Here is a 57,671-nt window from a genome sequence, read left to right as displayed (position 1 = left end):
ACCCCAAAGACCGGCTTGCCGGTGATGCCTGGGTAACCAAAGCAGGACTGAATGTATTTACCGGTGTTGAGCTCAATAAAACTGAGCTTTTCAGTGTTCAGATGGAAACCGTTATCAATCGAGCCGCAGAGTATGGTGTTGGCTTCTAGTGGGTAGCGTAACTGAAAAGGGATGCGGGTTTGCTCCTTTAATGATTCCACTGCAGACGCATCGAGCAGGCGGGCCATGATCAGATAACCGATTCCAGGGCCAATATTGTTTGAGCGAAGAATGGTCTGGGTCGAGAAGAGCAGGGGGCCAAAGGGAGAATCAATAATACCGGAGCTGCTTTGTTGGTTGTCTTCTTTGAGGAAGGAGAACAGTGGATGGTCCAGGCTCACCTTTTGTGTCTTGAAAAAGGGAAAGGGGAGCCGTTGTTCATCCTGCAGGCTCGAACCCCAGACAATGCTCCCGTCCAGACGACAGAAGAGCAACAGGTTAAGGCGATCGGATTCCAGAGTGGAGTCGCCGAGGTTGCTTTCGATGTAGGCTTGAGAGCGGGTTTGTATAAAATCATAGGAGTCATCCCAGATCGCCCAGTCACGGCAGAGGCGGTCAAGGTGGATGATCTCTCGTTCGATGGCATAGCGAATACGCTGCAGGTTTTCGCTGGCCTCCCGGGATTCCAGTTCGAGAAAACTGGGGAAGATTATCAGACGCTGAATGAGAAAATTCGCACCTCCCAACAGCACAAAGAGCAACAGGATAATAACAAAGACTTTACGTCGAATGGACATGCTTTCTCCCTTGAATCAGTACACAAGTGTCTGATTTGTTGAGCTTGTCCCCTTATTATATCCAGCTGTTAAAAAAATCATACCCCTGGTGTGCATCACCCCTGAAAAAGACAAAAAAAATCCCCCGCCGCCCAAAGGGGCGACAGGGGTGTGACAACACGAAGAAGCCAGTGACTTATTCGTCGTCTTTCTGCAGCGATTTCACTAACAGACCGCCTGCAAGACCAAGCATGCCAAGCTCTTTAACCTGTTTTTTGGCTGCAAGGGACATTTTGGTGAGTACGGAGCGGCGTAGCGCCACCTCGGGCATTTCCTGGGGGGCTGCTTGCATCAACAGCTCCATGTCGCCTTTTTTGCTGCCGTAATACCTTCCATTGGGGCCAATCTGGACAGCTTTGGAGGTGAGGCCCACAGCACCCTTTTTCACGTACTGGGCGACTTCCGAGTTGGGATCGTCCAGATCGCCAAAGATACGCGCCCGAGCCAGGCAGGTCTGCACGCAGGCAGGTTCCAGCCCTTCGGCAACGCGGGGCATACAGTAGGTGCACTTGTCGACTTTGCCCAGGCTGTTGTCGTCGGCCAAATCCTCGTTAACGTAACGGGCGTTGTAGGGGCAGGCGTCGCGACAGGCACCACAACCAATACAACGCTCGTGGTCTACCTGAACGGTCCCGTTAAAGGGATCTTTCCAGGTGGCACCCACTTCCATGGTCACGGTTTTTCCGGTTTTGGCGTCCTTAAAGGTCATCTCGACCGGATCTGCCGGGCATACCGGGACACAGGGGGGATTTTCGCAGTGGTTGCAGAGCCCTGGGTAGTAGGTGGCCGCCATACCCGAAGAGGTAAGGCTGGGGCCAAGGCGGAACACCCAGTTTCTGTCGTACTGAGCGGGGACCTCCCACTCGGCTTTACAGGCGATGACGCAAGCGTGGCAGCCCACGCACTTGTCGACATCGATGATCATGCCATATTGCATAGCTACTCTCCTTCAGAGATATACGAATCGCTCGATAACGGGTCTATCGGTCCCACAATCAGCTGACTTTGATAAGTTTGACGAAGTTGTTGCGCATGCCGTGGGCGCCGGTTTCAGGATCAACCGCCAGCTTGGTAATCAGGCTGGTGTCGTCAACACCCTTGTCATGGCCCAGGGTCATCTCTTTGTTCATGGTACCAAAGCCGTGGTACATGTAGACGCAATCCTGACGAATACCCGGGGTTACTTTTACCGTAGTATTGGTACGGGATTTTACCCCATCCTGGTTGACAAAGGAGACCGTGTCGCCCTCTTTGAGTCCCAGTTTGGCAGCCAACTTGTCGTTGACCCAGACCGGATTGGAATCGCATTCAGCCAACAGCCAGGCGTTGTTCATGGTGCGGTTGAAGGTGTGTACCGGTGAACGACCATAGAGCAGGCGCATGAAACCCGCGGGCGGCTCCTCGACCGGAATGTAAGTCGGGATAGCGGGAAAATCGTAGTCTTCAAGGTCTTCACTGGAGAAAACAATATCCAACTCGAGATCGCCGTACGGGTCTTGACCCGGTTGCAGATGAATACCATCTTCCGCTCTGATGGATTCAATAGACAGGTTCAGGGGGGCCAGCCGTTTGTTGATCATCTCTTCCTGGGTCTGAACCGGAATTTTGTCTCCATAGCCCATGCGCTTGGCGATCTCGTTGGTAATATAGATCGACTCCTTGCGCTCAAAGCCCGGGGCGACCAGCGGCATACGCGGAGCGATATACTGCTGCTGCTCGTCGGCGAAGTTCCACTGGGTACCGGTTTTGATGTAGTCGTACCGCTCCAGATAACTGGTGTCGGGCAGGAGAATGTCGGCGTACATAGTGATGTCGGTGGGCATGACATCAACGCACATGACAAAATCCATCTGCTCCAGCATCTTAATGGTCATCGGTTGGTTGGGAATGGTCTGAATCGGATTCTGGCCCCAGACAACACAGCCCTTGATCGGATACGGTTCACCTTCGATGGCCGCATTGCGGATCAGATCGGTCGGGGTGCCAGGAGGAGAGAAGGGGTAGATATCCTCTTCGTGGTGGATGGCTTCCGCTTCCTCATCGCCACTGGGCCATTTGACCTTGGCCAGTCCTTTGGGACCTTTGGGGGGAACAAAGCCACCTTTCACACCAAAGGCACCAAGAATACCGGTCAGGCAGGCAAGGGCGCGCTGACGCTGGAAGTCGTTTCCGTACCAGGATACATGGCGACCGGGGTGAATGGCAACGTTGGGCATGTTTGCAGCCAGGAGTTCTGCGACCTCTTTGATCTGGGAGGCCTGAATGTCACAGACTTTGGCAGCTTTCTCCAGGGTCCATTCCTGAATCCCTTCAGCCATCTCATCAAAACCTTCACCGTACTCGTCGACAAAGTCGGCATTATACTTCTCGTTTTGGATCAGGTAATTCATGATCGCAAGCAAAAAGGCCGTATCCGTACCAGGCTTAATCTGTATCCAGATGTCGGATTTGGCGGCAGAGGCAGAGTAACGAGGATCAACAACGATCAGCTTGGCACCGTTTTCCAGACCTTTGAGGTAGCGTTTCATATGGGAGACATGGATATTCTCACCAAAGTGGTCACCAATCAGCAGCATGACCTTGGTGTTCGGCATATCCACGTTCTCGCCGGGAGGCATACCTATGGTGGCAAGGTAGGCGGTATCGCGGATACCGCGGCACTGGAAGAACGATGCCTCAGATACGTTGGGGGTACCCACGGTGTGCTCAAAGAAGTTCATCGGGTAACTGGCGGTGGAGCCATGAGGGAACATGGCAATACCTTTGGAACCGTATTTTTCCTGAACTGCTTTGAGTTTGGAGGCACAGGTATCCAGGGCTTCTTCCCAGGAGATACGCTGCCATTTGGGAGCCCCACGTTTTCCGACGTTTTTTAACGGATATTTGAGACGGTCCGGATCGTAGAGCAGCTTGACACCGGCGTTACCACGGGCACAGATAGACTCTCCGTTGTCAATGGATTTGGGGTTCCCCTCCAGTTTTATCAGGCGGCCATCGCGGATTTTTCCGACCAACTGACAACGCCAGAAACACATCTCACAGACACCACCGACCGCAGTCTGGGTGTCTTTGAAACTCCCCTGTGCAACCAGGGGTGCTTTAACAACTCCTGATTCTGCTTTTGCCGCTACTTTGGATAGCGGCACGGACGCAGCGGCAATAGAGGCGGCTTTGAGGAAATTCCGCCTGGTAAGGTTCATTGCCATTTACTGTTCCTCCTTGGTGAAAAAATCAATTAACCGTATCGACACCGCATAAAAGGGATGTCGAGCTTCTTTATTCCATTGTTTCAAAAATCGTTCAAACCATGGCCGGAAGAGAGTACGGAGGAAAAAATCCTCGTCATCAAATTTGGCTTCACCGGCCAGTGCAGCCAAAAAATCGAGTTCAAAACTTATATGGTCGGCGGGCTCGGTATCATTTGCCAGATCATAGCCGTGCTCTCTGTAAAAATCCCGGGTTCGCTCCGTTGTTTTCCCCTGCAGGGTCCCATCGCCATCAATATAAACAGAGGCATACAGTGGCAAAGTTTTTTGTTTGGCTGCAGTGATAAACAGACGGGTGTATTCGGTCCGGAGGTCATCAAGGGGGGCCGGGGTCTGTGCCCGCCAGTTTTGAAAGGAGGCGAGATCTTCGGGCCTGTCAAGCGAGGCAAGCAGTGACTCCACCGCATCAAAAAGAGGCTCGCCACAAAAGGCAGCCTCTGGATAGCGCATGGTTAAGGACAGAAATGAGTACAGGGAGCTGAGCGTTGCAGATTCAGTCGCCGAAGCGTCATCCTGATCGATAGGGGGGGTATGGGTGGCCATGGCTGTATGTTCAACAAAAGTAAGAATCCTGGCATGTACGACACGAAAGGAAGTGAATATCTGCTTGTGGACCAGATTTGGGACGAAATTTTTCCCGCTCGATTCTACAAAAAGTATTCAAGAGACCTTCATGCGAATCTACGGGTGTCGGCAAAAGGATTGTGAACAATACCGATTTATTGTTGCTCCCCGCTTTCCCCGGTAGGCCGCAAAAGTGTCACAAAAATTCGGTCACACTGTAGCATAGAATCATGTATTCCACAAGATACCATAATTTAGTGCTAAAGGTTTCCTGGCGCGCTACCGAAAAGACGATACGGTCGAGGTGTTTGTTCAGGGAAGAAGGTGCACCTCTGCAGGCCGCCACCGATAATGATAACCAGGGAAGGACTATCATGAAGATCGCAAATTCTACCATTGAACTGACCAGTTCGCGTACCTCTGTTGAGTATTATCACAAAGAAGAATCCCTGACCATGTGGCGCCAGGGCACGGCGCTGAGCCGAAGCGAGCAGGTTGATGCCGAGGGGGATCAGCTGCAGGCAAAGGCTCTGGAGGCTGCGGATGAGGCAGCGAAGGTATCTCTTTCCGAGGCCGGACAACAGGCCGCAACCGCTGTGACTGCTGAGTCAGCCGAGGTGAGAGCGTCTCTGGAGGATGCTGAACTCCTCGATGATCTCAATATACGGGTTCTTCGTTCTTTTTTTGAGAAAATCACAGGACGAAAATTTCGTATGTTCAACCATGGTGCGATACAAAAAGCCATGCATGCGGCAAAGGCCTCTGAGGTTTCAACCGAGCCACGGGCGGGAGCACAAAGGCAAGGGTGGGGCGTTGAATACCGGAAACAGGAAATTTACCACGAGTCGGAATCAACGCAGTTTACTGCCCAAGGGGTGATACAGACCGCCGATGGAAAGGAGATTCAAATCGGAATTGAAGTGAATATGAATCGTAGCTTCACAACAGGCAAAGAGGAGTTATTGCAATTGGGGGATGCAAAACTCAAAGATCCGCTGGTGGTCAATTTCGGAGGCAACGCAACCCAGTTGACCCAGGAAAAATACAGCTTTGACATTGATGCCGACGGTAGCGAAGATCAAATTTCCTTTGTCACCTCAGGCTCAGGCTTTCTTGCTCTGGATGCCAACGAAGATGGTCAGATTAATGATGGCAGTGAACTTTTTGGCGCGCAGAGCGGGAATGGGTTCGGCGATTTGGCCAAGTATGATGAGGACGGCAACGGCTGGATTGACGAATCAGATTCTATTTATGAAAAACTCCGCATCTGGACCAAAAATGGGGCAGGAGAAGACCAGCTGCTGGCTCTGGGGGAGAAAAATATTGGGGCGCTGTATCTGGGGAATGTTGATTCTGCATTTAGCATCAAAAATACGGAGGATAATGCACTCCAGGGGCAGGTGCGCTCCAGCGGCATCTTTTTGTTTGAAGACGGCAGGGTGGGGAGCATGCAGCAGTTGGATCTGGTTGCTTAGGTCTGCATCGGGCTCCATGCTTGACGTGGAACCCCTCGCTCGGTATAAGCCAAGGAAAGAAGCGAGGTTCTCAAATATCCCCCTTGATTCAGGAGGCCAGAGCATGGAGTTACAGATTCCCGCAGAAGTGAAAGGCAAGCAGGAGCTGGTTGTCACCCTTGATGATACCGCCGCAAAATACGGATCTGGATTGGTGGAGGTGTATGCCACGCCAGCCATGGTGGCCCTGATGGAAAAGACTTGTCTGCAATCGGTACTTCCCTACCTTCCCCAGGGGCATGGCACGGTCGGTATTAAAATAGATGTAAGTCACTCCAAAGCCACCCCGGTGGGAATGAAGGTAACCTGTGAGTCAACCCTTATTGAGGTCGATCGGCGCCGCTTGGTCTTTGAGGTCCTTGCCACCGATGAAAAGGGTGAGATCGGCCGTGGGCGGCATGAACGTTTTGTGATTGATACCGCCAAGTTTATGGAAAAACTATAGAAGTCTTATAGCGTTTTGTCTTTTCGCAAACTGTTCATTTTGCATTCGCTGGATTTTTTAAAATATTTTTTGGCTTTTTGAGCTTGATAACATATTCGAATTATTTGAGAAGCCCTTTGCTCAACGGCTCAGTTTCAGGTGTTCCCTCTTTGCATGTGCGGCAGGCTGCATCTTGCACGACTGGATGCAGCCCCGCCTCGCACATAAATTCTATAATTTCTTTAACTATTGAGCGGTTGTGGTGACTCTTCGAGTCATTGTCGCATCAATTTCCTGTACGTTCTCCCTCGTGCAATCCGCCTTGTTCCTTAAAACGACCATAGCCTCAGCCTGATCGCATCGGGATCATGTTTGCCTAAAAATGGTACTGTGTCTTTTTTTCAGGACCGGGGCGCCTTGGTTTGTTTCTGTAAGTTCCCCCCCCCTCGTATCAAAGGTTTCTGCCGCTGAGATAAGTGCCTCCAATACGTAATAAACAAGCACATACAGATTTTTTTGTTGACTCGTTATTTTTTGCAAAATATAACGAAGGGCGCCGCAACTCAGACGAGAAGGGGGCATGTCTATCCATGCTTTATTGTGCCCAAATGTGTTGGGCATCATGAATGGAGATGACTGCTATGAAGACTCGTAAGGTGAAAAATTTGTACTGCAGCCAGAGAATAACTATTCAGAAAATGAAATGTTAAGCAGGTCAGTGAGAAAGTGAAAAGATAAATATCTGTAATGTGCACCAGAGGAGAATGCCTATGAAGTTATGGACTGTGCTTGGAGCTATGTTGGTCTTCGGTGGGGGCTTTTTCAGTTTTCCCCCTGCCTGGGCCGAAGGATATGGGCCGGAGCAGGTAGTGATCCGATCCAAAATTGACACGGAAAAGGTACCTCGACCAGCCTACTTGCCCCACCATGCCCATCAGTGGCTTGATTGTGACGGATGTCATCATGGCAAAGGCGCGGATGGAAAGAAAGAGGACTATGTTCCCGGTAAAAAAATCGAGCGCTGCGAAACCTGCCATAACAGTGGGGCAAACAGGCAGAAACGTCTGGCGACCTTGAAACTCGCTGCGCATAAACTGTGCATGGAATGCCACCTCCAAAACGATAAGGACTTGGCGCGGTGCGGAGTCTGCCACAATAAAAAATAAGCGTCTTTCTCTTATAAATTCATCCAAGGAATGATCATGCAGCACGAACAAGAACAACGAAGTGGGCTATCGCGACGACAATGGATGCTCGGAACCGGCGCATTGGCAACGACCGCGGCTCTGAGCCATTTGAGTGGCTGGTTGCCATCAGCCGGTGCTGCTGGTGGTAAAACCGAAAAATGGCCCTGGCCATATGAAAAACTCGACCCCACCATAACGGCTGAGTTGGCGTATAAGGAATGGTATCGAGTCTTTTGTGGATGTGCCGTTATCAGCAGTGTCTTTACCCAGTTGCGGGAAAAAGTTGGCGAACCCTATAGTTCCTTTCCTATTGATGCCTTTGTTTTTCTTGAGGGGGGTGTTGCCAGTTGGGGGACTATTTGCGGATCCAATGCCGGTGCTAATATCGTTGTCAACCTGATTATTGGTCCACGAATCATTGGTGCAGTAGACGGACACCTGATAGGGACCGATATAATGCAGTGGTACTGTGAATCCGCATTGCCGATTTTTGAACCAAAGTCACCGAAAATTCGTGAGCCTATCCCCCAGACTATCAGTGAATCGCCTCTGTGTCATGTTTCGGTGGGCAAATGGATGGCGGTTGCCGACAAGCCGATCGGCAGCCCGGAACGTAAGGATCGATGTGCGCGGGTAACGGCCAGCGTGGCATATCATCTGGTTGAGTTGCTTAACGCATGGAAGGATGACGACTACGATGACGAAGGGGACTGGACCCCTCTCTCTGATTATGGCATCAATGCTCAGCCAAATTGCATGGAATGTCATGCCGGAGGTATTCCTGAAGCACCACGGAAAAAAATCTGAATTCGAGCCCCTCACCTCGCCTCAGTCGATGAAACTGAGGGAACGTGAGGGGGATTCGCTCAAAAACCGAAGAACTTCTTTCCCTCGGCAGGTAAGTTCACAAGAGTGCTCATGCTTTTTAAGAGCTGGATTCATCATGACCACCATGCTCACTTCACTTTCGCAGACCGATCTATTTGCCATTGGAAATGTATGAAGAGATCGTTTCTTCCTCACGCCTGCAGCTGTATCTTGCCTGAAGTCAACCGGGCCGAATCATTCTTGGCAGTATTCTCCGCCACCTGACATGGACGGATCTCTCCGGCCAGAGGAGCATTCGTCTTCTTTTCAGCGCAACGTTGAATTACGCTGCTGAATGCCCCAAAAGGCGGCGGGTGAAACTGAACAATACATGAATTTGTTTAAAAATATTCGTCCATTTAAAAGGATACGTTGTTCAGTGCCCACCCACCGTCACGGATTCAAGTGATCTTTATTTTCGTTAGGTGCCTGATATTTGTTGAGCACTCCGTAGAGCATGTCGGGAAGGTCGTTTTTCTGGCGGGAACTGCGTTGAATCTGTTTCAGGCATTTGTCAAAAGTCAGGGGTTCTCCCATGAACAAGTGGCGCAGCAGAAGCGAGATCAAACGCGTGATGGTGGTCAGGTTAGAGATGCGGGATTGGAGTTCATGGTCCCGGTCAAAGGCGGTGGAGGCAAAAATTTCAACCGGTTTGCCTTCCAGTTCGCTGATGGAGAGGTACCATTTGTTCTGGTCGCGGTCGATGGCACGATACCGTTTTCCATCAAGCACTTCTGGTAGCTCTGCTTCACTGGCGATGGTGTGAGTCGTTCCTCTGGGAAGGATTGGCTCGTCGTGAAAGTTTTGCCAGAGTGTGCGAATGAGCTCTGGTTTTTCACGCACAGTGGCGGCAAGTTCAGTGCATTTACTACAGTATCCATCCGGGGAAAGTGGTGTTTTCTGCTGGCAGCCGCAGAGGGTGCAGGAATGTGTTGTCGCGCTCAAAAGAGTACTCCGTTGTTCGTCATGGGCTGCACGCGAAGTGCTGCGTACAGATTTTTTGGGTAAAGATTGCAGCCGTAAAGCATGGACTTGGCGCAGCCCTGAATACCCGTAAGTGGTCAGGGACGAATCATTTTTGCGATTGGGGGAAAATACACTGCTCATAACAAAAGAACAAGTCGGTATTCGCCTTTTTAATCGTGGTTTTCACCTCTTGTCGCGAATATCCGGCCTTTTCCCTTGCAGATTCACACTGGCTTGGTAAAATCTCTAATTTTGTGGATGGGCCCGACCGTATCTCTCTTTTACAGCATACTCAGGAATCACAATGGATTACAGGGAAACACTGAACCTGCCGAAAACCAAATTTAAAATGAAAGCAAATCTGACCCAGCGGGAGCCTATGGTGCTCAAGCAGTGGGAAAAGGAGAAGCTTTACCACAAGATTCAGCAGGCGGCAGCCGACCGTCCCCAGTTTATCCTGCATGACGGCCCTCCCTATGCCAACGGTAATATTCATCTAGGTACCGCATTCAACAAGGTACTCAAGGATATCATCCTGCGCTCCAAGCGCCTGGCCGGCTTTAATGCACCGTACATTCCGGGCTGGGATTGCCATGGTCTGCCCATTGAGCATAACGTCGACCTGGAGCTTGGTCAGAAAAAACAGTCCATTTCCATTCTGGGCAAACGCAACGCCTGTCGCAAATATGCAGAAAAATGGATCAAGACCCAGCGAGAGCAGTTCAAACGTTTGGGGGTGATCGGCGATTGGGATGCCCCTTACCTGACCATGAACTTCCCCTACGAGGCAGCCATTGCTCGGGAGTTCAATAAATTCCTGTTGTCCGGTGCGGTCATCCGTTCCAAAAAGCCGGTCTACTGGTGTGCCACCTGTGGGACTGCCCTGGCCGAGGCCGAGGTTGATTACGCAGATCATACCTCTCCCTCTATCTACGTGAAGTTCCCGGTTGTCGACGATCTGGGCCCAGTTGCTCCCGAGCTTGCCGGCAAAGAGGTGAAGGTGCTCATCTGGACCACCACCCCCTGGACCCTGCCGGCCAACCTGGCCGTGGCCTTTCATCCTGACTTCGAGTATGCGGCTGTTTCCGTGCAGGGCGAGATCTGGATTTTAGCCAAAGAACTGGTCGAGAGTTGTATGCAGCTCTTCGAGATCACTGACTACTCTATCCTCACCACCTTTTCAGCCAGTGGCCTTGAAGGCAAGTACTGCCGCCACCCCTTCATGGAGCGTGATTCGCTCATGGTGCTTGCTGATTATGTCACCGCAGAGTCCGGTACGGGTTGTGTCCATACCGCACCCGGCCATGGTGCCGATGATTATCAGACCGGTCTGCGCTATGGGCTGGAAATTCTCTCCCCTGTGGATGATGCGGGTCAGTATACCAAAGAAGCCGGACGTTACGCGGGCGAACAGGTGCCTGATGTCAACAAGAAGATCATCGCTGACATGGCTGCCGAAGGCTCCCTGGTGAAAGAACTGGCCATCAATCACAGCTATCCGCACTGCTGGCGCTGTAAGGAGCCGGTCATGTACCGGGCCACTGCCCAGTGGTTTATCGCCATGGAAAACCTTGAGCTGCGTCAAAAAGCGCTGGCAGCCATTAACGAGGTCAGCTGGACGCCTGCCTGGGGACAACAGCGGATTTACGGCATGGTTGAAGCCCGACCTGACTGGTGCCTCTCCCGTCAACGTTCCTGGGGTGTGCCTGTCACCGTCTTTACATGTAAGGACTGTGGCGAGATCCTCAAAAACGAATCGGTCTGTGAGAAAATCGATACCCTCTTTGCCAAAGAAGGAGCAGACGCCTGGTTTAAATATGAGGTCAGTGACTTTATCCCCGAAGAGGTGAGCTGCAGCTGTGGCAGTAAAAATTTCCAGAAAGAATCCGACATCCTTGATGTCTGGTTCGACTCCGGCACCAGCCATGCGGCTGTTCTTGAAGAGCGCGACGAACTCTATTCTCCGGCCGATCTCTATCTGGAAGGCTCGGACCAGCATCGTGGTTGGTTTCAGTCTTCACTGCTCACCTCCGTGGGCACTCGTGGAAGGGCGCCGTATAAAGGTGTGCTGACCCATGGCTACGTGGTCGACGGTCAAGGCAAAAAGATGTCCAAGTCCGTGGGCAACGTGGTTGCTCCCCAGGAGGTTATAGATAAGTACGGGGCGGAGGTTCTGCGCCTCTGGGTTTCCAGTGAAAACTATCAGGATGATGTCAAGGTCTCCGATGAGATTCTCAAGCATGTCTCCGATGCCTACCGTAAGATGCGCAACACCCTGCGCTTCCTGCTCTCCAACCTCTACGATTTCAATCCGGAGACCGATAGTGTCGGTCCGGAAGCCCTGCAGGAAATCGATCGCTGGGCTTTGAGCAAGTTTGCCCAGGTGAGTCGCCGTGTAACTCTTGCCTATGAGCGCTATGAGTTCCATGCCATTTACCATGCACTGCATAACTTCTGCGGCACTACCGTCTCCTCTATTTATATGGATGTGCTCAAAGATCGGCTCTACTGCTCCCTGCCGGCAGGGCCTGAACGACGTGCGGCTCAAACGGTTATTTACCGCATTCTTGACGGACTTCTGCGTCTGATGTCGCCCATCCTCTGTTTTACCACGGCCGAGGCATGGGAGCATTTGCATGGCCTGGCGCAGAATGCACCGCTTGAGCAATCAATCTTCTTTGCCAGCTTTGCAGCAGTCGATGATGTGGCAAAGGATGACGCCTTTGATGAGCAGTGGAACAAGCTGCTCAACCTGCGTAGTGGTATTACACGTGTGCTGGAAGCGGCACGTCGAGACAAGGTTATTGGCCTTGGCCTGGATGCCGAGGTGACCCTGAAGCTCAGTGATGAGTGGAAAACCTTTCTTGAGGGCCGCTTGGAGCAGTTACAGGAACTCTGTATTGTTTCTTCACTGCGGCTTGATGCCGGGGAGAGTTCGGGGCTGTCTTTCGTCGTTGATGAAACCATCCCTGGTGTAGAGATCGCCGTGGCACCTGCTCCCGGCAACAAATGTGAGCGCTGCTGGACCATCTCCACCACCGTGGGCGAAGACCAGGAGCATCCGACTCTCTGCGCCCGTTGTTCCCAGGTTGTGCGGCAACTTACAGCATAAGAATATAGGCTTGATCGATGCTGAGCTTCTTTTCTGTTATCCTGGTTGTTATCTGTCTCGATCAGGCCAGTAAATTCTGGGTTATGCACCACTTTTTGCTTCACGAGAGCCGTGTGGTCATTCCCCATTTCTTTAACCTGACCTATATCACCAACAACGGTGCCGCATTCAGCATGCTTGCTGGCCAACCGGCACTGTGGCGGCAGGTTTTCTTTCTCTGCACGGCAAGCGTGGCTCTGGTTTTAATCGGAATAGCCCATCGCAGCTACGGCCGTCGCAGCCTCTACTACACCATGGCTCTTTCCCTGATCGCGGGAGGGGCCATCGGCAATATGATTGATCGCATCCGCTTTGGTTTTGTGATTGATTTTCTTGATGTCTACATCGGTTCCCACCATTGGCCGACTTTTAATATCGCCGATTCCGCGATCACCGTCGGCGTGACGCTTTTTATCTTCTATAATCTACTGTTTGATCGCGAAGCATCAGAACAGTCTTAATTTTTCCAGTAGTTTGACATGAAAAAAACAGCAATTCTTTTTCCGGGACAGGGGTCCCAGTTTATTGGTATGGGGCAGCAGTTTATCGAGCAGGATCAGGACGCGGCAGCGATCATGGATCTGGCTGAAAAGATATCCGGCTTTCCCTTGAAAAAACTCAGCTTTGAAGGTCCTCTCAAAGATCTGACCCGCGTACTTTACCTGCAACCGGCGTTAACGGTGGTCAATCTCATCTGTTATCAGCAACTGTTGAAACTGGTTCCGGACTTGTCGCCGGCTTTTTTTGCCGGTCATTCCCTGGGCGAGTATTCCGCCCTCTATGGTTCCGGTGTATTGAGCCTTGAAGATACCCTGGCTCTGGTCACCAAACGTGGTGAGCTGATGGAGCGTGAGGGGGCGGCCAACCCCGGGGGGATGCGGGCGGTTCTTGGCCTGGATATTCACGAGGTTCAGGAGATTTTACAGGGATACGATGGCGGGGGTATAGCCGTTGTGGCCAACCACAATACCGGCGCACAGATCGTTCTTTCCGGCGATGATGAGGGGCTCAAAGGTGTGGGCGCACTCTGCTCTGAAAAGGGGGCCAAGGTCATTCCGCTCAAGGTCAGTGTGGCCAATCACAGCCCCCTGGTTGCCGGTGCTGTGGATGACTTTGCCGCTTTTATGGAAAATATCACCTTCACTGCTCCCAAGGTCCCCGTGCTCTTTAATGTGACCGGAGAAAAAGAAACAGATCCGGTGGCAATTAAATCCATCATGGCACGCCAGATCGCCTCGACGGTCTGCTGGCTGCCTTCCATTGAACAGATGGTCAAAGAAGGGGTTGAGGTCTTTGTTGAGCTTGGTCCCAAAAACGTACTTACTGGAATGATGAAGAAAATCCTTCCTAAGGGGGCAGGGATCACCTGCCTGCAGGCGGACAGTCCGGAGGGGCTCGCCAAGGTAGCGGAGGTGTTGGCTGGCGAATAACCGCCCGCACCACCATGTTTTTCTTCTCGCTTGACAAGTCAGGGCATGTCGGGTATTAATCGCAATTTTCCGCATGCAAAATCGGAGATGGACTCTTTTGTGCGTTCATCTGAGGATACAGTCCATTTAGCACCTAAAATAACATGTTTGAAAATTTAACCGACCGCCTAGAAAGCGCGTTTAAAAAATTACGCGGCCACGGCAGGCTCACTGAAGAAAACATTCAGGAAGCCATGGGTGAGGTGCGACGAGCGTTGCTCGAGGCGGACGTAAACTTTGGTGTCGTCAAAGAGTTCATTGCCACTGTAACCGAGAAGGCTGTCGGACGAGAGGTCCTTACCAGTCTTTCACCAGGACAGCAGGTGGTTAAAATCGTCCATGACGAGTTGGTCGAGCTGCTCGGAAGCACAGCGCAGCCTATTCAACTCGATGGGCAGCAGCCTGTGACCATTATGCTGGCCGGCCTGCAGGGCTCGGGTAAAACCACCACCGCTGCAAAACTAGCCCGTCAACTGAAAGCAAAGGGGCGCAAGCCCTACCTTGTTCCGGCTGACGTCTATCGTCCGGCGGCTATTGAGCAGTTGCATGTTCTTGGCGAGCAGGTTGGGGTGCCTGTCTTTGACTCGACCACCGAGCAAAAACCGGTTGATATTGCCCGCCAGGCTTTAGCCGAGGCCCGCAACAGTGAATACGACACGGTTATTCTGGATACAGCCGGTCGTCTCCACGTTGATGACGCTCTTATGGAAGAGCTGCAGCAGATATCTCGGGCGGTTGCCCTGACCGAGGTTCTCTTTGTTGCCGATGCCATGACCGGTCAGGACGCGGTTACCGTTGCTGATCGTTTTAATGCTGATCTTGAAATCACCGGTGTCGTCCTCACCAAGATGGAGGGTGATGCCCGTGGTGGTGCCGCCCTGTCGGTGAAAAAAGTCACTGGCAAGCCGATCAAGTTTGTCGGTATCGGTGAGTCGGTTGATGCCTTGGAGGTTTTCCATCCCGACCGTGCCGCTTCCCGCATCCTCGGTATGGGCGATGTTCTCTCGCTTATTGAAAAGGCAGAGTCTGTCGTCGATAAGAAGAAGGCGGATAAACTGGCCAAGAAACTCCAGAAAAACACCTTCTCTCTCGAGGATTTTCTTGATCAGATTCAGCAGATCAAAAAGATGGGCAGCCTTGAGCAGATCATGGGGATGATCCCCGGGATGAACAAACTCAAGCAGCTCAAGGATGCACCCAAACCCGATGAGAAGGAGCTCGCCAAAACCGAGGCGATTATCCGCTCGATGACCCTCAAAGAGCGGCGTAATCACCGCATCATTGATGCGAGTCGGCGGCAGCGTATCGCTAAAGGTTCTGGTACCTCAGTCTCTGAGGTCAATCGTGTTTTGAAAAGCTACACCATGATGCTGAAGATGATGAAAAACCTGAAAGGGAAAGGCGTCATGCGCGGCGGAAAACGCCGTAAGCTCCCCAAGGGGCTCGTTCGATAATATCTGAAGCCGTGAAAGAGAAATCTGCATACGCTTTATCTCTCTATCGCATCGCGAATTCAGTTACTCATTACCGCAATAAACTCAATGAGGCTCACCAGTTTTCACTGCGGGAGCAAATATCCACCGGAGGATAAGAAACAATGGCAGTTCGTATTCGTTTGACTAGAAAGGGTCGGAAAAAACAACCGTTTTATCGTATAGTCGTTGCTGACAGTGAAGCACCGCGTGATGGTAAATTCCTCGACATCGTTGGCACCTACAACCCGATGAGCGAGCCGGCCACTGTTGATATCGACAGCGAAAAACTGCAGGGATGGATCTCCAAAGGGGCCGTTCCGTCAACGACTGTTGCCAGCCTGATTAAAAAACAGGCAGGAGCTGAAGCTGCTGCGTAAATGAAAGCGTTGATCGAGTTCATCGCCGGTAAACTGGTCGATCAGCCTGAAAAGATTGAGGTCAGCCAACAAGAGGATGATGAAACCATCACCCTTGAGTTGCGGGTTGCCCAGGAAGATCTCGGTAAGGTCATCGGCAAGCAGGGCAGGACGGCGCGGGCAATGCGTGCTGTTCTGGCTGCGGCAGTCCCTGGCGAAGGCAAACGCACCCGGCTGGAAATTGTTGAGTAGTGGCCGAAGAGAGCAGCATTGCTGAAGGCCACTTTGTGCTTGTGGGGACGGTTACCCGCCCCCATGGGATCAAAGGGGAACTTAAGGTTCGGCCATACTCAGACCAGCCCGATACTTTTTGTCGTTATACAAAGTTGTATCTCTCCCAAGAAGAGCGGGGAGAGAAAAGACTGTGCACGGCCAGACAGGCTCGTGTCAGTGGAACCCAGGTCATACTGCGCCTTGAGGAATGTCAAGATCGCAATCGTGCAGAACAACTGGCAGGGAGTCAGATCTGGGTGACAAGCGACAAACTCCCGCCACTTGAGGCGGATGAATTTTACCTGCACACCCTGATCGGCAAAGATATCCGTACAGTGGATGGGCAGGACCTGGGCAGAGCGGCACGTTTGCTGAGCACCAGCGGACAGGACCTGCTTGTTATTCGCCAGGCGAAAAAAGAGTACCTGATTCCGATCGTCAAACCGTTTATTCGCTCAATTGACGAACAGGCTGTGGTTCTCGATTTGCCCGAAGGGCTGTTAGAGATCAACGGGTAAGGACTGATTACCCTCTGATGTTCATTGATTGTTTAACTATTTTTCCTGAGTTTTTTGTCTCCCCCCTCCAGGAGGGGATCGTTCGTCGTGCCCTCCTGGACGGGAAGATCGAGATCGGAGTACATAACATTCGGGAATATGCCACGGATCGTCACTCCATGACCGATGATCGCCCCTTTGGCGGTGGCGAAGGCATGGTGATGAAACCGGAGCCCCTGAGCCGTTGTCTTCACGCAGCCAGAAAAGAAGGGGCTGACTCGCGAGTTATTCTCCTGAGTCCCGTCGGCGAACAATTTGACCAGAAAATGGCGGAGCGGCTTGCCAGCCATGAGCAGTTGATTCTTGTCTGTGGTCGGTACGAAGGTGTGGATGAGCGCTTTCGTCAGCAGTACGTGGACGAGGAAATCTCCATCGGAGATTATGTCCTCACAGGTGGTGAGTTGGCCGCACTTGTCGTGCTTGATGCCGTTATTCGCCTGCTTCCAGGAGTCCTTGGCTGCGGGGAGTCGGCGACCAATGACAGCTTCAGCTGCGGGCTGTTGAAACATCGACAGTATACCAGACCGCGTGTTTTTGAAAACATGGCCGTCCCAGAGGTTCTTCTCTCCGGTGACCACGCAGCCGTTGCCCGGCATCGTCTGGTGGAATCGGTGGTTCTGACGCTGCAACGACGGCCCGATCTCCTTGCTGGGATGCGATTTACCCCTGCAGAGCGCAAAACACTTCGTCAGGCAGGAGTGCTTGACCAGGTGGATACAGCAATCAGGACGCTTGCACAGGAGAAAAGCCATGAAGGTTGATGTGGCACTGGTGCATCACCCTGTGGTCAACCGTATTGGTGAGACCATCGGGTCCGCAGTGACAAATCTCGATTTGCACGATATCGCTCGCGCCGGGCGGACCTACGGAGTGAACACCTACTGGGTGGTGACTCCGTTCAAGGAGCAGCAGGAGCTGGCAGCCCAGATCGTCGGCCACTGGCAAAATGGGCATGGTGCCACGGTCAACCCGGATAGGCAGAACGCTCTGTCCATTATTCGCATCCGCGCTTCTATTGAAGAAGCAATAGCTGAGGCGACAACAAATTACGGTGAGCGGCCGTGTGTGCTTGCGACCTGCGCAAAAAGGCAGAGCAATACACGATCGTTTGCAGCAATACGGGCCATGATCGGTGCAGAGAAACCGGTGATGCTCCTGTTTGGTACCGCATGGGGACTGAGTCCCGATGTTATGGAGATGGTCGATGGTGTTTTGCCACCCCTACAGGGGCCAACACCCTTTAATCATCTCTCGGTTCGCTCCGCAGCTTCGATTATGCTGGATCGGTTGCTCGGGCGGCCTGATGATTGGGAAGAGGAACAGAACTAAACAGCCTGGCATTCTTGCCAGTCTGTGAACAATATAAGTTGATTGAGTCCGATATATTTTGGGATGATTTGGAGGCATCCATCGGCAGGGCTGTCGAATGATCCCCGGTCGTAAATTTATGGAGATGGCGATGAATATTATAGATAAGATTGATTTGGAGCAGATGCGTTTTGACATGCCGGACTTTCGTGCCGGTGACACCGTAAAGGTTCATATTCGTATCGTTGAGGGCAGTAAAGAGCGTGTTCAGATTTTCCAGGGCGTGGTTATCAAGAGAAAACGCGGTGCCATGAATGCCACCTTTACTGTTCGTAAAATTTCCCATGGTGTTGGTGTCGAAAAAACTTTCGCGCTTCATTCACCGCGCCTGGAGAAGGTGGAAGTGGTTACTCGTGGCCGCGTTCGTCGCTCCCGTCTCTACTATCTGCGCTCCCGTCGTGGTAAAGCTGCACGTATTCGTGAGCGTGGTATCATCTAAGAGAGCATGCGGTGACTCGGAAGCCCATGCTTCCGGCAACCATCTCTTTTTTTCAACAGGCATCCGCACATCGCCAAGATGGGGGATGCCTGTTTTTATTTGCGGATACCTTCCTGTACCACTTCTTCACTTGCACAAGACAGTTCTATGAATCAAGATGTCTTGAATGTACTTCCTGACCCACAAAACCTGCCCGATACCTTTGCTCTGGAAAGGGCTCTCTTAGCCCAGGGCTTTGCCCGGGTTGCCGGAGTGGATGAGGCCGGGCGCGGACCTTTGGCAGGCCCCGTGGTCGCTGGTTGTGTAGTTTTGGCTCCATCCCAGGACACAACCATTTTTTTCGACTCCAAGACCCTGACGGCTCGCAGGCGTGAACTGCTCTTTGCAGAGCTCATGGCCAGCCCTGCCTGCGTAGGGATAGGCATCGCTGATGCACGGGAAATAGAAAGCCTTAACATTTTACAGGCATCGCTGCTTGCCATGCGAAGGGCTGTGGACGACTGTCAGGCCAACGGAACAGTCCAGCCCCCTGATTTCTTGCTCGTTGACGGAAAATTCAAGGTACCGCTGCCACTGACTCAGCTGCCTCTGGTTAAGGGGGAGTCAAAAAGCAGCTCGATTGCCGCAGCCTCCATTGTCGCCAAGGTCACCCGTGATAGACTGATGCAGAAGGCACATGAACTGTATCCGGTCTACGGTTTTAACCGGCACCAGGGCTACCCGACCAAGGCCCACCGAGAAGCCCTTCAACTCCACGGCCCCTGTGAGCTGCACCGGCGCACTTTTCGCGGAGTTGCCGAGTTGGTTGAAAAAGAGCCTGTGTCTCCGCCAGATCAAAAAGGGCTCTGGTAAACATTCAAGACACCCTTTTCTTTGAGGTGGCATGTTCTGGAACAAAAAAGCACAGGGCGGTTCCCTGAAAGCAGGGCAGTGGGGGGAGAGCCAGGCCTTGCAGTACCTGACCCGCTCCGGGTATACCATTATCACGACGAACTATCGAAAACGATACGGTGAAATCGATATTATCGCCCAAATCGACGAGCTCCTGGTTTTCATTGAGGTAAAATATCGAACCAGGCAAGACTACGGCTCGGCCCTTGAAGCGGTCGACTGGCGCAAGCAACAACGTATTTGCAAGGTCGCCCTGGCCTACCTCCAGTCGCACAACTGTGGAGACTGCAGTGCCCGTTTTGATGTGATTGCCGTGTACCCTGCAGAGGGGCGTGGAATATTGCAGCAGGAAGCCCGTATCGAACATATAGAAAACGCTTTTGATTTTTGCCTCTGAGGAGGAGCAGCATGCACGAAACCAATACACCTCATCAATCTCCTGTGGCCATTAGCATGGGATGCCCGGCCGGTATAGGCCCGGAGATACTCTGCCGTCTTTTTGCAAGTGCTCCCGATGCTGTGGCGGACAGTGTTGTTCTAGGTGATCTTGGGACGCTGCAACAGGCCGCCGCGCTGCTTGGGCTGTCACTTCCCATGGTTCCCTGGAATCCAGGTGAGCCTCTGACGCCAGGCACCATGCCGGTGCTGCAGGTTGGCGAACCATTTGAGTTGCCCATTGTCTGGGGCCGACCAACCCTTGCCACCGGTAGGGCCATGGGGGGCTATATAGAGAAGGCAGTAGAACTGATTTTGCAGGGGGCCTGCTCCGGTTTGACGACCTGCCCGATCAGTAAAAAAAGTTTGCAGGATGCAGGCTATACCTACCCGGGCCACACAGAGATGCTGGCTGCGCTCACCAAGAGTTCTACGGTGCGTATGATGATGGCCGGGCCGAAATTGCGGGTCGTTTTGGTGACGATTCATGTGGCGCTTAATCAGGTGAGCGGTCTGCTGAACCAGAAGGAGATCATCGACTGCCTCGAGACGACCTGTCATTCCCTGCAAAGAGATTTCGGTTTGGCCAGGCCTCGCATTGCCGTCGCCGCGTTGAACCCCCATGCAGGTGAAGAAGGTCTCTTTGGCGATGAAGAGATCCGGATCATTCAACCTGCCATGGACCATGCCAACATCGAGGCAGAACTCAGTGGTCCCTGGCCTCCGGATACACTCTTTCACAAGGCAGCCAGCGGTCAGTATGATGCGGTCATCTGCATGTATCACGATCAGGGATTGATCCCCTTTAAGCTGCTGCATTTTGAGGATGGCGTTAATGTGACCCTTGGGCTTCCCATTGTGCGTACCTCTGTCGATCATGGGACGGCCTATGATATTGCCGGGACCAATCAGGCCGATCCCAGCAGCCTGCAAGCCGCACTGAGCATGGCCCATTCTATTGTTGCCAATCGTCTTTGCTGGAGGCAGCCATGAAACGTGGGGTATTGATTGCTTTTGAGGGAATAGACGGTACCGGCAAGTCAACGCAGCTGCCCCTGCTTGCCGCCTATCTTCGTTCCCTGGGGCATACAGTGGTAGAGACCCGGGAACCCACCGAAGGAGAGTATGGGAGGCGAATTCGTGCACTCTATACAGATCGCGGTCAGGTAAGCCTTGAAGAGGAATTGGAGCTTTTTATTCAAGATCGAAAAGAGCATATTCAAAATTGCATCGAACCTGCCCTTCAAGCTGGACAGATTGTCCTCACTGATCGGTATTATTTTTCCACGGCTGCTTATCAAGGGGCAGCCGGACTTGATGCGCAGGCGATATTCAGGCGTCACGCCTTTGCACCGGAACCTGACAGAGTCCTCCTGTTGACCCAGACCCCGGCAGAGAGTGTTCAGCGCATTCAGGGAAGACGTGGTGAAGAACTCAATGATTTTGAGCAGCTCGATCAGTTGGAGAAGGTTGCGAATCTGTTTGCCTCCTTCTCTCAGGATTGTATCGTCCGGATTCCTGCAGCAAAATCCATAGAGCAGGTGCAGATGGAAATTCGCGAGGCCATCTCCCCATTGCTTGCTGAGCATGGAGGTGCATGTTGATCCTGGCCCCAGGTACCAACATGTGCAACCGGTTCTTTATCGGCTGCCTGTTTATCCTTGTTGCAGGATGTGCCGGCCCTACTCCTCAGCCAGAAGAACCAAAGGCTTCTTCACTGGCCTCTGCTGACAGCACCGTCGACCGGCGCTGTGCAAGCTTTAATTTTCTTTGGGCCCGACATGCGGAACTCCTGCTCCGCTTTGAAGAGGCACTGGACTATTACCAGAAGGCCCTGGTCTGTGATGATCAAGCCGATACCATCAGTGAAAAAATCCCCATTCTTCTGCTGCGTTTAGAGCGAACCAGTGAGGCCTGTACTTGGTTGGCCCAGTACCTTGAAAGTCATGCCGATAAAACCGGAATGCGCATGCTCTATGCCAAGGTGCTGCAGCGGCAGGGAAAGACGGCCGAGGCCATGCGCCAGTACGAGATCGTCAGCAGCCAGAACCCTGATGATGCGGCCATTTTACTGTTGCTTTCCGAGATGTACATCAGTGCAGGCAATCCGGAGGCTGCTCAGCCACTGTTAGAGCGTATTTTTGAACACGAGCCTGACTCCTACCTTGCCCACATCCTGACCGCACGTATGTATCAGGCGCAGAAAAAGATTGATGACGCGGTGCGCCATTATAGCAAGGCACTGGCACGAAACTGGTCTGTTGAGCTGCAGACAGAGCTTGGCCAGACTCTGGTCAGGGGCGAACGCTATAAAGAGGCAGCCAGGATTTATAAAGAACTCATCCGGAGGGCTCCGCAGAACTCTTCTGCATACCTTGCCTTGGTCCAGATTTATCTGCACCAAAAACAGGAAGCCAATGCATTTGCAGTGCTGTATCGCCTGCGGGCTATTGCCAAAGAGCCGCAACGTGTTGAGATTACCATCGCCCGCCTGTATGCCAAGCAGAAAAGATATGAAAAAGCGATCCTCTTTCTCAAGAGAGCCTTGCGCCGGGAAGAACTCTCTGAGGCTCGCTACTTCCTCGCTCTATTGCAGGTGCAACAGGGGCGATTGGATACGGCCTTGTTGCACCTGCGTCGCATCAAGCCCGAAGACGACGAGTATGAGGATGGATTTTTTCTTCAGATTCGAATTCTCAGAGAACAGGATAAGCTGGGAAAGGTCAGGCGACTTCTGCAAAAAGAAATAGAGCGGGATACCCTGCACAGCAGTGATCTTTATATCATGCTTGCTGCTCTCTACCAATTTGAGGAGCGTGATGAGCTGAGTAAAAAGGTGCTCAGGCAGGGAATAAAGGCATATCCTCGTGACGAGAGTCTGCGCTATGAATATGGTCTCTTGCTGGAGAATGAAGGGAATCATGAGCTGGCAATGAAGGTCATGCATGAGGTGCTCAAGCTCAATCCCGATCATGCTGCCGCCCTCAACTTTATAGGGTACAGTTGGGCCGAAGCCAATCTCAACCTGGAAAAAGCCTTGGCCTATATTCTTCGGGCCGTTGAGCTTAATCCGGAAAACGGATTTATTCACGATTCTCTTGGTTGGGTCTATTATCGCTTAGGCGAGTTTGACAAAGCTATAGCAGCCCTAAAAAAAGCGATTGTTCTTGCGCCGGAAGATGCACCTATATACGAACATCTCGGCGATGTCTACCAGGAAGGCGGGCAGGAGCAAGATGCCTTAAAGGCGTACTCCGATGCACTTTTGTACACTAAAGAAGATGATCCGCTGGAAAAAGAACGACTCCGGAATAAAATTAAAACACTTCAGAAGTGAAGGCTCCAGCGATGTTGCGCAATAATGGATGGATATTCACCGCACTCTGTGGGCTGCTGCTGGCTGGCTGCGTGAGCAAGATCCCGCAGACGACTCAACTCTCATCGCCTGAGTCGGTTCAGGCTTTAGAGCGTTGGTCCTCTTTTCTTCAGCACCCCAGGCCGAAGGCTCTCGATGCAGATTACCGACTGCGCTGGAAGGTGCTGGGCAGTCAGGGCGGCGTTGATGCGGTGCTTTTACTGCAGCAACCGGCCATGCTGCGCTTTGCCGCCAATGATCCGCTGGGCAGGGCTCTTGTGTTACTGGTTTCCGATGGCAGGCGATTTACCTTGGTCGATAACCGCAAGGCTGAAGCATACACCGGTAATACCGACTCCGCTCTCTGGCATGAGTATGTCCCCGCATCCATTCAGCCGCAAGACCTCTTTGCTTATCTGGGAGGTTTGGTTGAGCCGGAGTGGATCGGCCGGGTTGAACCTTTTCTGGATGCACAGGGAAAGGGGTACTGGTATCGCTTCCAAGATCAGCAAGGGCTGACCCATTATCTGCTTTTGGGAGCTCAAACGGGCAGGTTGCAGCGCCATCTGCTTTTCGACGAAGAAGATGATGATCTGCTTGATCTCGACTACAGCGGGCAGGTTGGTTCACCGCGACCCGGAGAGGAGGGGCTGCAGTGGCCCGGACTGGTGAAGGTGAGCGGTGAGGCGGTGACTGGCGAGGTGGAACTCTCCCTGGAAAAGCTCTACGGCTTTTCCGTACGGGGGACAAGCGCGTTTCGCCTGAGCTTGCCCCCGCACTACAGTGTGAAAGAAGTTGAGTAGTACTATTTGATGGTGTTGACGATAATCACAAAGAGATTGTCGTCTTTGAAAAAGACCTGCTGCAGGTCGTAGCTGTGGTTGGGTTCCAGGTCAATCACCACACGAACCTTCTCCGGTTTTTTGGTGGTACTGATGCGCAGCGCCTTGACGTATTTCCCATCGGTAACAACGCGTTTTTTGGTCTCGGCGGTGAGGGTGGTCTTGTTGAAATCACAGATCACCCGGGGAATCCCCTCTTCGACTCCATGCACTGAAGGTGGGTAAAAGCCATTGAGTTTAAACATGACCATCTCCCCCTTGGGAGAGGCGGGATCAAAGTTGATGGAGAGGAGTTCGGGTTTGGGCGGAGCTGCAGGGGACTTGGGCTTTTGCTGTTTGACAGCAGCAGGCTGAGGCTCCTGTTTTGTTTTTTGGGTCTCTGCTTTTTGTTTCTTGGGCTCTTGTACCTTCTGTTGGGCTTCTTGAGTGCTCGGCTTTTTTTGAGGAGCAGTGGGGGGCTGCACCTTTTTTTTCTGGGCAGGCGCAGCCTTTTGTACTGGTTCTGACGGCGAAGCTGCCTTCGGCTTGGGCTCCTTTACCTCAGCCGGTGGAGTCTGAACAGGAGTAGTGCTGTCTTTTGAGGTTGAAGCTGCAGGCTTTGTCTGGGAGGAGGGGGAAGCGGCAGGCATTTGCACAGCTGGTGCCTGTGCTGTCTTTTTTTGAGCGATGCTTGGGCGGACACCGGGTTTTTTGATCGGTTTTTCAGGTTTTTCTCCTGTTTTTGTCTCCGAGGGAGGCGTTGCAGAAGAAACTGATGGTTTTTTCGAAGTAAAGCGGACGGTTAATGAAGAGTCAGCCGCATTGAAGCTTTGGCTGTAGCTCAGGCCATCAAGTGTTTTCAGATCAAAAACCACCCGTGTTTTCGGCGCATCGCCAGTGTGCATACCCACCCGAATCGATTTCAGAAAAGGCCCTGTCAACTGCATCAGGTTTTTGACTCGCAGCGCCTGGGTCATATCGGTAAAATCAAGGACCAAGCGTGGTGATTGGCCTTTTAAAGTGAAGGCTTTTGGACTATAGGAGCCGTTAAGCTTCAGCACGACCTGCTCACTTGAAGGCGAGAGGACGGCGTGGCTGATCTGCTGGAGGCGAGGAGCCTCTGCCGCAAGGGCCAGGCTGAACAGACAGAGCAGGATCAGTAAAGACCGTGAAAGATGTGAGAAAATCTTGGTGTTCATGCGTCTTTCCACAAATACGAATTTTTTGAATATGTCCTGAATCCGTGACGGCGTGCAGATGACTGCTCACGGATTCAGGTATGTTTTTTTGATTCGAGCTTTGCACGACATTGGAGAGAAGAATTCGTTCGTCAGTGCATAACGACGAAATCAAGAGGTCGAACAGCTGGACGACCACTGCTATATACATTTCTGCAAAAGTTGCGCCGAATCAGCGAGATTTATTGCGCGAGGTGGACAGCTTTTGCCTCACTTTGTTCAAATTACACCAGGAAGCGTTGTTTTTATTCAAATTGTTTTTTTGAATTACGCTACCTTTTTTTATTTTTTCTTTTCACGTAGGTCCCGATGAGAGATGCCCGTCCCCTAGATATAGGGAAAATTTTACCGTTGGTCCGCAAACCGGGTCAGTATGTTGGCGGCGAGTTGCATGCTGTTGACACCATGCCAGATGATGCTCATCTCAACTGCTGCCTGTTGTTTCCCGACTTGTATGAAATCGGCATGTCCCATCAGGGGCTGCAGATTCTCTATCATATTTTAAACTCTGATCCCCGGTTTATTGCCCACCGCAGTTATGTCCCGGATGTGGATATGGAGGAGGAGATGTTGCGCGCCGGCCTGCCGCTCTTTTCCCTGGAAGCCAAGGTGCCGGTGGCCGCGTACGATATGCTGGGTATTACGCTCCCCTATGAGCTTTGTTACACCAACATACTCACAGCCTTCAATCTTGCCGGTATCCCCGCACGCGCCGAACATCGGGATGACACGCACCCACTGGTCCTGGCCGGTGGAGCCTGCGCCCTCAACCCCGAGCCTGTGGCGGATTTTTTTGACGCCATTGTTTTGGGCGACGGAGAGGAGATCATTGTCGAATTGGCTGAACTGCTCCTTCTGGCGAAACAAGAGGGCACACCCCGGCAGACGATTCTGGAGCAGTTGGCAGAGGTCCCGGGCATCTATGTACCTTCTTTTTTTGTCCCTCGCTACGATCAAGATCGCTTGTTGGCTATCGATCCGCTCTCTCCCGAGTATTCGGTGGTCAAAAAGCGTGTACTGCCCCAGCTTAGCCGCGCGCCTTACCTCCATAATCCGTTGGTTCCTGTGGTTAAGACCGTGCATGATCGCTTGGGCGTGGAGATCGCCCGTGGCTGCACCCGCGGCTGCCGTTTTTGCCAGGCTGGTATCACCTACCGACCGGTACGGGAACGTACCCAGGAAGAGATTATGGAGCTTGCCAACGCCGGTATTGAAAGCTCCGGCTTCGAGGAGCTGGCCCTGTTGAGCCTCTCCACGGGTGATTTTTCCTGCCTGGGGCCGCTCATGGGCTCTCTCATGGATCGGTTTGCCGAGGAGTATGTGTCTGTCTCTATGCCCTCCATGCGTGTCGGAACTTTGACGCCTGAGATCATGGAAGAGATCCGTCGTGTCAGAAAAACCGGATTCACCATTGCCCCGGAAGCAGGAACGGATCGATTGCGAGAGGTGATTAACAAAGGCATCACCGAAGAGGATCTGCTGGCCACCTGTCATGATGCCTTTTCACTGGGCTGGAAACTGATCAAGCTCTATTTTATGATCGGCCTGCCCACGGAAACCGATGAAGATATCGAAGGCATTATTGCCCTGGCCAAAAAGGCCCGGTCGCAGATGAAACAGCAGGGGAAGGGAAAACCGATCCAGATCAATCTGGGGGTTTCCACCTTCATCCCCAAACCGCACACTCCGTTTCAGTGGGAGCCCCAGATCGGCCTTGAAGCCTCGCGGGAGCGCATTCGTCAGCTCAAGAGTCTGTTGCCACGGGGCGGTTTTAAACTCAAATGGCACGATCCTGAACAGTCTTTTCTGGAAGGTGTCTTTTCCCGTGGAGATCGACGGCTCTCCTACCTGCTTGAAGCAGCCTGGAATGATGGGGCCCGGCTTGACAGTTGGTCCGAGCATTTTGACCTGGAGCGTTGGTTACGGGCGGGAGAGAGCTGTGGGCTCGATCTTGAGTCGTATCTACGTAAGCGGGAAATGCATGAAATCCTGCCCTGGGATCATCTGCAAAGTGGGGTTGATCGCAACTTCCTGGAGCAGGAGCTCAACAATGCCTTTGACCGTCGCTACACCCCGGATTGCCGTAATCATGGCTGTCAGGGCTGCGGCCTGTGTGATTTCAAGCAGATTCGGCCCGTGGTCCATAATGAGGCCCAGATAAAGCCACGGAACAAACGATCATCCTGGAGCCGGGATAAAGAGCAGCAACAACACCATAAGTATCGGGTCCATTATTCCCGTGTGGGCGACAGCCGTTTTTTCGGGCATCTGGAGATGTTGCAGCTTATTTTTCGGGTGTTGCAGCGTGCCGGATTACCGGTCCTGTTTTCCAGTGGTTTTAATCCCTCACCCAAGGTCTCCTTTTCTCAGGCCCTGCCGGTTGGTGTGGAAAGCCTGGTCGAGTCTTTTGATGTGGATCTGGCCCAGCCGCTCTCCTCTATATCTGCGGCGATAGAGCGTCTGAATGATGAACTTCCAGGCTTTATACGGGTTCATGCCCTTACGCCAGCACCAAAAAAATCGCAGACCGCCTTTATCACCCAGTACAAGATCAACCTCCATGGGGGACCGGAGCAGGCCGAGCTGCAGCAACGAAGCGTCGCGTTTCTGGAACAGGAGCACTTTGTCATTGAGCGATTTCGTAAGAAACGTCGTCAGGAAATCGATCTGCGTGCTCTGGTGAGTACCTTGCGTGTGAGTGAAGAGGGGATTGAGCTTGATTTACGCGGTGAGCAGGGGAAACCGGGGACCAACCCCAGAGAGATCCTTGAGCAGGTACTGGGGGTGGACAATCGTGAAGCGCTTCAGGCATCCATTGTTAAAACAGAGGTCCATGAAAGCCCATCCCTGTCTTGAGAATTTTATCGGATTACTGTAGATACTGCCAATCGAGCTGCCAAAGACGTCCCTGTCTTTTTCAGGCATGCCAAAGAGAGTGTTCGCCAGTTTCATGAAAAGACAATAATGACTGTTGTTATTTTTTGTAACTCAACGAAAAGAGAGGAAAAACCATGAAAAAGATCGTCCTGCGTGAAGATGAGATGCCGACTCGTTGGTATAATGTCGTTCCGGACATTCCCAATGGTCTGCAACCGCCGCTTGATCCGGAAACCCTGCAGCCTATTGGGCCGGAAAAATTGGGGGCTGTGTTCCCCATGTCCCTGCTTGAGCAGGAGATGACCCAGGAACAGTGGATCGATATTCCGCAGGAGGTCATGGATGTCTATAAAATATGGCGTCCGGCTCCTCTGGTTCGTGCCAACAAACTGGAAGAGGCACTGGGAACCAAGGCCAAGATTTATTTTAAGTATGAAGGCTGCAGCCCGGTGGGCAGTCATAAGCCCAACTCCGCTGTTCCCCAGGCCTACTACAACAAACAGGCCGGTATCAAGCGTCTGACCACCGAGACCGGTGCCGGACAGTGGGGATCAGCCCTTTCCCTGGCCACCTCAAAATTCGGCCTGGAGTGTATGGTCTATATGGTTCGGGTCTCCTTTGATCAGAAACCCTACCGTAAGTCCATTATTCAGACCTTTGGCGGCAATGTTGTCGCCAGCCCCAGCGAGCTGACCGAAACCGGTCGCCGCATTCGCGCCGAGTTTCCCGATACCCCCGGCGCCCTTGGTATTGCTATTTCCGAGGCCTTGGAAGACGCCAACTCCCGTGAAGATACCAACTACGCGTTGGGCTCGGTCCTGAACCATGTTGTTTTGCATCAGTCCATCATCGGGCTTGAGGCCAAAAAACAGATGGAGATCATTGGCGACTACCCGGATGTCATTGTGGGCTGCTGTGGTGGTGGTTCCAACTTTGCCGGTCTGCTCGCTCCCTTTGTTGCTGATTACCGCAACGGCAAGAAGATCGAGTTTGTCGGCTATGAGCCCGCCTCCTGCCCGACTATGACCGGCGGGCGCCTGGCCTATGACGCAGGTGACGTGGCCATGATGACACCGCTTCTCTACATGTACACCCTGGGGCATGATTTTGTTCCTCCGGGCATTCATGCAGGTGGCCTGCGTTATCACGGCATGGCCCCGATTGTTTCTGCTTTGGTGCGTGATGGGATTGTCACCCCCAAATCCGTTCATCAGATGGAGTGTTTCGAAGCAGGCGTGCTCTTTGCCAAAACCGAAGGTATCATTCCCGCTCCGGAGACTACCCACGCCATCCGCGGTGCCATCATCGAGGCCATGAAAGATCCCAACGAACCCAAGACCATTCTCTTCAACTTCTCCGGTCATGGCTTGATTGATATGGCTTCCTACGACAACTATTTCAGCGGAAAACTCAGCGATTATTCCTACCCCAAAGATCAGATCGAGGCTTCCCTGGCCCGTCTGCCCAAGGTTGGTTGATCTTTCCGTTGTGCAGCCAGGGAGGAAAGGATTGATGCGCCCCCTGAGGTTGGGGCTCCTCGTCCTTGTCGCCCTGATGAGCCTTTTTGACCGGCAGGTTGGTTGTGCGACCTGCCGGTCTTTTTCTGGACTCCATCCTTCATCTGCCTACGGTGTTGCCGACGCAGGCGGACAGATACGCGCAGGCTGCAATCTTGATCGTACTCTGGTTCCTGCCAGCGTCCTCAAGATAGCCACCGTTTCTGTTGCGATAGATCTTCTCGGACCAGACTACCGTTTTGCGACAGAACTCTATCTCGACGATAAAAATAATCTTTTTATCAAAGGTTTTGGCGATCCAAGCCTGGTTTCAGAAGAGATCGCGCTGTTGGCAATAAAGCTCTATCAGCGAGGACTGAGGAGTATTGGCACAATCTATATCGATGATTCTGCCTTTGCGTTGGAACACGCCCCGCCAGGACAGGGAAAAAGCGATAATCCCTACGATGCTCACGTGGGGGCGGTCGCTGTCAACTTCAATACCCTCCATTTCAGCAAAAAGGGCAATCGTGTTGTGAGTGCAGAGGAGCAGACTCCAACCCTGCCCCTGATGCGCATGACAGCCCCCGGCTACGTCTCCGGTACCTATCGCGTCAATATCTGTGCTCAGGGGGGAGACCCCCAAGAGAAGATGGCAAGGTACGCGGCAGAGCTGTTTGCAGCCTCACTGCGTAAGGTTGGCATCGCTGTAACAGGGTATGGTGGGCGTAAGCAGGTGAACGGGAGTGAACCGCTTTTCTACCGGCATTTGAGCCGTAAGACACTCAGTGAACTCTGTCGTTCAACCTTACGCTACTCCTCCAATTTCATGGCCAATCTTATCTTTTTGCAGGCAGGGGCGGCGAGTCATGGCTATCCGGCAACATGGGCAAAGGCTCGGTTTGCTGCAGAGCAGGTGCTGCAGAGGCAGCTTGGCGAATTTGCCACCGGCATAGTGCTGGTCGATGGCGCAGGGCTTTCACGGGAAAACAGGGCCAGCGCCAGAGCCATGCTTCAACTGCTGCATACGTTTCAGGCTCATAAGGATTTGCTCAAAAAGGAGAGGGGAGTCGCCCTGAAAACGGGGACAATGAGCGGTGTCTACAACCTGGCCGGCTACCTGCCAGGGAATAAAGCGTTTGTCATTTTACTCAACCAGAAGGTCAATACCAGGTACCAGGTTTTGGCGCAGCTGAAGACGCAGGTTCAGTAAGGGGGGAAGCACTCCTTTGTCCCAATATTTTTGCAAAAAGATGAGATTGGAGACGCGGGCCAATAGACTTTATTGACTTTGGTCTTATAGTTGCATCAGTGTAGACAAACGAGCCCTCTATCAATAATTAATTTCCAGTTCACAGCGTTATGGATTATTACCAAAGTCTTGGTGTGGCGAAAACCGCCAGTGCCGAGGAAATTAAGAAAGCTTATCGAAAGTTAGCCCTCAAGTATCATCCCGATAAAAACCCTGATGATAAAGTGGCCGAGGAGAAGTTCAAGGAAATCAGTGAGGCGTACGCCGTGCTCTCTGATCCGGAAAAACGTCAGCAGTATGATACCTTTGGCTCCACCGGCTTTAAGCAGCGCTATTCCCAGGAAGATATTTTTCGCAACTTTGATCTCAACGATATTCTGCGCCAGTTTGGTTTTGGCGGGGGCTTTCGTCCAGGCGGTGGCGGGTTTCGCACTAGCAACTTTCGATCGGCAGGAGGCGGCTCACCTTTTGAAAACATTTTTAGCGGCGGTGGTATGCGTGGCGGCTGCGGTGGCGGTGGGTGCGGCCCGCAACCGACCCGTGGTGAAGACCTGACGTATGAGCTTCAGGTAAGCCTTGAGGATGTCTTAAACGGCACGGAGAAGATCATCAGCCTGCGTCATCAGGGCGGCCAGAACCAGAACGTTTCCGTCAAAGTACCCAAAGGCATCGAGGATGGCAAGCGCCTTCGCTTAAGCGGTAAGGGGGCTCCTTCGCAGACCGGTGGTGCTCCTGGTGATCTCTATCTTAAGGTACAGGTGGCAGAACACCCTGTTTTTCAACGGCAGGATGACGACCTGCTGGTCGAGCATCGTATTCCCTTTAGTCAGGCCTGCCTGGGAACCAGTATCGAGGTGGCCACCCTGGAAGGGAAAAAATTCAATGTCAAGGTCCCCGCAGGTGTGCAGCAGGAAGCCAAGCTGCGCATCAAGGGGCATGGCCTTCCGGTTGGTCCCATCGGTACCCGAGGGGATCTGCTGGTGAAGATCGCAATTCGTATTCCCAAGACGCTCACCCCCGAACAGGAAGAGGCCATTCAGGCTCTGGCCGAGCTTGACCTGTAAGTTTCCTCAATGTGGAATAAAAAAGGCCTGGCAGAAGATGCATCTTCTGCCAGGCCTTTTTTTGATGAGAAAATCAGCAGCCTTCAAGATCCATTTTGGGGCGCGTCTTTTTCTCCACTTCTTGAATCTGCTTGTCGGCGGATTCCTGCAGTTCTGCCGCCTGCTGTGCGTGTTCCAGCGGCTTTTGTATCTCCTCAGCAGCCTTCTGACCAAGCTCCTGCTGGAGCGTTTCTTTTTTCTCCACCTCTTCTTTCTTTTCTGGAGAGCAACCCAGCAGCAGAATACTCAGACAGAATGAACTGAGGATACATCCTAGCAATAGTTTTTTTCGTGTCATTTGTGCCTCCTTAGGAAAGTTCACGAATTGATTCAGCAAGTCGTTTAATCCCTTCAACAATGGTTGGTTCATCAGAACATGAAAAATTGAGTCGCAGGGTATTGCTATCCTTGCGGTCAACATAAAAGGGCGTGCCGGGAACAAAGGCAACCTTCTTTTGAATGGCGGCTTCAAAGAGGGCCATGGAAGACATGGTCTCGGGCAGGGTTATCCAGAGAAACATGCCTCCCTCGGGATTGGTGCATTGAATGCCAGCGGGGAAAAAATCGTTAATCGCACCGATCATGGCTTCTTTCTGTTTTCCATACTGGGCGACAATCGTGGCCACATGGGCATCTATGTCGTTATCAGCCAGATAGCGGTGCAGGATCCGCTGGGCCAGGTAATCGGAATGGAGATCTGCAGCCTGTTTGGCAATGATGAGCTTGTCCATTATCCCTGGTGGGGCAACCAGCCAGCCAAGACGCAGGGCAGGGGCCACGGTTTTGGAAAAGGAGCCGAGCAGGACTGTGTTGTCTGGGGCGAGTTGCTTGAAGCTGATCTTGGGCTCGCCAGAAAAACGGAGCGCACCGTAAGGGTCATCCTGGATGATAATACAAGAGCTCCCTTGCACCAGATCGGCAACCGCCTTGCGATTTTCATTGGAGTAGCTGATGCCGCTTGGGTTCTGGAAGTTGGTGACGGTATAGAGCAGTTTAGGGGAGCGTTCCTGCAACACCAGGCTCAATTTCTCGGTATCCATTCCACCTTCACCAACCGGAACGGGATGGAACCGAGGCCGATAGAGGGCAAATGCCTGAATGGCGCCCAGATAACCCGGCTCTTCAATGATCAGGTCGTCCCCCTCGTTGAGAAAGGTCTTGCCTAAAAGGTCTAGCCCTTGCTGCGATCCGGTGGTGATGAGGATATCTTCTGGGGCTATATCCAGGCCGTCTCGTTTTCTGTAGCGCTCACTGATTTGTTCACGCAGACCGATATAACCCTCAGAGTTGGCGTATTGCAAGACTTCGGCCCCAGCTTGTTCAAACACAGCGTTGGATGCCTTTTGCAGCGCTTTGACCGGAAAAAATGCACGGTTCGGCAGGCCACCGGCAAAGGAGATGATCGAAGCGTCAATGGTGACTTTGAGGATTTCCCGAATAAAGGATTTGGGGACATCGTTGATGCGATCAGAGAATGCGTTTTCCATGACAGCCTCACCGCTCGGTTGTTCCGGGCAAGAAAATAAATGAGATGGGAAAAGAAAAACCGAGCGCCTTCAAAAATAAGGTGTGGGGTCTTTCAGATAAATGTTGACTGGTTAGGATAGACGGTTCCCTCAATTTTGGCAAGAGCATCGCTATTGATTGGCACGCAGACAGTGTAGAGGATGGAAAGGGGGCAGGCACGAGGTCAGTGCCTCTCCCCTCACTAAAGCGTGTATCTGAATCCGTTAGATTTAAGAATGCAATCAGTAGTTACTGTCTGCAAAAGCCAGCCAGCCGCCGGCACCGATCAGCTTTTTGTCAAAGGCATTGAGACTGAATCCACACTCGACGGTTGTATCATCGCTGGTGGCGATAACTTTTTCGCCTTCCAGGTCGACCTTGACCATGACCTTACCCTTGAGCCCAAAGAGTTTGTCCAGATCAGCAGCTGACAACTCAACGGCGAGAATACCGCAGTTGAACATATTCTGCCGGAAAATACGGGCAAAGCTCTCACCGATCACCACGTTGATGTCGTTGACCTCCAGGGCCCAGACCGCATGCTCACGGGAAGAGCCGCAACCGAAGTTGGAGCGGGTGATTACCACCTGCGCCTCCTGCATCACCTGAGAGTGGGGATCAAACTCCTGGCCTTCCAGGCGGAGGTCCTCCAAGAGATGCGGTGCAAGTGCTTTTTTGGTGATTTCGGTGAGATATTTTGCAGGGATGATCTCATCGGTGTTGATATCGCTTCTATTGAGAAAGGCCGCTGGGCCACCAAACTGTTTCATAGGAAATCCTTCTATTTTATTCTCTTACGCAGATCAGTTGAGGAAAGGGCGGGGATCAGTAATCGTTCCGGTTAATGCAGCAGCCGCCGCGCTGGCCGGGCTCATCAGATGGACCATGCCGCCTTTGCCCATACGGCCGTTGAAGTTTCTGTTGGTGGTGGAGGCGCAGACCTCGCCTTCGGCCAGAACACCGCTGCTCATGCCCAGGCAGGCCCCGCAGGTGGGGTTCATGATGCAGAAGCCGCTGTCCATGAAAATTTTGATCAGACCTTCCTCAAGCGCCATGGAGTAGATCTTTGGGGTGGCCGGAACAAGAATACCACGCACGGTTTCTGCAATGGTTTTGCCTTTGACGACTGCTGCGGCCTCACGCAGGTCTTCGATCCTGCCGTTGGTACAGGAGCCGATGTAGACCTGGTCGACCTTGGTACCTTCCATTTCAGTGACATCTTTGACGCAATCGGGTTTGTAACCGTAGGTGACCTGAGGGATCAGCGTTGCCACATCAATGTTCAGGGTACGCTCGTAGACCGCGTCGGCATCGGAGCGCCACTTGCTGAAATCCTCAGTTGCCGCCTCAATGGATGCGTACTCGTCTTTGATAAAGGGCCAGAGATATTCGGCGGTGACCTGGTCAGGTTGACAGACGCCGGAGGTGGCACCCGCCTCGACTGCCATGTTACACAGGGTCATGCGTGAGGCCATGTTCATGGCATCGATGACCGGGCCACAAAATTCGATGACCATATCCGTGCCACCGTTGACGGTGAGCTGCTTGATTACATTTAAGATGATATCCTTGGCGCCAACACCTTTAGGCAGAGTACCGGTGACTTCCACCTTGAGGGATTTAGGGGCGCGAAAGGCGCAGACACCTTTGAGAATACCTACCTCAAGATCGGTGGTGCCAACACCGGCGGCAAAGGCACCGAATGCTCCGTGGGTACAGGTGTGGGAATCGCCCATGATGACCGTGTTTCCTGGTCGAATGAATCCTTTCTCTGGAAAAAGGGCATGGCAGACACCGTTGCGGCCAATGTCGAAAAAGTCCTCAATGTTGTGTCGACGGGCCCAGTCACGCATGATTTTGGCCTGGGTCGCGGTTTTTGAGTCTTTGGCCGGAGTAACATGGTCAATAACGGCCTTGATACGTTTGGGATCACAGACCCGATCCATCCCTTTTTCCATAAGATCCATAATGGCAATGGGGGTGGTTATTTCGTGGCACATGATAACGTCGATATCAAGCACCATGTTACCCGGTGTCGGGGTATCCCGCAGGTGGGCCGCAAAGATTTTTTCAGTAATGGTCTGTCCCATTCGTGCACTCCAAAAGGCTAAAATATGGAAAAAAGAAAGAAGAGCCGCCTCTCAATGTTGAGATGCGGCCTGTTGATCGGATAACCTTAAATAACTACACCCGGTAGGCCTGTTCGTCAATTTTTTTTGGAGCGGATCCTGAAAAGCCCATAGATTAAAAACACGGAACAACTGTACATTATTGAGACGATTGCGTATACTGCGCCGGTTTATCCGGTGGCAAACCCCTTGAGCTTTTTTTCTCCTGAATCCGTGAGCATCCCTATGGCAAATGATCTCAAAGCGATTTTTCTTGTTTTCCTGTTCCTCATGGGGCTGTTTATCTGCAGCTCTTCCGCCCTGGCCGCCCATGGCGTGAGCATCGATGGATCGTTGAAATATCCCCCGGATTTCACCCGGTTCGACTATACTTCAGAACATGCCAAACAGGGCGGAACCCTTGTTTTGCATGACTTGGGCAGCTTTGAGAAGATGAATCCTTTTACGCTGAAAGGAGCCGCTCCCAGAGGTTTGAACCCCTATGTGTTTGAAACCCTGGCTGTGGCCAGCCTGGACGAACCCTTTGCCGAGTATGGGCTTGTTGCCGAGGATATTGCGTTGGCAACCGATAAAAAATCCGTGACCTTTACTCTCAACCCCAAGGCCAAATTTTCAGATGGCACGCCGATTATGGCCTCCGATGTCAAATTTTCTCTGGAAACCTTGCAAAGCGATCAGGCCCACCCTTTCTATCAACTTTACTTTCATGATATTGAGAAGGCTGAGATTCTTGGACCACGCACCGTTCGTTTTCTTTTTGTTCGGCCGAATCGAGAGTTGCATATGATTGCGGCCCAGTTGCCGGTCTTAAGCCAGAAATACTACACAGGCCATGCCTTCAACCCAAAAGGTGGTCAGGGAGCCATGGATATTCCGGTGGGCAGTGGCCCCTATGTGGTCAGCGATGCGCAACCCGGTAAATCTATTACCTACCGTAAAAATCCCGATTACTGGGGTCGAGATCTTAATGTGCGCCAGGGGATGTTTAATTTCGACACCATCGTCGTAAAATATTTCAAGGATCCCATCGTCAGCCTTGAGGCCTTTAAAGCAGGTGAGTTCGATTTTCTCATGGCCCATATCTCCAAGCAGTGGAACCGTGATCTGACCGGACGTCGTTTTGAGAGTGGTGAACTTATCAAAAAAATCTTTCCTCATAAGAACAATGCAGGCATTCAAGGGTTTGCCTTTAACATTCGCAGACCGCTGTTTGCAGATGTTCGCGTACGCCAGGCTCTGGGCCTGGCTCTTGACTTTGAGTGGACCAACAAGACTCTGTTTTTTGATCAGTACACCCGCAATACCTCGTATTTTTCCAACTCAAGTTACGCTGCAACAGGCCTTCCAAGTCCAGGTGAGCTTGCACTGTTAACCCCATTTAAGGCTGAACTGCCCCCTGAAGTGTTCACCACGCCCCTGACTGCACCTTCAACAACCCCGCCTGCAAGCCTTCGCGGGAATCTGCGCAAGGCGCATTCTTTGCTTACTCAAGCTGGTTGGCGTGTGCAAAACGGGACCTTGGTCAATAAACAGGGACAGCCTTTCAGCTTTGCAATTCTTCTTGCCGACAGTGCCTTTGAACGGGTCATAGCTCCCTACGCCGCAAACCTGCGCAAACTTGGAATTAAGGTCAGTTATCGCACTATTGACCCGGCCCTGTATGCGGATCGTGTGAAGAATTTTGATTTTGATATGGTGGTCACCAGTTTCGGCCAGTCACAGTCACCTGGCAATGAACAACGTGACTACTGGACGTCGGATGCAGCGGAACGAAAAGGCTCGCGTAACATCATTGGCATTAAAAGTCCGGTGGTCGACGCCTTGGTGGACGACATCATCTACGCCGAAGACCAGGAGACGCTGACCACGTCCTGTCGCGCCCTTGACCGCGTGCTCTGGTATGGCTATTACATTGTACCTAACTGGTATCTGGCCTCGCACCGTCTGGCTTTTAACGCGCACCTCAAATATCCAGAGAAGTTGCCCCTGTATTACAGTTATGATCAGTGGCTGAATACCTGGTGGCGGGAGGACGTACAGTAAGATCCGAGCCAGAGGGCGCTCTGAGAAAAGGTTTTTTCGTATTCTTGGCTTTTGGGGTTTGAGAGAGAGATCCTCTCTCTATACGAACCATATTCAGATTGATTAGGTGTAGTTGGACGTACATGAGCACGACTGAGGAAAAAAGCAACAAGGACCAGCAATGGATCTACCTGACCGGTAAGGAGATCTATCAATTCTATAGCCGTATCAAAGGGCGGTTGCAGGGGATTACCGTCTATGCACTGGTCGGTAAAAGTGGGACGGGGAAAAGTTTCAGGGCCAAGCTCCTGGCTGAAAAGCTCAGTGTCCCCTACATTGTCGATGACGGGCTGTTAATACACGAAAATACGATCCTTGCAGGCAAATCAGCCAAGCATGAAAAAAACTACATAAGCGCCATCAAGACCGCCCTCTTTAGTGATGAAGAACACCGCAAAGGTGTCGTGACCATGATCCAGGAGAAGAAAATTAAAAAAATTCTTCTTTTAGGAACCTCAGAGCGCATGGTGACGAAACTCGCTGATGTGCTGGAGCTCCCCCCCATCACCCAGGTTATCAAGATTGAGGAGATCGCCAGTCAGAAAGATATCGAAAATGCGATCAAGTCCCGTTTTGAAGAGGGCAAGCACGTCATTCCTGTTCCTGCCATTGAGGTCAAACGAGACTATGCGCAGATCCTCTCTGACACCATACGTATTTTCTTTAAAGGGGGGAAAGATAAGGATGGTGTCAAAAAATCTCGTTTCTTTGAGAAATCTGTGGTGCAGCCCCAATACCAGGAAGATGCAGTCGGCGGCTCTGTCTCCATCTCCGAGGCGGCCCTGACCCAGATGATTCTCCATTGCATCGATGAATACGATGGCGAGATCATGGTCCGCAAAATCAAGGTCAAGCTGGGACGTGGCGGCTACGGGATCGACATTTTTATCGATGTGCCCTTTGGTAAAACCTTATCCGGAGAGTTGCATGAGTTGCGGACCTACATTCTGGATAACATTCAGCGCTACACCGGGATCATGATCGATCATCTTGAAATTAGCATCGATCAAATAACCCAACGTAAAAAAGAACCCAAAACAAAAAACAAGAAATAAAAGGGCGGATTTTTTGAGTTACAGGGATACAAAATCGTTATGCATACGTAACCTCGTTTCAAGATTGTTGCCCTTTTGACACTGAATGCGCCCTCATTTTTTTCCTGAATCCCGATTCAGTTTCTTCCTGAATGGCTCCTCAGTCACTGAATTGTGAGAGTTAAGTAAGATCGGAAATCCTCTGCGCTTTTTTCTTTCAGCCTCTAATTTTCGCAGGTTGTCAGTAGCTTCCACACTTTCACCGTCACGCCGCCGGTTTAAAGAGGTGATTTATCACTTGACTCTTTCTCAGCAGTCTGGTTATAAGTCCTGAGTTTTGAGTGGTATTTTCGGAAGTGGCTGTTGAGAATGTTGTTGTCGGAATGGTTTTAGGGCGTTTGTTTAGGGCCTCTAGAGCGTATCTGAGGCAGATTTAGGGCCGTAGGTGCGAAATTGCCCCGATAGAACTCCCCCCACAGATCATCCGAAGGATATCAGCCTTCAAACTCCCCCTTCTTTTTTACCAGTCATCACGAAACACACGTTCTGCCAATAGAGCAGTGGGCAGAATTTGAGTGGTTTTTTCGGAAACGGCAGCGGTCATCGGTGCTCTCGGAAGAATCCCAAATTCACCATGCGGGCTTATGACGTATGATGAATCAGGGAGCCGTACGTCTATCCCGTACACTCTTACCTCCGCACCCCACCACCTTTGACCGGTTCCGGAAGTACTGGTCACTCATTTTCAATATCGACAATTTAACTCGTATCTTGCTGGATTTTGAACGCCATCATTTTATAAAGATTTTGTGGCGTTAAGAAGGATAGACCACTTGTGTGCTGTTGATTGCAGGCATATGGGAGCTCTAGGGCGCCCATCGGTATCTCAATCGGGACCGTGGGTGAATTTCTTTTTTGTCAGGTCAGGAAAACAGCGCGGGAGTTCTGGTGGATCACGACTGAAGCGCCACGCAGTTGGAATTTGTATCAGGGACTTGAATTAACATTTACTTCTCTGGGGGATCATGCACATACGTGCTGGGTCCGCCGCAAAAGGATGCGTCTATGAAAATTCATGAGTATCAGGCCAAGGAATTATTCCGAAAATTTAATGTACCAACCCCTAAGGGCAAACTTGCTCACACCTCTGATGAGGTAGCTCAAATCGCCGAAGAGTTCGGGTATCCGGTGGTCGTAAAGGCCCAGGTTCATGCCGGTGGCCGTGGTAAAGGCGGCGGCGTTAAACTGGCGAAGGCCAAAGACGACGTCAAACCCGTTGCCGACTCCATCATCGGTATGACTCTGGTGACCAAGCAGACTGGCGCCCAGGGAAAATTAGTTCGTAAAGTTCTGGTCGAAGAAGGCCTGGACATCAAAAAAGAGCTCTACCTCTCCATCATCCCCGATCGTGAGACCGCAAGTGTTGCCATCGTCTGCAGCCAGGACGGCGGTATGGACATCGAGGAAGTTGCTGCTAAAACCCCCGAGCGCATTGTAACCGTCAGTGTCAGCCCGATTACCGGTTTCCAGCCTTTCCATGCCCGCAAGGTTTGCTTTGGTCTTGAGCTTGAGAAAGATCTGCAGAAAAAAATGTCTGCACTGCTGAAAAACCTCTATGAGCTGTTCATGGCCTATGACTGCTCTATGGTTGAGATCAACCCCTTGATCATCACCGGTGACGGCGACATTCTGGCTCTGGATGCCAAAATGGATGTTGACGGCAACTCCATGTTCCGTCATCCCGATGTCAAAGAGATGCGCGACATCGATGAGGAAGATCCGGTCGAGGCAGAAGCTTCCAAATACGGTCTCAACTACATCAACCTCGACGGTAATGTCGGTAACATCGTTAACGGTGCCGGTCTGGCCATGGCCACCATGGACATCGTTCAGCTGGCCGGTGCATCTCCTGCCAACTTCCTGGACGTAGGTGGCGGAGCGAATGCCGAGGCCATTGAGAATGGTTTCCGTCTGATCATGAAAGATCCGGCTGTCAAAGGTATTCTGATTAACGTTTTTGGTGGTATCCTCCGCTGCGATATTCTCGCTAAGGGTGTTGTTCAGGCTGCTACCAAACTGAAACTCTCTGTTCCGGTTGTTGTCCGCATGGAAGGAACCAACGTCGAGGAAGGCCGCCGCATCCTCGCCGAGTCCGGACTCGACCTGATCAATGCCAAAGATCTGGCAGATGCAGCTGAAAAGGTTGCCAAGATCGTTTCCTGATGAAAGATGAGTTCTGATTGGCCTTTTTCCGTCTGAGGCAAACCATGATGTTTTTCTCGCGACGGTTATGAACTCCGGCTGATCGTGACCACTGATATTGAACTCTCAGATTTCAGAGGCATATAACTTATACCCATAGAGGAAAATAATGAGCGTTTTCGTTAATAAGAATACTAAGTTAGTTGTACAAGGCATCACCGGCCAAGAAGGCCAGTTCCATACTCGCGCCGCTATCGCCTACGGCACCAACGTTGTTGCTGGTGTGACTCCGGGCAAAGGCGGCCAGAAGATGGATGATGTCAACATCTACAACTCTGTTAAAGAGGCTCGTGAGAAAACCGGTTGTAACGCCTCCATGATCCTGGTACCGCCGCCTTTCGCTGCTGACGCCATCATGGAAGCCGCCGATGCCGGTATCGAGTTGGTTGTCTGCATCACTGAGGGAATTCCGGTTCTCGACATGATGAAGGTCAAAAACTACCTGGCCACCAAATCTACCCGCCTGATCGGTGGTAACTGCCCCGGTATCATCACCCCCGGCGAGTGCAAAATCGGTATCATGCCTGGACCGATGCATAAACCCGGTGGACCTTGGGGCGTTGTGTCCCGCTCTGGAACGCTCACCTACGAGGCCGTTCATCAGCTGACCCAGCAGGGCTTTGGTCAGACCACGGTTATCGGCATCGGTGGTGACCCCATCAACGGTACCAACTTCATTGATTGTCTCGAGGCCTTCGCTGCCGACGACGACACCAAAGCTATCATCATGATCGGTGAGATCGGTGGTAACGCTGAAGAGGATGCCTGTGAGTGGATTAAAGCCAACACCAAAAAACCGGTTGTCGGTTTCATCGCCGGTCTGACCGCTCCTCCTGGCCGTCGTATGGGCCATGCAGGTGCTATCGTCAGCGGTGGTAAAGGTACTGCAGAGGCCAAGATCGAGGCTATGAAGGCCAGTGGTGTCCATCACTGTGCTAACCTCGGCAAGCTGGGCGAGCTGTGCAAAGAGGTATACAAAGGCTGATTCCCCATAACAGGGTAGCGTCCAATGTGCTCCATTGGGCGCTGCCCGGGCTTTCATAATCGTCGGGCACGGAATTTCATTGAATTCTGCAGCAAGGAGACAGCATGAGCACTAAGGAAAAATTAGAGCAACTTAAACAAAAACGGGCCCAAGCCATGCTTGGCGGCGGCCAAGATAAAATTGATAAAATCCATGCCAAGGGCAAATTGACCGCACGTGAGCGTATTGCTGCCCTGTTGGATCCGGGTACCTTTGAAGAGTACGATACCTTCAAACTCCATCGCTGCTACAACTTCGGCATGGAGAAAATCAAGTTTCTCGGCGACGGTATCGTTACCGGTTACGGTAAAATTGCCGGACGCGGCGTGTATCTGTATGCCCAGGATTTTTCGGTTCTGGCCGGATCTCTTTCCGGTACCTTGGCTGAAAAAATCTGCAAGATTATGGACCTGGGAATGAAAAACGGCATGCCGGTCATTGGCCTCAATGACTCCGGTGGCGCCCGTATCCAGGAAGGTATCGAGGCTCTCTGCGGGTATACCGAGATCTTTACCCGCAACGTTCTTTCCTCCGGTGTCGTGCCGCAGATTTCTGGTATCTTCGGACCTTGTGCCGGTGGTGCTGTCTACTCGCCCGCTTTGACCGACTTCATCATTCAGGTCAAAATCCAGTCCTACATGTTTCTCACCGGTCCCAAGGTCGTTAAAACTGTGTTGAACGAGGACGTCACCACCGAACAGTTGGGTGGCGCGGTCATGCATACCACCAAATCCGGTGTTACCGACTATGCTGCCGAAGACGAGATGGACGCTATCCAGTACATCAAAGATCTTCTCTCCTACATGCCGCAGAATAACATGGAAGATCCGCCAATGGTTGAGTGCACGGATCCCATTACCCGTAAGGCTCCCGAGCTCAACGATATTATTCCGGACAATCCCAACGCCGCCTACGACATGAAGTCGGTCATCACCACAACGGCTGATGACGGTGTATTTTTTGAAATCAAACAAAATTTTGCACCGAACATCATCATCGGTTTTGCCCGTTATGGCGGCAAGGCCATTGGTGTTGTTGCAAACAATCCTTCCTACTATGCCGGTGTTCTTGACATCGATTCATCGATCAAAGGTGCTCGCTTTATCCGCTTCTGCGACTGCTTCAACATCCCGATCCTGACCTTTGTCGACGTCCCTGGCTTCTTGCCCGGCACCACTCAGGAATTCGGCGGAGTTATCCGCAACGGCGCCAAGATGCTGTATGCCTATGCTGAATCAACGGTACCGAAGGTAACGATTATTACCCGTAAATCCTACGGCGGCGCCTATTGTGCTATGTCGTCCAAGCATCTGCGGACCGATATCAACTACTCCTGGCCGACCGGTGAAATCGCCGTTATGGGTGGCAAGGGTGCGGTTGAGGTTCTCTACGCCAAGGGCGCCAAGAGCGCCGAAGATCCCAAGGCCTACCTGGCTGAGAAAGAGAACGAGTATAACACCCAGTTCTCCAACCCGTACTGCGCCGCCGAGCGTGGTTATATTGACGATGTCATTGAACCGGCAGAAACCCGTTTCCGCATCATCAATGCGTTTGAGTCAATCCAAGGGAAACGTGATACCATCCCGATGAAAAAACACGGCAATATTCCGCTGTAAGCACTCTCATGCATCGGTTCGGTCTGTGCCGAGCCAACAGAAAAGAGGAATACTAATGGCAAATGCAAAGAAAAAAATGGCTGCCGCCCTTGCAGCCGTGAATGCCTATATGATGCAGGAAGAGGAGGCAGCGTACCAGGCGCAACTGGCAGCTGCAGCCAATGCTGCACCCAAAGGCCCTAACTTATGGGCAATTGCCGGCCGTCAGGACATCATGAATTTCCGTAGGCTGATTCAAATGAAAGCCTTCTAAAAGGCTTCTTGAGACTTTTTGACGTTCAACGACAACGTATAACAGGGAGATACAGACAATGAGCGACCAAGTTAAACCGACCGCCATGAACTACGATGCCGACCGGCCTGCAGCAGAGAATCCGGTCAAAGTAATGGATCTGAGCCTTCGTGACGGTCATCAGTCTTTATTTGCAACTCGCGGTCGTACCGAGGATATGATCCCCGTAGCCGAGATGATGGACGAAGTCGGCTTCTGGGCAATCGAGACCTGGGGTGGTGCTACCTTTGATACCATGCATCGCTTCCTCAACGAGGATCCGTGGGAGCGCCTGCGTACCCTGAAACGCTACATCAAGAAAACCCCGTTCTCCATGTTGCTGCGTGCGCAGAACCTGGTTGGCTACCGTAACTACGCTGACGATCTGGCTTATGCCTTTGTTGATCGCGCAGCTGAGAACGGTATGGACGTTTTCCGTACCTTTGACGCCCTCAATGACTACCGTAACTTTGAGACTGTTGTAAAACAGATCAAAAAGAGCGGGAAACATTTCCAGGGTTGTATTTGTTACACCCTGACTGAGCCCCGTCTTGGCGGCGAGGTATACAACCTGGATTATTATGTCAACAAAGCTAAAGCTCTGGATGACATGGGCGCCGACTCTATCTGTATTAAAGATATGGCCGGTCTGATTGCTCCGTATGATGCATACGCCATCGTTAAGGCAATCAAAGAAGTTTCCAAAACCCCGGTTCACCTCCATAGCCATTTTACCTCTGGTATGTCTCCGATGAGTCACCTGAAGGCTATCGAGGCTGGTTGTGATATCGTTGATACCTGTATGACTCCGTACGCGTATCGTACTGCTCATGCAGCCCTTGAGCCGCTTGTCATGGCTCTGCTCGGTACCAACCGTGACACCGGTTTCGATATCAAGAAACTGGCTGCCATCAACGAGGTGCTTGAGAAAGAGGTTATGCCGAAATATAAACACCTCATGGACGATTCCAAGATCTCCATCATCGACATCAACGTACTGCTGCATCAGACCCCGGGTGGTATGCTCTCCAACCTGGTCAACCAGCTGCGCGAGATGGATGCTCTCGACAAGATCGACCAGGTCTACAAAGAGCTGCCTAAGGTCCGTAAAGACCTCGGTCAGATTCCGTTGGTTACCCCCACCAGCCAGATCGTTGGTATCCAGACCGTAAACAACGTCCTCTTCGATACTCCTGAAGAGCGCTACAAGATGATCACAGCTCAGGTAAAAGACCTGTGTTACGGTCTCTATGGCAAAACCGCTGTACCGATTGATGCTGAGTTACAGAAAAAAGCCCTCAAAGGCTATCCGCGTGGTGAAACACCCATCACCTGCCGTCCTGCCGAGGTACTCGAGCCCGAGATGGAGAAAGCCAAAGCCGAGATCGGTGATCTTGCCAAAGACATCGACGATCTCGTACTCTACGCTATCTACCCTGTCACCGGTAAGAAATTCCTCGAGTGGAAATACGGCGTTACCCCGGCACCGCCTGAAGTACAGCCCATCACCCTTGACGATGTCAAGAAACGTGATTCTTTGGTTGCCAAGGCCAAAGCCGGTAAACTGGTTGAGCCCAAAGCTGACGCTCCAGAGAAATCTGAGAACGTGCGTACCTTCAACGTCTTTGTTGACGGCGAGTACTTCAGCGTTGATGTAGATCCTACAGGCGACTTCCAGCCCATGGTTGCTGCTGCTCCGGTTGCTCGCGCCGCTGCACCTGCTGCTGCTCCTAAAGCCGCTGCACCTGCCGCCGCACCGAAGGCTGCTGCCGCACCTGCAGCCGCTCCGGTAGCAGTAGAAGGTGGTACCCCGCTGACCGCTCCTATGCCTGGTATGGTTGTTAAGTACGAGGTCGCAGAAGGCGCCGAAGTAAAAGCCGGTGACACCGTGGTTGTTCTCGAGGCCATGAAGATGGAGAACAATCTGGCCGCACCTTGCGACGGTGTTGTCAAACAGCTCTGCTTTGCTTCCGGTGACTCTGTTACCAAAGACGCTGTACTGGCCGTTATCGGTTAATTCAGCCGCTTAAAGTAGTCCATAAAAAAAGGGGGTGTCGGTGACGACACCCCCTTTTTATTTTGAGCTCTGTAAAGGTAAAGCATAGTCCTTGGGTGGGCACAAAAAAAGTGTCCACCCAAACACAGTGCTCGATCAACAGTGAGTCTTGTTGCAGGCATGGTCTGCAACAAATACTGGCTAATTGATTAACCCGAGAAACTTGGCCTGATCACAGAGCTTCTGTGCCAACCGGACCGTTGCCTGATCGACCATCCTTCCTTCAACGGCGATGGCACCTCTGCCTTCCGATTTTGCTGTCGCATCTGCGGCAATAACCTTCTGGGCGAGTTTGATGTCGTCAATTGATGGCGTGAAGACTTCGTTAATCACCTCAATCTGCGAAGGGTGAATAGCCCATTTACCGTCACAGCCCAGGGCACAGGCCATAACTGCAGAACGGCGTAGCCCATCAAGGTCTTTAAAATTACCAAAAGGAGCATCAATAGCCAACCGTCCGTAGGACTTGGCATTCATCACCATGTTGGAGAGGGCAAAATGCCAACGATGACCGGGGTAGAGTTCTTCTTCTTTTTCTCCATGTCCGGAAATAGAAACCAGACGGGCACCGATGGAGGCGGAGTAATCGGCAATACCAAACACCAGGCTGAGCACACGTTTGCTTGCATGGGTTATTTTTGAGGCATTGCGCAACCCTTCAGCCGTTTCAATGGAGGCTTCGATCCCGATGGGCCGTTCCAGCTTCTTTTCCAATTCAATACCGGCGAGCATCCGGTCGGCAAAAGAGATATCGCCTGCAGTATTGACCTTGGGAATAACAATGGCATCAATGATATGTCCTGCATTCTCTGCAACTTCGATCAGGTCCCGAAAAGCGAAAGGCGTATCCAGCGAGTTGATGCGAACGGTCACCGTTTTTTTTGACCAGTCAAAGTTCAAGAGGGAATCAATCACCTGTTTTCTGGCGGTGGATTTTTCATCGACCGGAACAGAATCCTCAAGATCAAGCATGACCACATCAGCCAGCGATTGGTTGGCCTTGCCGTGCATTTTTTCAATATGTCCAGGAACGGACATATTGGAACGTCGTGGTTTCATTAAGCCTCCTTATTCAGAGTATGCATCAATAAATAGAGAGAAATCTTTTATCCCTGAAGATACCAAAGTGCGGCGTTTTCCTCCATCAATGTCTTGCAAATCTTTTGGAATCACATAAAGAAAAAGCTTTAGAAATTGTACCATTTCTTTTTTTTCTTGGGATGATGGAGGACGACACGATTGCGCCCGTTGTTTTTGGCTTCGTAGAGAGCCTCATCGGCATTGTTGATAAAGTCGTTCTTGTTAAACTCTTCGTCTTCAGAAGGAACTGCGCAGGCGACACCAACGCTGATGGTTACATGGTAGGTGAGATTACCGTCGTCAAATGGGTAGTCCTCTACGGTCTTTCTGAGTTTTTCCGCCACAGCCAGGGCGTCTTCCTCACCGGTTTCCGGAAGGACAAAAACAAATTCTTCACCACCGTAACGGGCGATGAGGTCATACTCGCGGATCACCTCTTTGGTGATGCGACTGAATTCTTTGAGGATAAAGTCTCCGGTCTGATGGCCGTAGGTGTCATTGAGTTTTTTAAAATGATCGATGTCTGCCAGCAGCAGTCCCAGGCTGCGTTCATTGCGAATGCAGCGGTTAATCTCAGAATCGAGAAAAATTTGAAAGTACCGATGGTTATTGATTTCGGTGAGCCCATCCAGGTTGGCCAGGTTTTCAAGGAGCCGGTTTTTTTGTTCCAGTTCCTCGGTTATTTTTTCCAGCGCCATCTTTGATTTGATCAGTTCCCGGTTCATCTCCTCATAGGAGAGGTTGATTAGGCTGAGACGAAGATTGGCCTCCTGGAGAATCTCGGCCACTGATTTGAACTCGTTAATTTTGATTCCAAAAAAATTTGCCGACTGCCCGATGGTCTGGTCAATCATTTTCAAGACGGTGTTGACCCCACGTATCTTGAGCTGCAGCAGATTCTTGGCCTCGGTGCGAAACTGCTTATGGAAGACTTCGGGAGTTTCTGAATAGAAAATATTTGCCAGAAGTCCTGCCAGATAAGCGGCTCGAATATATAGGGTCACTTTTTCGTTGGTACCCTCATAACTGGTCGGCTGATGGTGAAACTTGATCGGCAGTAACAGGCTCTCGGGCAAGCCCCACATCTTAGCCACTTCAAAACCCACTTCTGTGTGCGTTATCCCTATGAGTTCTTGTTCCAGCTGACGTTGATCGATTTGCTGTCCATTGTTGTTATCCTGCTTACCAGCTTCAAGGGAATTCAGGATTTGTTCGTATTCTTGGGAAAGGGTGGTAGCAAAGATGAGCTGGCCGATATTCTGCAGAAGGCCGCAGGTAAACGCCTCTTCAGTATCTGCATAGGGAATCTGCTCCAAAATCAGTTTGGTGCCAGCGGCTTCCACCAGAGAACGTTCCCAGAATTGTTCGAAGTTAAATTTGGATTTTTTATTTTTTTCTCCCAGCGAGAGGAAGGAAAAGCTGAGTACCAAGCTACGCACAGCGTTGAGTCCGAGGATGGAGACCGCCTGATTGATGGAGGCTATCTGCTGGGGGAAGCTGTAAAATGAGGAGTTTGCAACCCGGAGGATTTTCGTGGAAAGCCCCATGTCCTGACTGATGAGCGTTGCTATTTCTGTCAGGGGGGTATCTTCCTGCGCTGTCAGTACCAACAGTTTGCTGGCAATAATTGGTAGGGTTGGAAGATCCTTGGAATTGAAAATGGTGGAGAGGACCGCTTCCGAAGGAGCATTCTGTGCCGACATAGATAACCCCTGGAGGTAAAATAGTGCCCGAAACCGTGAGCATGCATCGGTGCACCAGTTTCAGGGGGATAGCTTATTATGAACAGAAGTATATAATTTTTTTAATCCTGCTCCAAGAAAGTCTCTCAAAAAAAGATTTGCGCAACAGTGCAGGGAGGGGGCTCGAGCAGCTGTATTCGTATTAGCCGGTGTCCATCCAGAAATCAGGTTCCGTTCCAGTGACGGTTGGGATAGCTGCAGGCAAGCCCCTTGTAGGTGGTAAATTCCAAGGTTTGCCCACAACCGGTGATGTAGGCGGGGGTTAAGGGAATTTTTCCTCCGCCACCGGGAGCGTCGAGGGCATAGGTGGGAATGGCCATGCCTGAAATATGTCCGATCAGACCGGCCATCAGCGCAAGCCCGGTCTCAATGGTGGTTCGAAAATGCGAAGTGCCCTTGGTTTGATCAATCTGAAAGAGATAGTAGGGCTTGACCCGCATGGCCAGCAGACCGCGAAAAAGTTCCCGCAGCGTTGTAACCGAATCATTGACTCCACGCAAGAGCACTGTCTGGCAGCCCAGGGGGATGCCCGCGTCAGCTAAGAGGGTACAGGCACGTTTGGCCTCTGCGGTCAGTTCTCGAGGATGGTTGAAGTGGGTGTTGATGTAGAGCGGATGAAAGCGTGCCAGCATTGCAGCGAGTTCAGGCGTAACGCGTGCGGGTAGGGTGCAGGGCACCCGGGTACCAATACGGATGGTTTCAACCGATGGTATCCTGCGCAGGCGACTGAGTATGTTTTCCAGCTGTTGATCGGCAAGCATGAAGGGGTCGCCACCGGAAAGAAGCACATCTTTTATGGCCGGTGTCTTCTGCAGGTAGTCGAGCCCAGCGGCAATGGTTTCCTCGGTGATCTGCATTTCGCTTCGGCCCACCTTGCGTTTGCGGGTGCAGAAGCGGCAGTACACCGGGCACTGGGAACTGATGAGAAATAGCGCCCTGTCCGGATATTTATGCACCAGATTGGGAACCGGGCTGAGATTTTCTTCGTCCAGCGGATCCTCAATGCCTTCAGGGTCAGACAGTTCCTGCAGATCCGGTACGGCCTGATGCCAGATCGGGTCACCCGGTGCCTGGATCAGTTGGCGGTAGTAGGGGCTGATGCGTGCCGGATAGATCTTTGCAACATCTTGCAGCGGGGAGATATCCACCGAAAAGTGTCGGCAGAGCTGCTCAAGGGATCCATCCCAGCCGCACAGGCCATCATTGATTGTTGTTTCAGTCGTTCTTTTGTTCATGGGCTATCCTTGGGATGCACTCTGCAATACACTAAGAATGCCTCTCTGCCAAGCAGGAATTGGTGGAACAGGGCAGGGGCGCGCTGAAAGGGACGGTGTCCTCGACACCGGCATCGCTTCCCTCCGTTTTGAAGTTTTTACCACAAACGTGTATAGTGCCTATTTTCCCAAGACATTCATCTCCTTGAGACGATTATGCGCCGATTTATAGTTCTCATACCAACCTTTATTTTCGCCCTGGTCCTCGCGCTCGGAGCAGGAGGCATCCTTGCCTATAACCATGGGCTCGACAGCCTGGCAAAAGAGGGCAACACCCGCATGGAACTCTACATTTCCTATCTGCGTGGGGTGTTGGAAAAATACGAAAGCCTTCCAGAGCTGTTGGCCACGAATAAACAGTTGGTGAATTTTTTCCAGAATCCAGGCAGTCGTGAACGAATCAATGCCCTCAATCTCTATCTGGAAACCATTAACACTATCAGTGATGCCTCAGATACCTATCTGATGAATCGAGATGGGCTGACCATTGCCGCTTCCAACTGGAATACGCCCAAGCCTTTTGTCGGGCGCAATTTCAGTTATCGGCCCTACTTCAAACAGGCCATGGAAGGGAAGCTGGGCCGCTATTTTGCCCTGGGAACCACCTCCAGCGAACGTGGCTATTATTTTGCCTATCCGGTTCGCTATGAGGGGAAGATATTGGGTGCTGTGGTCATTAAGATCAAGATTGATTCCATCGAGGAAAACTGGTCTGACCAGAAAGCCGACTTTCTTGTGGTGGATCCGGATGGAGTCATCTTTATCACCACCCGTGAGCCCTGGCGTTTTCGAACCATGGGGAGTTTGGATCCTCAGGTGAAGAAGCGACTTGCAGAAACCCAGCGTTATCCCAACGCCTCTCTCTTACCGTTGAACCTTGTGGAGCAGCATCGAGTGGAGCAGGGAAAGGTCATCCAGTTGAAGCTGGAAGAGAGCGGCAAGATCAAAAGTTTTCTCCTGCAGGAAGCGGCTATGGATCAGGCAGGCTGGAAGGTGTATGCCCTGTCCAAGTTCAAGCCGGTGGAAACCCAGGTAATCTACACCTTGATCAGTATCGTGGGAGCAGCCGGATTAGCTGCTCTGACCATCCTGCTTTACTGGCAGCATCAGCAGCAGGTGGCTGAACGGCAGAAATTTATTGAGGACAATCGCCGCATGCTGCAGGAGGCCAATGAACAGCTTGAAATTCGTGTGGTGGAGCGGACCGCAGCCCTCACCGAAACCAACGATCAGCTTCGTCAGGAGATCGCCGAACGGCAGAAAACGGAAGAGGAGTTGCGCAAAACCAGGCGAGAACTCATCCACGCGGCAAAGCTGGCAGCCCTGGGACAGATGAGTACCGTCATCACCCATGAATTGAATCAGCCTTTGGCGGCCATTCGCAGTTACACCGATAACGCGGTGCAGTTTCTAGCCAAAAACCGTATAGACAATGTTGAATGGAATCTGGAGCAGATCAAGGAGTTGACCGAGCGCATGGGGGGACTTGCCATGCAGCTCAAGATCTTTGCCCGCAAGAGTAGTGGCAAACTGAACATTGTTCCACTGCACGGTGTTCTCGACGGCGCCATGGAGATGATGGCACCAGTCCTTGCCAAATCCGGAGTCAAACTCTCCATTGATATGCCCCAGGAGCTTGAGGGGGTCCGTGCCAATGCCGTGCTGTTGCAGCAGGTGCTGGTGAATCTGATCTCCAATGCCATACAGGCGGTTGCCGAGCAGGATAAAAAAAAGGTAAGCATTGAGGTCGTTCGTGAAGAGGATACCGTACTGCTTCGTGTGCAGGATAACGGTCCGGGAATTGACCCTGCCATGGGGCGACGTATCTTTGAACCCTTTTTTACAACCAAAGATCCGGGGAAAGGCCTGGGCTTGGGGCTGACGATTTCTGCCCGAATCATGGAGGACATGGGCGGTCGCATTCGCCTGGTGCATACCGGGGTCGGGGCCTGCTTTGAGATAACGCTTAACAGAGAAATCAGTCAGTCATGAAACCACTTAAAAACGTTCTCTTTATTGATGATGAAATGCACATCCGCCAGGCTAATCGCCAGACGCTCGAGTTGGCGGATTTCGAGGTTACCTGTCATGAGTCTGCAGAAGATGCCCTGCGGGTACTCAACGATGGCTGGCCGGGAGTGGTGGTCTGCGATATTCGTCTGCCGGGTATGAGCGGGATTGAGTTACAGCGTAAACTGCATGAGGAAGATAGCGATCTTCCGATTATTCTCATTACCGGACACGGGGACGTGTCTACCGCTGTCCAGGCCATGCGGGATGGTGCCTATGATTTTTTAGAAAAGCCCTACTCCTCGGAACGGCTGGTGAAGACAGTGTCAAAAGCCCTGGAAAAACGCATGCTCACCCTGGAAAACCGGGCCCTGCGTACCGAGCTTGAAACCTACAGCCTGCCCGGACCGCGCTTTATCGGGGTGACCCCGGCCACCCAAGGGCTGCGGGCCACCATCGCCCAGATCGCCGACACCGATGCCGATGTGCTTTTGGTGGGTGAAACCGGAACCGGTAAAGAGCTGGTCGCCAGGCTCTTGCATGAGCACTCCCGTCGTCGCAATCAGAACTTCGTGGCTATCAACTGCGGTGCGGTGGCGGAAAATATGATCGAGAGCGAGCTTTTTGGCCATGAGGCTGGAGCCTTTACCGATGCGCGTACCGCCCGCGTGGGCAAATTTGAACATGCCGACGGCGGTACCCTGCTTTTGGATGAGATCGAGAGTATGCCCATGCAGGTTCAGGTGCATCTGTTGCGGGTTCTCCAGGAACGGGCCGTGGAACGGATGGGATCCAATCGTTTGATCCCCCTTGATTTGCGGGTGGTGGCCGCGGCCAAGGTGGATCTCAAGGAGGCTGCCAAAGAGGGAACCTTTCGTGAGGATCTCTATTATCGGCTCAACGTGGTTTGCCTTGAGATTCCCCCCCTGCGCAAACGGCGTGAGGATATCCCCCTTATCTTTCACCATTATCTCCTGGTTGCCAGTCACCGGTATCAGAAAGAGGTGCCCATGCCCAAGCAGGCCCAGGTCAACCTGCTCATGGCCTATGACTGGCCGGGCAACGTTCGGGAACTGCGGAACCTGGCAGAGCGGTATGTGCTCCTGGGGGCCCAGTTCAACTGGTCACTGGAGCGGATGATGTCCGGCGGTGGGGCCAGGCAGATTACCAGTCTGCCCGATCAGGTGGATGCCTTTGAGCGCGCCATTTTGGAGCAGGCACTTGCCAGCCATAAGGGCGTTATTCGTGATGTCATGGCCTCGCTTTCCATTCCCAGAAAAACGCTCTACGATAAGTTGCGTAAATACGGCCTGGATAAAAATGATTTTAAATGAGCAGTATCATGTAATAATGTGAAAGTATTTTTCACACACTTTCAAAGTTTTGATGGGGTGAGGCGGGCCATCCACGGACCCTCAATGTAACAGGAATGCACTACCGGTTTTTTAAGATGTTCTGCCCATGAGTGTTAAAACTATTTATTCACCTTGTCTTCCCCATAATCGTATCTATCGTAAGAATCCCTCCCAAACTCAAACGTTTTCTCGGCTGTTTTGTGCCGATTTTCCCGCCTTTCTTAAAGGCGATGGGGGGATTCCCACCCATTCTCATCCTACCTGTTTTTTTCCATAGTTACGGTAACTCCCTCGAATCATACATTATCTGTGTTTTTACACGTTTTGGACCTGTTCTTGCTCCACTAGGGTGATGTCCAGAGCAGGCCCTGCGCCTGGCTCCGAGAGGATTGGACAAAGCCTGTCCGGATAGACCGGACTTATTCCATCACAACTTGTTAGGAGGGAGTATGTTCAAAAAGGTTTCCAAAGCATTCTTAGCAACTGCAGTCACTATGGCCCTGGTCGCCGGTTCTGCGGTCGCTGGTCCCATTGTTATCAAATTTTCCCACGTCGTCGCCGAAAATACCCCCAAAGGGTTGGCCGCCAATAAATTCCGCGACCTGGTAAAAGAGAAATTGGGCGACAAGGTTGTGGTTGAGGTCTACCCGAGCTCCCAGCTTTTTGGTGACGATAAGGTCCTGCAGGCCATGCTGCTGGGCGATGTACAGATGGCCGCTCCGGCTCTGTCTAAATTCAGCCGCTATACCAAACAGCTGCAGATTTTTGATCTGCCCTTCCTCTTCAAAGATATGGAGGCTGTTGATCGCTTCCAGCAAGGTGCTGATGGCCAGAAACTGCTCAACTCGCTGAGCAAAAAAGGTTTGATTGGCCTGGGGTATATTCACAACGGCCTCAAACAACTCTCCGCAAGCAAGCCGTTGCGCGTACCCGCTGATGCAAACGGCCTGAAATTTCGTATCATGGCCTCCGATGTTCTTGCCAAACAGTTTGAAGCCGTTGACGCCGTACCGCTGAAAAAGCCTTTCTCAGAGGTATTTATTCTGCTGCAGACAAAAGCCATCGACGGTCAGGAGAACACTTGGTCCAATATTTATTCCCAAAAATATTACGAAATTCAGCCCTATATCACCGAGTCGAATCATGGACTCCTGGACTACATGGTTGTCACCTCAGCTAAATTTTGGAATGGCCTGCCCGAAGACCTCCGCACCGAACTCAAAACTCTGCTGGATGAAGCCATCGCTTACGGTAACAAGGCAGCCTATGAGAAATCCGTTAACGACAAACAGCGGGTTATCGATTCCAAGCGCACTGAACTCATTGAGTTGACCCCGGAAGAGCGTGCTCAGTGGGTTGAGGTTATGAAACCTGTTTGGAAGAAATTCGAGAAACAGATCGGCAAAGACATTATTGATGCGGCCTACAACGCCAATCAAGCCAACTAATAATTACTGGTGATGTGCATCGCAGAAGCTGCCCCATAATCGGGCAGCTTCTGCGGGTTTAAACAAAAAAAGGGGAAACTCATGTTTCTGCATGTGCTCAACAAGATAGAGGAGGCGATTATCTGCCTCCTGCTCGTGACAACAACCGGGCTGGTATTCCTGGATGTGATCATGCGGTTTGGCTTCAACAGCGGCTTTATCTGGTCCCAGGAATTAACTCTCCTTCTGTCGGCCTGGTTTGTTCTGTTTGGCTGCTCCTATGGCATCAAACAGGGATCGCATATCGGTGTTGATGCCTTTGTTAAATTGTTCTCAACTGTCGGGCGGAGAATTCTGACAACCATTGCCTGCCTGCTCTCTTTGGCCTACTGCGGCCTGATAGGCTATGGTTCGTATGATTATCTCCAACAGATGATAAGTATTAATATTGATCTTGAAGATCTGCCCATCCCGACCTGGATGGCGCACTCCATTCTGGTGATTGGATTTGTCTTTATTTCCATCCGTCTTCTCGTTGTTCTCTGGCATGTGATCTGCGGGAAAGCCGACGTGTTCCGTCATGCCGACGAAGCCAAAGAATCAATGGAACTTGTCGAAGAATTGAAAAACGGGGGGAGTAAGGCATGACCACTTTAGCGCTCTTTGGTACGTTGCTTATTTGTATGCTCCTGGGGATGCCCATTGCCTTTGCACTGGGACTGTCCAGTATTTCTACCATTCTCTTTTTCTCCGACGATTCCCTGGCCTCCGTTGCCCTGAAACTTTTTGAGGCGTTGTCAGCTCATTACACTCTGCTGGCTATTCCGTTTTTTATCCTTTCCTCCGCCTTTCTCTCCACAGGTGGTGTGGCCAAACGTATCATTCGCTTTGCTCTAAGCATCGTTGGTCACATTCGCGGCGGAATGGCCATGGCCTCGGTTATGGCCTGTATGATTTTTGCTGCGGTTTCCGGATCCTCTCCGGCAACTGTTGCTGCAATCGGCTCCATTGTCATCGTGGGAATGGTTCGCGCGGGCTACCCTGAGAGCTTTGCAGCCGGGGTTATCACCAACGCAGGTACTCTGGGTATTCTCATTCCTCCCTCCATTGTTATGCTCGTCTATGCAGCGGCCACTGAAGAGTCTGCCGCGCGTATGTTCATGGCCGGGTTTATTCCGGGCCTGTTGATGGGCGGTCTCTTGATGCTGGCTATCTATATTGTTGCCCGCATCAAAAAGATCCCAGCACTCCCCTGGGCAGGTTTTCGCGAAGTTTTTAGCTCCATGGGTTCTGCCATGGGCGGGCTGATGCTGATCGTGATCGTGCTTGGCTCCATCTATGGCGGTATCGCAAGCCCCACCGAGGCTGCTGCTGTTTCGGCCATCTATGCCTTTGGCGTTGCTATCTTCGGCTACCGTGATATCGGTCCGATGAAACACATCCCCTGGCGAAAAGAGGGTGAAGGATTTGGTTCCATTCTGGCCCGTAATAGCCTGCAGTCACTGATCGCCCTGCCCAAATGTGTTGGCGATAAGGATGTAAAGAAGGTTCTGCTCGATGCCTCCAAGGTGAGTATCATGCTGCTCTTCATCATCGCCAATGCCATGCTCTTTGCCCATGTGCTGACCAGCGAACGAATTCCCCACCATCTGGCCGAGATGATCCTGGGGATGGGGCTTGAGTCCTGGTCCTTTCTGATCGTGGTCAACCTGTTGCTGCTGGCTGCGGGTAACTTCATGGAGCCCTCAGCAATTCTGCTGATCATGGCCCCGATTCTTTTTCCCATCGCCGTTAAACTGGGGATTGATCCCATCCATCTGGGTATCATCATGGTCGTCAACATGGAGATAGGTATGCTGACCCCGCCGGTTGGCCTCAATCTCTTTGTCACCGCCGGTATTACCGGCAAGAGTATCGGCTGGGTTATTCGAGCCTCGTTCCCCTGGCTCATGCTGTTGCTCGTTTTTCTTGCGCTTATCACCTACATCCCGGAAATTTCACTTTTTCTGCCGGAATATATCGATAAGCTTCAGGGCTATAATTAACGACTGTTTGCAAGCCCGCCATCCACTGGAGGATGGCGGGCTTGTGCTGTTTTAAGGAGAAACGCCATGGTCCCACGTCCAGACGTCAACACTATTCTCTATGCAACTGATATTGGTGAACAGACCCGTCCTGTCTTTCGGATGGCTGTGAGCCTGGCACGCCGTTATGAAGCCCGAATTTTGATGGTGCATGTGGTCCCCCCCTTGGGCAGTTCAGCCCTCTCCCTGATGGATTCCTATCTTTCCGAGGAAGATGCGGAAAAAATTCATCAGGAGGGAATGCAGCAGATGCTCGATTCCATGAAGGAGCAGCTGCAGCAATTCAAAGAGGAGGAAATCGAGGCCTATAACATTAACCGTATACCTGTAACCGAAATCATCGTCGTCAGCGGCTCTTATCCCAGCAAAGAGATCCTGCGGGTTGCTGAAGAACACAATGCGGAGATGATCGTCATAGGAAAATCGACCCATAGTTTTTTCCATTCCGATGTCATGGGGACGACGGCTCGGCGTGTGCTGCGCTACAGCCCTATACCGGTGCTTCTCGTTCCCAATCCCCCGGAGCGGTAAGTGCTTCGTTGTTTGTGCAAGTGGGGGGA

The 57,671-nt window shown here is 51.8% G+C and carries 50 protein-coding genes (1 of these 50 only partly in view); 37 read left to right on the top strand and 13 right to left on the bottom strand.

What is annotated here, in order from left to right; all coding sequences use genetic code 11:
• From JWJ90_RS00535 to JWJ90_RS00520, 4 genes are all read right to left on the bottom strand, one after another.
• On the bottom strand, positions 1-776 hold the 5' portion of the coding sequence (locus tag JWJ90_RS00535) for a diguanylate cyclase domain-containing protein (RefSeq protein ID WP_205225227.1). 823 nt of this gene lie to the left of the window's left edge; 776 of the gene's 1,599 nt are visible here — the first part of the coding sequence; the start codon lies at positions 774-776; its stop codon lies off the left edge, out of view.
• Between the two features lie 175 nt (positions 777-951).
• Entirely contained in the window at positions 952-1,752 is an 801-nt protein-coding gene (locus tag JWJ90_RS00530) for a 4Fe-4S dicluster domain-containing protein (protein ID WP_205225226.1), read from the bottom strand.
• Between the two features lie 58 nt (positions 1,753-1,810).
• Entirely contained in the window at positions 1,811-4,021 is a 2,211-nt protein-coding gene (locus tag JWJ90_RS00525; RefSeq protein WP_205225225.1) for a molybdopterin-containing oxidoreductase family protein, read from the bottom strand.
• On the bottom strand, positions 4,022-4,624 hold the full coding sequence (locus tag JWJ90_RS00520; protein ID WP_205225224.1) for a TorD/DmsD family molecular chaperone: 603 nt from the start codon (positions 4,622-4,624) through the stop codon (positions 4,022-4,024).
• A 395-nt stretch (positions 4,625-5,019) separates the two neighbouring features.
• Between JWJ90_RS00520 and JWJ90_RS00515 the strand changes: the two genes are divergently transcribed.
• From JWJ90_RS00515 to JWJ90_RS00500, 4 genes are all read left to right on the top strand, one after another.
• Positions 5,020-6,120: a hypothetical protein gene (locus JWJ90_RS00515; protein ID WP_205225223.1), complete on the top strand. Its 1,101-nt coding sequence runs from the start codon at positions 5,020-5,022 to the stop codon at positions 6,118-6,120.
• 103 nt (positions 6,121-6,223) lie between these two features.
• Positions 6,224-6,604 (top strand): thioesterase family protein, encoded by a 381-nt coding sequence (locus JWJ90_RS00510; protein ID WP_205225222.1) that lies wholly within the window; start codon positions 6,224-6,226, stop codon positions 6,602-6,604.
• A gap of 749 nt (positions 6,605-7,353) precedes the next feature.
• Positions 7,354-7,749, top strand: a complete 396-nt coding sequence (locus JWJ90_RS00505) for a cytochrome c3 family protein (protein ID WP_205225221.1) — start codon at positions 7,354-7,356, stop codon at positions 7,747-7,749.
• 36 nt (positions 7,750-7,785) lie between these two features.
• Positions 7,786-8,577, top strand: a complete 792-nt coding sequence (locus tag JWJ90_RS00500) for a C-GCAxxG-C-C family (seleno)protein (protein ID WP_205225220.1) — start codon at positions 7,786-7,788, stop codon at positions 8,575-8,577.
• Positions 8,578-9,030: 453 nt separating this feature from the next.
• Here JWJ90_RS00500 and JWJ90_RS23105 read toward each other — a convergent pair whose 3' ends face one another.
• On the bottom strand, positions 9,031-9,744 hold the full coding sequence (locus tag JWJ90_RS23105; protein ID WP_240194685.1) for a TSCPD domain-containing protein: 714 nt from the start codon (positions 9,742-9,744) through the stop codon (positions 9,031-9,033).
• A 163-nt stretch (positions 9,745-9,907) separates the two neighbouring features.
• Here JWJ90_RS23105 and ileS point away from each other — a divergent pair, with 163 nt between their 5' ends.
• The 16 genes from ileS to JWJ90_RS00415 all read left to right on the top strand — a co-directional run bounded on the left by ileS (position 9,908) and on the right by JWJ90_RS00415 (position 24,175).
• On the top strand, positions 9,908-12,715 hold the full coding sequence (gene ileS / locus JWJ90_RS00490) for an isoleucine--tRNA ligase (protein WP_205225219.1): 2,808 nt from the start codon (positions 9,908-9,910) through the stop codon (positions 12,713-12,715).
• A 17-nt stretch (positions 12,716-12,732) separates the two neighbouring features.
• On the top strand, positions 12,733-13,215 hold the full coding sequence (gene lspA, locus JWJ90_RS00485; protein ID WP_205225218.1) for a signal peptidase II: 483 nt from the start codon (positions 12,733-12,735) through the stop codon (positions 13,213-13,215).
• An 18-nt stretch (positions 13,216-13,233) separates the two neighbouring features.
• Positions 13,234-14,184, top strand: a complete 951-nt coding sequence (gene fabD / locus JWJ90_RS00480) for an ACP S-malonyltransferase (RefSeq protein WP_205225217.1) — start codon at positions 13,234-13,236, stop codon at positions 14,182-14,184.
• Between the two features lie 143 nt (positions 14,185-14,327).
• Positions 14,328-15,677, top strand: coding sequence for a signal recognition particle protein (gene ffh / locus JWJ90_RS00475; RefSeq protein WP_205225216.1), 1,350 nt, complete (start codon positions 14,328-14,330; stop codon positions 15,675-15,677).
• Positions 15,678-15,820: 143 nt separating this feature from the next.
• Positions 15,821-16,075 carry a 30S ribosomal protein S16 gene (rpsP, locus tag JWJ90_RS00470; RefSeq protein ID WP_205225215.1) on the top strand — a complete coding sequence of 85 codons (255 nt, stop codon included), beginning with the start codon at positions 15,821-15,823 and terminating at the stop codon, positions 16,073-16,075.
• The gene (locus tag JWJ90_RS00465) at positions 16,076-16,306 is read left to right on the top strand and encodes a KH domain-containing protein (RefSeq protein ID WP_205225214.1); all 231 of its coding nucleotides are present in this window, start codon (positions 16,076-16,078) and stop codon (positions 16,304-16,306) included.
• Positions 16,306-16,845, top strand: a complete 540-nt coding sequence (gene rimM / locus JWJ90_RS00460; RefSeq protein WP_205225213.1) for a ribosome maturation factor RimM — start codon at positions 16,306-16,308, stop codon at positions 16,843-16,845. Before JWJ90_RS00465 ends, rimM begins: the two co-directional genes overlap by 1 nt.
• A 17-nt stretch (positions 16,846-16,862) precedes the next feature.
• A complete protein-coding gene (trmD, locus tag JWJ90_RS00455; protein ID WP_205225212.1) occupies positions 16,863-17,645 on the top strand; it encodes a tRNA (guanosine(37)-N1)-methyltransferase TrmD in 783 nt (260 codons plus the stop codon).
• The gene (locus JWJ90_RS00450) at positions 17,635-18,213 is read left to right on the top strand and encodes an RNA methyltransferase (protein ID WP_205225211.1); all 579 of its coding nucleotides are present in this window, start codon (positions 17,635-17,637) and stop codon (positions 18,211-18,213) included. The genes trmD and JWJ90_RS00450 overlap by 11 nt, the downstream gene beginning before the upstream one ends.
• 130 nt (positions 18,214-18,343) lie before the next feature.
• A complete protein-coding gene (gene rplS / locus JWJ90_RS00445; RefSeq protein WP_205225210.1) occupies positions 18,344-18,691 on the top strand; it encodes a 50S ribosomal protein L19 in 348 nt (115 codons plus the stop codon).
• A gap of 147 nt (positions 18,692-18,838) precedes the next feature.
• On the top strand, positions 18,839-19,543 hold the full coding sequence (locus JWJ90_RS00440; protein ID WP_205225209.1) for a ribonuclease HII: 705 nt from the start codon (positions 18,839-18,841) through the stop codon (positions 19,541-19,543).
• Between the two features lie 31 nt (positions 19,544-19,574).
• Positions 19,575-19,979, top strand: a complete 405-nt coding sequence (locus JWJ90_RS00435) for a YraN family protein (protein ID WP_205225208.1) — start codon at positions 19,575-19,577, stop codon at positions 19,977-19,979.
• A gap of 11 nt (positions 19,980-19,990) precedes the next feature.
• A complete protein-coding gene (pdxA, locus tag JWJ90_RS00430) occupies positions 19,991-21,010 on the top strand; it encodes a 4-hydroxythreonine-4-phosphate dehydrogenase PdxA (RefSeq protein ID WP_240194684.1) in 1,020 nt (339 codons plus the stop codon).
• Positions 21,007-21,621, top strand: a complete 615-nt coding sequence (tmk, locus tag JWJ90_RS00425) for a dTMP kinase (protein WP_205225207.1) — start codon at positions 21,007-21,009, stop codon at positions 21,619-21,621. Before pdxA ends, tmk begins: the two co-directional genes overlap by 4 nt.
• Positions 21,615-23,354, top strand: coding sequence for a tetratricopeptide repeat protein (locus JWJ90_RS00420; RefSeq protein ID WP_205225206.1), 1,740 nt, complete (start codon positions 21,615-21,617; stop codon positions 23,352-23,354). The genes tmk and JWJ90_RS00420 overlap by 7 nt, the downstream gene beginning before the upstream one ends.
• Before the next feature lie 11 nt (positions 23,355-23,365).
• Complete coding sequence (locus JWJ90_RS00415; RefSeq protein WP_205225205.1) at positions 23,366-24,175, top strand: hypothetical protein; 810 nt, start codon at positions 23,366-23,368, stop codon at positions 24,173-24,175.
• A 2-nt stretch (positions 24,176-24,177) separates the two neighbouring features.
• Here JWJ90_RS00415 and JWJ90_RS00410 read toward each other — a convergent pair whose 3' ends face one another.
• Positions 24,178-25,392, bottom strand: a complete 1,215-nt coding sequence (locus JWJ90_RS00410) for an AMIN domain-containing protein (protein ID WP_205225204.1) — start codon at positions 25,390-25,392, stop codon at positions 24,178-24,180.
• Positions 25,393-25,740: 348 nt separating this feature from the next.
• Here JWJ90_RS00410 and JWJ90_RS00405 point away from each other — a divergent pair, with 348 nt between their 5' ends.
• From JWJ90_RS00405 to JWJ90_RS00390, 4 genes are all read left to right on the top strand, one after another.
• Complete coding sequence (locus JWJ90_RS00405) at positions 25,741-28,287, top strand: TIGR03960 family B12-binding radical SAM protein (protein WP_205225203.1); 2,547 nt, start codon at positions 25,741-25,743, stop codon at positions 28,285-28,287.
• A gap of 155 nt (positions 28,288-28,442) precedes the next feature.
• On the top strand, positions 28,443-29,786 hold the full coding sequence (locus JWJ90_RS00400) for a TrpB-like pyridoxal phosphate-dependent enzyme (RefSeq protein ID WP_205225202.1): 1,344 nt from the start codon (positions 28,443-28,445) through the stop codon (positions 29,784-29,786).
• A gap of 34 nt (positions 29,787-29,820) precedes the next feature.
• Positions 29,821-31,017: a D-alanyl-D-alanine carboxypeptidase/D-alanyl-D-alanine-endopeptidase gene (locus JWJ90_RS00395; RefSeq protein ID WP_205225201.1), complete on the top strand. Its 1,197-nt coding sequence runs from the start codon at positions 29,821-29,823 to the stop codon at positions 31,015-31,017.
• Between the two features lie 149 nt (positions 31,018-31,166).
• Positions 31,167-32,120, top strand: a complete 954-nt coding sequence (locus JWJ90_RS00390; RefSeq protein ID WP_205225200.1) for a DnaJ C-terminal domain-containing protein — start codon at positions 31,167-31,169, stop codon at positions 32,118-32,120.
• Positions 32,121-32,193: 73 nt separating this feature from the next.
• Here the strand turns inward: JWJ90_RS00390 and JWJ90_RS00385 are convergent, their stop codons facing one another.
• From JWJ90_RS00385 to JWJ90_RS00370, 4 genes are all read right to left on the bottom strand, one after another.
• Positions 32,194-32,457, bottom strand: coding sequence for a hypothetical protein (locus JWJ90_RS00385; RefSeq protein ID WP_205225199.1), 264 nt, complete (start codon positions 32,455-32,457; stop codon positions 32,194-32,196).
• Positions 32,458-32,467: 10 nt separating this feature from the next.
• Positions 32,468-33,646 (bottom strand): aminotransferase-like domain-containing protein, encoded by a 1,179-nt coding sequence (locus tag JWJ90_RS00380; protein ID WP_205225198.1) that lies wholly within the window; start codon positions 33,644-33,646, stop codon positions 32,468-32,470.
• 261 nt (positions 33,647-33,907) lie between these two features.
• A complete protein-coding gene (locus tag JWJ90_RS00375) occupies positions 33,908-34,435 on the bottom strand; it encodes a 3-isopropylmalate dehydratase small subunit (RefSeq protein ID WP_205225197.1) in 528 nt (175 codons plus the stop codon).
• 33 nt (positions 34,436-34,468) lie between these two features.
• On the bottom strand, positions 34,469-35,755 hold the full coding sequence (locus JWJ90_RS00370) for a 3-isopropylmalate dehydratase large subunit (RefSeq protein WP_205225196.1): 1,287 nt from the start codon (positions 35,753-35,755) through the stop codon (positions 34,469-34,471).
• 264 nt (positions 35,756-36,019) lie between these two features.
• Here JWJ90_RS00370 and JWJ90_RS00365 point away from each other — a divergent pair, with 264 nt between their 5' ends.
• The 7 genes from JWJ90_RS00365 (at position 36,020) to JWJ90_RS00335 (ending at position 46,100) form a co-directional block, all read left to right on the top strand.
• Entirely contained in the window at positions 36,020-37,837 is a 1,818-nt protein-coding gene (locus JWJ90_RS00365) for an extracellular solute-binding protein (protein WP_205225195.1), read from the top strand.
• Positions 37,838-37,959: 122 nt separating this feature from the next.
• A complete protein-coding gene (locus JWJ90_RS00360; RefSeq protein ID WP_205225194.1) occupies positions 37,960-38,931 on the top strand; it encodes a hypothetical protein in 972 nt (323 codons plus the stop codon).
• 1,044 nt (positions 38,932-39,975) lie between these two features.
• Positions 39,976-41,133, top strand: coding sequence for an ADP-forming succinate--CoA ligase subunit beta (gene sucC, locus JWJ90_RS00355; protein WP_205225193.1), 1,158 nt, complete (start codon positions 39,976-39,978; stop codon positions 41,131-41,133).
• Between the two features lie 148 nt (positions 41,134-41,281).
• Positions 41,282-42,157 (top strand): succinate--CoA ligase subunit alpha, encoded by an 876-nt coding sequence (sucD, locus tag JWJ90_RS00350; protein ID WP_205225192.1) that lies wholly within the window; start codon positions 41,282-41,284, stop codon positions 42,155-42,157.
• A gap of 104 nt (positions 42,158-42,261) precedes the next feature.
• Positions 42,262-43,812, top strand: coding sequence for an acyl-CoA carboxylase subunit beta (locus JWJ90_RS00345; protein WP_205225191.1), 1,551 nt, complete (start codon positions 42,262-42,264; stop codon positions 43,810-43,812).
• Between the two features lie 55 nt (positions 43,813-43,867).
• Positions 43,868-44,065 carry a hypothetical protein gene (locus tag JWJ90_RS00340; protein ID WP_205225190.1) on the top strand — a complete coding sequence of 66 codons (198 nt, stop codon included), beginning with the start codon at positions 43,868-43,870 and terminating at the stop codon, positions 44,063-44,065.
• A 58-nt stretch (positions 44,066-44,123) separates the two neighbouring features.
• Complete coding sequence (locus tag JWJ90_RS00335; RefSeq protein WP_205225189.1) at positions 44,124-46,100, top strand: pyruvate carboxylase subunit B; 1,977 nt, start codon at positions 44,124-44,126, stop codon at positions 46,098-46,100.
• Positions 46,101-46,280: 180 nt separating this feature from the next.
• On the opposite strand, the gene JWJ90_RS00330 is transcribed toward JWJ90_RS00335, so the two are convergent.
• The 3 genes from JWJ90_RS00330 to JWJ90_RS00320 all read right to left on the bottom strand — a co-directional run bounded on the left by JWJ90_RS00330 (position 46,281) and on the right by JWJ90_RS00320 (position 50,196).
• A complete protein-coding gene (locus JWJ90_RS00330) occupies positions 46,281-47,198 on the bottom strand; it encodes an HpcH/HpaI aldolase/citrate lyase family protein (RefSeq protein WP_205225188.1) in 918 nt (305 codons plus the stop codon).
• Between the two features lie 128 nt (positions 47,199-47,326).
• Entirely contained in the window at positions 47,327-48,922 is a 1,596-nt protein-coding gene (locus JWJ90_RS00325; RefSeq protein ID WP_205225187.1) for a sensor domain-containing diguanylate cyclase, read from the bottom strand.
• A gap of 203 nt (positions 48,923-49,125) precedes the next feature.
• Complete coding sequence (locus JWJ90_RS00320) at positions 49,126-50,196, bottom strand: KamA family radical SAM protein (protein ID WP_205225186.1); 1,071 nt, start codon at positions 50,194-50,196, stop codon at positions 49,126-49,128.
• A gap of 195 nt (positions 50,197-50,391) precedes the next feature.
• On the opposite strand from JWJ90_RS00320, the gene JWJ90_RS00315 reads away from it, so the two are divergent.
• The 6 genes from JWJ90_RS00315 to JWJ90_RS00290 all read left to right on the top strand — a co-directional run bounded on the left by JWJ90_RS00315 (position 50,392) and on the right by JWJ90_RS00290 (position 57,642).
• On the top strand, positions 50,392-52,227 hold the full coding sequence (locus JWJ90_RS00315) for a sensor histidine kinase (RefSeq protein ID WP_205225185.1): 1,836 nt from the start codon (positions 50,392-50,394) through the stop codon (positions 52,225-52,227).
• A complete protein-coding gene (locus tag JWJ90_RS00310; RefSeq protein WP_205225184.1) occupies positions 52,224-53,579 on the top strand; it encodes a sigma-54-dependent transcriptional regulator in 1,356 nt (451 codons plus the stop codon). Before JWJ90_RS00315 ends, JWJ90_RS00310 begins: the two co-directional genes overlap by 4 nt.
• Before the next feature lie 470 nt (positions 53,580-54,049).
• Positions 54,050-55,048 (top strand): TRAP transporter substrate-binding protein, encoded by a 999-nt coding sequence (locus JWJ90_RS00305; protein WP_205225183.1) that lies wholly within the window; start codon positions 54,050-54,052, stop codon positions 55,046-55,048.
• 81 nt (positions 55,049-55,129) lie between these two features.
• On the top strand, positions 55,130-55,675 hold the full coding sequence (locus JWJ90_RS00300) for a TRAP transporter small permease (RefSeq protein WP_205225182.1): 546 nt from the start codon (positions 55,130-55,132) through the stop codon (positions 55,673-55,675).
• Positions 55,672-57,072 (top strand): TRAP transporter large permease, encoded by a 1,401-nt coding sequence (locus JWJ90_RS00295; RefSeq protein ID WP_205225181.1) that lies wholly within the window; start codon positions 55,672-55,674, stop codon positions 57,070-57,072. Before JWJ90_RS00300 ends, JWJ90_RS00295 begins: the two co-directional genes overlap by 4 nt.
• A gap of 66 nt (positions 57,073-57,138) precedes the next feature.
• Positions 57,139-57,642 carry a universal stress protein gene (locus JWJ90_RS00290; protein ID WP_205225180.1) on the top strand — a complete coding sequence of 168 codons (504 nt, stop codon included), beginning with the start codon at positions 57,139-57,141 and terminating at the stop codon, positions 57,640-57,642.
• Positions 57,643-57,671: the final 29 nt, after the last annotated feature.

The organism is Desulfobulbus rhabdoformis, assembly GCF_016919065.1.
In the GTDB taxonomy this organism is placed as follows: Bacteria; Desulfobacterota; Desulfobulbia; order Desulfobulbales; family Desulfobulbaceae; genus Desulfobulbus; species Desulfobulbus rhabdoformis.
This window is presented reverse-complemented; position numbering and strand designations above follow the sequence as displayed.

Bases quoted from the DNA above. Each gene is read 5' to 3' on its own strand.
- JWJ90_RS00390 (WP_205225200.1), top strand. From the start codon at position 31,167: ATGGATTATTACCAAAGTCTTGGTGTGGCGAAAACCGCCAGTGCCGAG.
- JWJ90_RS00315 (WP_205225185.1), top strand. From the start codon at position 50,392: ATGCGCCGATTTATAGTTCTCATACCAACCTTTATTTTCGCCCTGGTC.
- JWJ90_RS00520 (WP_205225224.1), bottom strand. From the start codon at position 4,624: ATGGCCACCCATACCCCCCCTATCGATCAGGATGACGCTTCGGCGACT.
- JWJ90_RS00310 (WP_205225184.1), top strand. From the start codon at position 52,224: ATGAAACCACTTAAAAACGTTCTCTTTATTGATGATGAAATGCACATC.
- tmk (WP_205225207.1), top strand. From the start codon at position 21,007: ATGAAACGTGGGGTATTGATTGCTTTTGAGGGAATAGACGGTACCGGC.
- JWJ90_RS00505 (WP_205225221.1), top strand. From the start codon at position 7,354: ATGAAGTTATGGACTGTGCTTGGAGCTATGTTGGTCTTCGGTGGGGGC.
- JWJ90_RS00440 (WP_205225209.1), top strand. From the start codon at position 18,839: ATGAATCAAGATGTCTTGAATGTACTTCCTGACCCACAAAACCTGCCC.
- rpsP (WP_205225215.1), top strand. From the start codon at position 15,821: ATGGCAGTTCGTATTCGTTTGACTAGAAAGGGTCGGAAAAAACAACCG.
- JWJ90_RS00530 (WP_205225226.1), bottom strand. From the start codon at position 1,752: ATGCAATATGGCATGATCATCGATGTCGACAAGTGCGTGGGCTGCCAC.
- JWJ90_RS00450 (WP_205225211.1), top strand. From the start codon at position 17,635: ATGAAGGTTGATGTGGCACTGGTGCATCACCCTGTGGTCAACCGTATT.
- JWJ90_RS00465 (WP_205225214.1), top strand. From the start codon at position 16,076: ATGAAAGCGTTGATCGAGTTCATCGCCGGTAAACTGGTCGATCAGCCT.
- JWJ90_RS00500 (WP_205225220.1), top strand. From the start codon at position 7,786: ATGCAGCACGAACAAGAACAACGAAGTGGGCTATCGCGACGACAATGG.
- JWJ90_RS00410 (WP_205225204.1), bottom strand. From the start codon at position 25,392: ATGAACACCAAGATTTTCTCACATCTTTCACGGTCTTTACTGATCCTG.
- JWJ90_RS00290 (WP_205225180.1), top strand. From the start codon at position 57,139: ATGGTCCCACGTCCAGACGTCAACACTATTCTCTATGCAACTGATATT.
- JWJ90_RS00510 (WP_205225222.1), top strand. From the start codon at position 6,224: ATGGAGTTACAGATTCCCGCAGAAGTGAAAGGCAAGCAGGAGCTGGTT.
- JWJ90_RS00340 (WP_205225190.1), top strand. From the start codon at position 43,868: ATGGCAAATGCAAAGAAAAAAATGGCTGCCGCCCTTGCAGCCGTGAAT.
- trmD (WP_205225212.1), top strand. From the start codon at position 16,863: ATGTTCATTGATTGTTTAACTATTTTTCCTGAGTTTTTTGTCTCCCCC.
- JWJ90_RS00295 (WP_205225181.1), top strand. From the start codon at position 55,672: ATGACCACTTTAGCGCTCTTTGGTACGTTGCTTATTTGTATGCTCCTG.
- ffh (WP_205225216.1), top strand. From the start codon at position 14,328: ATGTTTGAAAATTTAACCGACCGCCTAGAAAGCGCGTTTAAAAAATTA.
- sucD (WP_205225192.1), top strand. From the start codon at position 41,282: ATGAGCGTTTTCGTTAATAAGAATACTAAGTTAGTTGTACAAGGCATC.
- JWJ90_RS00320 (WP_205225186.1), bottom strand. From the start codon at position 50,196: ATGAACAAAAGAACGACTGAAACAACAATCAATGATGGCCTGTGCGGC.
- JWJ90_RS00330 (WP_205225188.1), bottom strand. From the start codon at position 47,198: ATGAAACCACGACGTTCCAATATGTCCGTTCCTGGACATATTGAAAAA.
- JWJ90_RS00415 (WP_205225205.1), top strand. From the start codon at position 23,366: ATGTTGCGCAATAATGGATGGATATTCACCGCACTCTGTGGGCTGCTG.
- fabD (WP_205225217.1), top strand. From the start codon at position 13,234: ATGAAAAAAACAGCAATTCTTTTTCCGGGACAGGGGTCCCAGTTTATT.
- JWJ90_RS23105 (WP_240194685.1), bottom strand. From the start codon at position 9,744: ATGAGCAGTGTATTTTCCCCCAATCGCAAAAATGATTCGTCCCTGACC.
- sucC (WP_205225193.1), top strand. From the start codon at position 39,976: ATGAAAATTCATGAGTATCAGGCCAAGGAATTATTCCGAAAATTTAAT.
- JWJ90_RS00370 (WP_205225196.1), bottom strand. From the start codon at position 35,755: ATGGGACAGACCATTACTGAAAAAATCTTTGCGGCCCACCTGCGGGAT.
- JWJ90_RS00420 (WP_205225206.1), top strand. From the start codon at position 21,615: ATGTTGATCCTGGCCCCAGGTACCAACATGTGCAACCGGTTCTTTATC.
- JWJ90_RS00405 (WP_205225203.1), top strand. From the start codon at position 25,741: ATGAGAGATGCCCGTCCCCTAGATATAGGGAAAATTTTACCGTTGGTC.
- lspA (WP_205225218.1), top strand. From the start codon at position 12,733: ATGCTGAGCTTCTTTTCTGTTATCCTGGTTGTTATCTGTCTCGATCAG.
- JWJ90_RS00375 (WP_205225197.1), bottom strand. From the start codon at position 34,435: ATGAAACAGTTTGGTGGCCCAGCGGCCTTTCTCAATAGAAGCGATATC.
- JWJ90_RS00365 (WP_205225195.1), top strand. From the start codon at position 36,020: ATGGCAAATGATCTCAAAGCGATTTTTCTTGTTTTCCTGTTCCTCATG.
- JWJ90_RS00335 (WP_205225189.1), top strand. From the start codon at position 44,124: ATGAGCGACCAAGTTAAACCGACCGCCATGAACTACGATGCCGACCGG.
- pdxA (WP_240194684.1), top strand. From the start codon at position 19,991: ATGCACGAAACCAATACACCTCATCAATCTCCTGTGGCCATTAGCATG.
- JWJ90_RS00305 (WP_205225183.1), top strand. From the start codon at position 54,050: ATGTTCAAAAAGGTTTCCAAAGCATTCTTAGCAACTGCAGTCACTATG.
- JWJ90_RS00395 (WP_205225201.1), top strand. From the start codon at position 29,821: ATGCGCCCCCTGAGGTTGGGGCTCCTCGTCCTTGTCGCCCTGATGAGC.
- JWJ90_RS00325 (WP_205225187.1), bottom strand. From the start codon at position 48,922: ATGTCGGCACAGAATGCTCCTTCGGAAGCGGTCCTCTCCACCATTTTC.
- ileS (WP_205225219.1), top strand. From the start codon at position 9,908: ATGGATTACAGGGAAACACTGAACCTGCCGAAAACCAAATTTAAAATG.
- JWJ90_RS00525 (WP_205225225.1), bottom strand. From the start codon at position 4,021: ATGGCAATGAACCTTACCAGGCGGAATTTCCTCAAAGCCGCCTCTATT.
- JWJ90_RS00400 (WP_205225202.1), top strand. From the start codon at position 28,443: ATGAAAAAGATCGTCCTGCGTGAAGATGAGATGCCGACTCGTTGGTAT.
- JWJ90_RS00345 (WP_205225191.1), top strand. From the start codon at position 42,262: ATGAGCACTAAGGAAAAATTAGAGCAACTTAAACAAAAACGGGCCCAA.
- JWJ90_RS00385 (WP_205225199.1), bottom strand. From the start codon at position 32,457: ATGACACGAAAAAAACTATTGCTAGGATGTATCCTCAGTTCATTCTGT.
- JWJ90_RS00515 (WP_205225223.1), top strand. From the start codon at position 5,020: ATGAAGATCGCAAATTCTACCATTGAACTGACCAGTTCGCGTACCTCT.
- JWJ90_RS00360 (WP_205225194.1), top strand. From the start codon at position 37,960: ATGAGCACGACTGAGGAAAAAAGCAACAAGGACCAGCAATGGATCTAC.
- rplS (WP_205225210.1), top strand. From the start codon at position 18,344: ATGAATATTATAGATAAGATTGATTTGGAGCAGATGCGTTTTGACATG.
- JWJ90_RS00300 (WP_205225182.1), top strand. From the start codon at position 55,130: ATGTTTCTGCATGTGCTCAACAAGATAGAGGAGGCGATTATCTGCCTC.
- JWJ90_RS00380 (WP_205225198.1), bottom strand. From the start codon at position 33,646: ATGGAAAACGCATTCTCTGATCGCATCAACGATGTCCCCAAATCCTTT.
- JWJ90_RS00435 (WP_205225208.1), top strand. From the start codon at position 19,575: ATGTTCTGGAACAAAAAAGCACAGGGCGGTTCCCTGAAAGCAGGGCAG.